General features: G+C 52.1%; 46 protein-coding genes (1 of these 46 running past the window's edge). 8 read left to right on the forward strand and 38 right to left on the reverse strand.

What is annotated here, in order from left to right; genetic code table 11:
* The coding region (locus EKN00_RS02180) for a transposase (RefSeq protein ID WP_164847993.1) at positions 1–360 on the forward strand (360 nt) is incomplete at its 5' end.
* A 921-nt stretch (positions 361–1281) separates the two neighbouring features.
* On the opposite strand, the gene EKN00_RS02185 is transcribed toward EKN00_RS02180, so the two are convergent.
* The 13 genes from EKN00_RS02185 to EKN00_RS02245 all read right to left on the reverse strand — a co-directional run bounded on the left by EKN00_RS02185 (position 1282) and on the right by EKN00_RS02245 (position 16453).
* On the reverse strand, positions 1282–5598 hold the full coding sequence (locus EKN00_RS02185; RefSeq protein WP_127848579.1) for a PolC-type DNA polymerase III: 4317 nt from the start codon (positions 5596–5598) through the stop codon (positions 1282–1284).
* Between the two features lie 86 nt (positions 5599–5684).
* Positions 5685–7397 (reverse strand): proline--tRNA ligase, encoded by a 1713-nt coding sequence (locus EKN00_RS02190; RefSeq protein ID WP_127848510.1) that lies wholly within the window; start codon positions 7395–7397, stop codon positions 5685–5687.
* 114 nt (positions 7398–7511) lie between these two features.
* Positions 7512–8747: an RIP metalloprotease RseP gene (gene rseP / locus EKN00_RS02195; protein WP_127848511.1), complete on the reverse strand. Its 1236-nt coding sequence runs from the start codon at positions 8745–8747 to the stop codon at positions 7512–7514.
* Between the two features lie 21 nt (positions 8748–8768).
* On the reverse strand, positions 8769–9557 hold the full coding sequence (locus EKN00_RS02200) for a phosphatidate cytidylyltransferase (protein WP_127848512.1): 789 nt from the start codon (positions 9555–9557) through the stop codon (positions 8769–8771).
* A 34-nt stretch (positions 9558–9591) separates the two neighbouring features.
* The gene (locus tag EKN00_RS02205) at positions 9592–10341 is read right to left on the reverse strand and encodes an isoprenyl transferase (protein WP_127848580.1); all 750 of its coding nucleotides are present in this window, start codon (positions 10339–10341) and stop codon (positions 9592–9594) included.
* A 140-nt stretch (positions 10342–10481) separates the two neighbouring features.
* The gene (gene frr, locus EKN00_RS02210) at positions 10482–11039 is read right to left on the reverse strand and encodes a ribosome recycling factor (RefSeq protein ID WP_127848513.1); all 558 of its coding nucleotides are present in this window, start codon (positions 11037–11039) and stop codon (positions 10482–10484) included.
* A gap of 2 nt (positions 11040–11041) precedes the next feature.
* The gene (gene pyrH, locus EKN00_RS02215; RefSeq protein WP_127848514.1) at positions 11042–11761 is read right to left on the reverse strand and encodes a UMP kinase; all 720 of its coding nucleotides are present in this window, start codon (positions 11759–11761) and stop codon (positions 11042–11044) included.
* A 147-nt stretch (positions 11762–11908) separates the two neighbouring features.
* Positions 11909–12355 (reverse strand): hypothetical protein, encoded by a 447-nt coding sequence (locus EKN00_RS02220; RefSeq protein ID WP_127848515.1) that lies wholly within the window; start codon positions 12353–12355, stop codon positions 11909–11911.
* A gap of 25 nt (positions 12356–12380) precedes the next feature.
* Positions 12381–12833 (reverse strand): hypothetical protein, encoded by a 453-nt coding sequence (locus tag EKN00_RS02225; protein ID WP_127848516.1) that lies wholly within the window; start codon positions 12831–12833, stop codon positions 12381–12383.
* Between the two features lie 408 nt (positions 12834–13241).
* Complete coding sequence (gene tsf / locus EKN00_RS02230; RefSeq protein WP_127848517.1) at positions 13242–14120, reverse strand: translation elongation factor Ts; 879 nt, start codon at positions 14118–14120, stop codon at positions 13242–13244.
* A gap of 417 nt (positions 14121–14537) precedes the next feature.
* Positions 14538–15314, reverse strand: coding sequence for a 30S ribosomal protein S2 (gene rpsB / locus EKN00_RS02235; RefSeq protein WP_127848518.1), 777 nt, complete (start codon positions 15312–15314; stop codon positions 14538–14540).
* A gap of 139 nt (positions 15315–15453) precedes the next feature.
* A complete protein-coding gene (locus EKN00_RS02240; protein ID WP_127848519.1) occupies positions 15454–15726 on the reverse strand; it encodes a GIY-YIG nuclease family protein in 273 nt (90 codons plus the stop codon).
* The gene (locus EKN00_RS02245) at positions 15719–16453 is read right to left on the reverse strand and encodes a tRNA1(Val) (adenine(37)-N6)-methyltransferase (protein ID WP_127848520.1); all 735 of its coding nucleotides are present in this window, start codon (positions 16451–16453) and stop codon (positions 15719–15721) included. Before EKN00_RS02245 ends, EKN00_RS02240 begins: the two co-directional genes overlap by 8 nt.
* A 76-nt stretch (positions 16454–16529) precedes the next feature.
* Between EKN00_RS02245 and EKN00_RS02250 the strand changes: the two genes are divergently transcribed.
* From EKN00_RS02250 to EKN00_RS02260, 3 genes are all read left to right on the forward strand, one after another.
* Positions 16530–17180, forward strand: a complete 651-nt coding sequence (locus EKN00_RS02250; RefSeq protein WP_127848521.1) for a lysophospholipid acyltransferase family protein — start codon at positions 16530–16532, stop codon at positions 17178–17180.
* Positions 17181–17413: 233 nt separating this feature from the next.
* Positions 17414–19432: a KUP/HAK/KT family potassium transporter gene (locus EKN00_RS02255; protein WP_127848522.1), complete on the forward strand. Its 2019-nt coding sequence runs from the start codon at positions 17414–17416 to the stop codon at positions 19430–19432.
* Positions 19433–19583: 151 nt separating this feature from the next.
* Positions 19584–20960: an APC family permease gene (locus tag EKN00_RS02260; RefSeq protein WP_127848523.1), complete on the forward strand. Its 1377-nt coding sequence runs from the start codon at positions 19584–19586 to the stop codon at positions 20958–20960.
* Positions 20961–21335: 375 nt separating this feature from the next.
* Here EKN00_RS02260 and EKN00_RS02265 read toward each other — a convergent pair whose 3' ends face one another.
* The 13 genes from EKN00_RS02265 to rplS form a co-directional block, all read right to left on the reverse strand.
* Complete coding sequence (locus tag EKN00_RS02265; RefSeq protein ID WP_127848524.1) at positions 21336–21686, reverse strand: hypothetical protein; 351 nt, start codon at positions 21684–21686, stop codon at positions 21336–21338.
* 25 nt (positions 21687–21711) lie between these two features.
* A complete protein-coding gene (locus EKN00_RS02270) occupies positions 21712–22083 on the reverse strand; it encodes a hypothetical protein (RefSeq protein WP_127848525.1) in 372 nt (123 codons plus the stop codon).
* A 93-nt stretch (positions 22084–22176) separates the two neighbouring features.
* Entirely contained in the window at positions 22177–22515 is a 339-nt protein-coding gene (locus EKN00_RS02275) for a hypothetical protein (protein ID WP_127848526.1), read from the reverse strand.
* A 36-nt stretch (positions 22516–22551) separates the two neighbouring features.
* A complete protein-coding gene (locus EKN00_RS02280; protein WP_127848527.1) occupies positions 22552–23226 on the reverse strand; it encodes a hypothetical protein in 675 nt (224 codons plus the stop codon).
* A gap of 15 nt (positions 23227–23241) precedes the next feature.
* Positions 23242–25074 (reverse strand): hypothetical protein, encoded by a 1833-nt coding sequence (locus EKN00_RS02285; protein ID WP_127848528.1) that lies wholly within the window; start codon positions 25072–25074, stop codon positions 23242–23244.
* 180 nt (positions 25075–25254) lie between these two features.
* Positions 25255–26889, reverse strand: coding sequence for a glycoside hydrolase family 13 protein (locus EKN00_RS02290; RefSeq protein WP_127848529.1), 1635 nt, complete (start codon positions 26887–26889; stop codon positions 25255–25257).
* Positions 26890–26956: 67 nt separating this feature from the next.
* Entirely contained in the window at positions 26957–27493 is a 537-nt protein-coding gene (locus EKN00_RS02295; protein WP_127848530.1) for an EAL domain-containing protein, read from the reverse strand.
* A gap of 15 nt (positions 27494–27508) precedes the next feature.
* On the reverse strand, positions 27509–28861 hold the full coding sequence (locus EKN00_RS02300; RefSeq protein WP_127848531.1) for a GGDEF domain-containing protein: 1353 nt from the start codon (positions 28859–28861) through the stop codon (positions 27509–27511).
* A gap of 363 nt (positions 28862–29224) precedes the next feature.
* Entirely contained in the window at positions 29225–31018 is a 1794-nt protein-coding gene (locus EKN00_RS02305) for an ABC transporter ATP-binding protein (protein WP_127848532.1), read from the reverse strand.
* Complete coding sequence (locus EKN00_RS02310; protein ID WP_127848533.1) at positions 31008–32765, reverse strand: ABC transporter ATP-binding protein; 1758 nt, start codon at positions 32763–32765, stop codon at positions 31008–31010. Before EKN00_RS02310 ends, EKN00_RS02305 begins: the two co-directional genes overlap by 11 nt.
* 266 nt (positions 32766–33031) lie before the next feature.
* Positions 33032–33253: a YneF family protein gene (locus EKN00_RS02315; protein WP_206611257.1), complete on the reverse strand. Its 222-nt coding sequence runs from the start codon at positions 33251–33253 to the stop codon at positions 33032–33034.
* 72 nt (positions 33254–33325) lie between these two features.
* Entirely contained in the window at positions 33326–33571 is a 246-nt protein-coding gene (locus EKN00_RS02320) for a DUF896 domain-containing protein (RefSeq protein ID WP_127848534.1), read from the reverse strand.
* Between the two features lie 78 nt (positions 33572–33649).
* A complete protein-coding gene (gene rplS / locus EKN00_RS02325; protein ID WP_127848535.1) occupies positions 33650–33997 on the reverse strand; it encodes a 50S ribosomal protein L19 in 348 nt (115 codons plus the stop codon).
* A gap of 527 nt (positions 33998–34524) precedes the next feature.
* Here rplS and EKN00_RS02330 point away from each other — a divergent pair.
* On the forward strand, positions 34525–35187 hold the full coding sequence (locus tag EKN00_RS02330; RefSeq protein WP_127848536.1) for an EAL domain-containing protein: 663 nt from the start codon (positions 34525–34527) through the stop codon (positions 35185–35187).
* An 87-nt stretch (positions 35188–35274) separates the two neighbouring features.
* Here the strand turns inward: EKN00_RS02330 and EKN00_RS02335 are convergent, their stop codons facing one another.
* The 5 genes from EKN00_RS02335 to EKN00_RS02355 form a co-directional block, all read right to left on the reverse strand.
* Positions 35275–35466 carry a hypothetical protein gene (locus EKN00_RS02335; protein ID WP_127848537.1) on the reverse strand — a complete coding sequence of 64 codons (192 nt, stop codon included), beginning with the start codon at positions 35464–35466 and terminating at the stop codon, positions 35275–35277.
* 254 nt (positions 35467–35720) lie between these two features.
* On the reverse strand, positions 35721–36326 hold the full coding sequence (locus EKN00_RS02340; protein ID WP_127848538.1) for a histidine phosphatase family protein: 606 nt from the start codon (positions 36324–36326) through the stop codon (positions 35721–35723).
* Positions 36327–36647: 321 nt separating this feature from the next.
* Positions 36648–38069 (reverse strand): hypothetical protein, encoded by a 1422-nt coding sequence (locus tag EKN00_RS02345; protein WP_127848539.1) that lies wholly within the window; start codon positions 38067–38069, stop codon positions 36648–36650.
* Positions 38070–38299: 230 nt separating this feature from the next.
* The gene (locus tag EKN00_RS02350; protein WP_127848540.1) at positions 38300–39346 is read right to left on the reverse strand and encodes a hypothetical protein; all 1047 of its coding nucleotides are present in this window, start codon (positions 39344–39346) and stop codon (positions 38300–38302) included.
* A 51-nt stretch (positions 39347–39397) separates the two neighbouring features.
* A complete protein-coding gene (locus EKN00_RS02355) occupies positions 39398–39589 on the reverse strand; it encodes a hypothetical protein (RefSeq protein WP_127848541.1) in 192 nt (63 codons plus the stop codon).
* A 527-nt stretch (positions 39590–40116) separates the two neighbouring features.
* On the opposite strand from EKN00_RS02355, the gene EKN00_RS02360 reads away from it, so the two are divergent.
* Positions 40117–43665, forward strand: a complete 3549-nt coding sequence (locus EKN00_RS02360; protein WP_127848542.1) for a KxYKxGKxW signal peptide domain-containing protein — start codon at positions 40117–40119, stop codon at positions 43663–43665.
* Between the two features lie 148 nt (positions 43666–43813).
* Here EKN00_RS02360 and EKN00_RS02365 read toward each other — a convergent pair whose 3' ends face one another.
* The 7 genes from EKN00_RS02365 to pglZ form a co-directional block, all read right to left on the reverse strand.
* Positions 43814–44269 carry a GNAT family N-acetyltransferase gene (locus EKN00_RS02365; RefSeq protein WP_127848543.1) on the reverse strand — a complete coding sequence of 152 codons (456 nt, stop codon included), beginning with the start codon at positions 44267–44269 and terminating at the stop codon, positions 43814–43816.
* A 91-nt stretch (positions 44270–44360) separates the two neighbouring features.
* Positions 44361–45104 carry an ATP-grasp domain-containing protein gene (locus EKN00_RS02370; protein ID WP_127848544.1) on the reverse strand — a complete coding sequence of 248 codons (744 nt, stop codon included), beginning with the start codon at positions 45102–45104 and terminating at the stop codon, positions 44361–44363.
* A 249-nt stretch (positions 45105–45353) separates the two neighbouring features.
* Positions 45354–48206: an AAA family ATPase gene (locus EKN00_RS02375; RefSeq protein ID WP_127848545.1), complete on the reverse strand. Its 2853-nt coding sequence runs from the start codon at positions 48204–48206 to the stop codon at positions 45354–45356.
* 171 nt (positions 48207–48377) lie between these two features.
* Entirely contained in the window at positions 48378–48659 is a 282-nt protein-coding gene (locus EKN00_RS02380) for a hypothetical protein (protein WP_127848546.1), read from the reverse strand.
* Complete coding sequence (locus EKN00_RS02385) at positions 48659–49705, reverse strand: hypothetical protein (protein WP_127848547.1); 1047 nt, start codon at positions 49703–49705, stop codon at positions 48659–48661. Before EKN00_RS02385 ends, EKN00_RS02380 begins: the two co-directional genes overlap by 1 nt.
* A 197-nt stretch (positions 49706–49902) precedes the next feature.
* A complete protein-coding gene (gene brxL / locus EKN00_RS02390; RefSeq protein WP_127848548.1) occupies positions 49903–51930 on the reverse strand; it encodes a protease Lon-related BREX system protein BrxL in 2028 nt (675 codons plus the stop codon).
* A gap of 22 nt (positions 51931–51952) precedes the next feature.
* Positions 51953–54481, reverse strand: coding sequence for a BREX-1 system phosphatase PglZ type A (gene pglZ / locus EKN00_RS02395; RefSeq protein ID WP_127848549.1), 2529 nt, complete (start codon positions 54479–54481; stop codon positions 51953–51955).
* 110 nt (positions 54482–54591) lie between these two features.
* On the opposite strand from pglZ, the gene pglX reads away from it, so the two are divergent.
* A complete protein-coding gene (pglX, locus tag EKN00_RS02400; RefSeq protein WP_277749622.1) occupies positions 54592–56652 on the forward strand; it encodes a BREX-1 system adenine-specific DNA-methyltransferase PglX in 2061 nt (686 codons plus the stop codon).
* 73 nt (positions 56653–56725) lie between these two features.
* A protein-coding gene (locus EKN00_RS02405; protein ID WP_127848551.1) for a tyrosine-type recombinase/integrase crosses the window boundary here: on the forward strand, positions 56726–57671 show its 5' portion. Its footprint extends 131 nt past the window's final position; only the first 946 of its 1077 coding nucleotides appear in the window; it begins with the start codon at positions 56726–56728; its stop codon lies beyond the right edge, outside the window.

The following is a 57671-nucleotide window of genomic DNA, read 5'->3' on the forward strand; positions in this document are numbered from 1 at the left end:
CTAATAGCTGAGCTTGGTGATATTCGACGCTTCGGCAGCAGTAGTAAGCTGAATGCTTTTGTGGGAATCGATTTAAGGCACTATGAATCTGGTAAATATGTCGCATCTGATCATATCAGCAAGCGTGGGAATCACATTGCCAGAGCAATTCTGTACCGATCAATCGCAAATATAGCCAGCGTTGCTCGAAGTGAGCCAAACCATATCAATGATTTTTATCAAAGACGAAAAAAGCAACTCCCTCAGGTCAACGGCAAAGCCGTGGGCACTAAGAAAGTTGCGGTCGCCGCGATGGGTCGCCTACTACGAACGATTTACCACCTCGTGACAACGAACCAAATGTACAAATACGGCGTCTAGCGCCAAAGCATTTGATTACGTGAATAGTTTAATTCCCCAAGCGTAAAAAAGGCAATAGCTTAGGTCTATTTGGTGTACCAAAAAACGTGTTGTTGGGTGTCGTATCTCCCAAAATTAGCAACTTATCTACTAACTCACGGCACATTCAGCTAAAGATAATAAAAGAAAAATACTGTAATGTCGGGGATTGTGCTTGACTAACGGTAGAAAATTAAGCCCCGCGTCTGCTTCTTGGGGTTACGAGACTAATACGTGTTGTTAGGATCCGCTGGGAAATCTTGTTCTCCTGGCGGGTCTTAATTTTTGCCGGCTATGGTGTGGAGAAGCCCGATGCAAAGCCCGCATCGGTCTTCTCTCACCATAGCTTTCACAGGAAAATCCCAGCCGCCCTCCACGCGCACCGCCCCCGCCCAGTCGCTACATCGTGGTTACAATCCTAAAGGTACAGGCGATGTTTAAGCAGAACTGAGAAATTCATGACCCCGGGTAGCTAACTTAGATTTGTTCGGTTGCCCTCCGTGAACTGAGTCTGAATTTGGATTAATATCGCTATCCAGCGGAGCGTTGTGGGGTTTGACCGGAGGGTCCGGGCTGGGTCTCGGGTGTGCCGCCCAGCCGTGGCAACAAGAATAGAGGTTGTGACGACCGCGGTTTTTGCGGTTGGCACAACCTCTATTCTTGTGGGAAAAATTTAGATTTGTGTAAGGAGCTTGCTGAATATTGAATTACGAGAAGAAGCAAAAGTTTAACTGTAATGTAGCGTACAGGTTAGACGCTAACTTCGACGATGCAAAGCTAAATTTTTAGTCTGGAGACGACGGTTTTCCGGCTCCAGACGACCGCCACAGCGACCACGGCAAAGCACACCCGAGGCCCAGCCCGGACCCGGAGGACAAACTCCACAACGCGGAGCCGGCCAGTTTAGAACAAGTTGTCGAACAACGACAGCTGGTTCTCGTCTGGCAGCGCGTCGAGCACGTGCTGTTCGGTCATGTAGTCAATCAAGGTCTTGGATACCTTCCCGCGGTTCTGCAAGTCTTCCTTGGATAGGAACGGCTTTTCTTCGCGTGCGGAAACAATCTGCTTGGCTACGTTGCCCCCCAGACCCGGAATTGCCCGGAATGGGGCGAGCAGTGTGTGGTCGTCGACAATCAGGAAGTCGCGCGAATCGGACTTGTCGATGTCGACCATCTTGATGTTGATTCCGCGTTCTTCACATTCGTTGGCGATTTCGAGAATCGTCTGCAGGCCCTTTTCCTTGGCGCTGGCTTCGTTACCCTTATCGCTGATTTCCTTAATCGCGGCCTTGACCGCGTCCTTACCGCGACTCATGGCAACAAGATCGAAGTCTTCGGCACGAACGGAGAAGTATGATGCGTAATAAACGATTGGGTAGTAAACCTTGAACCAGGCAATCCGCAGCGCCATCATGACGTACGCGGTCGCGTGGGCCTTTGGGAACATGTACTTGATTTTGAGGCAGGAATCGATGTACCAATCCGGCACGTTCTCGTTTTCCCGCATCGCTTTTTGCCAGTCATCGGGAATCCCGCGGCCCTTACGCACGTGTTCCATGATGTTGAACGCCATGGAGTCGTCCATCCCCCAGTGAATCAGGTCCATCATGATGTTATCACGACACCCAATGACGTCCTTTAAGGCAATGACGCCCTGCTGAACGAGCTCTTCGGCGTTCCCCAGCCACACGTCAGTCCCGTGTGACAGACCGGAAATCTGCAGGAGTTCGGCAAAGGTCGACGGCTTGGTTTCTTCCAGCATCCCCCGCACGAACCGGGTCCCAAATTCCGGTACCCCGAGTGTCCCGGTTTTACTGTTGATTTGCTCTGGCGTTACCCCAATGGTGTCAGTGCCGGAAAACAGGCCCATGACCCCCGGGTCGTCCGTTGGAATCGTGTGTGGATCCACCCCGGACAAATCCTGCAGCATACGAATCATCGTTGGGTCATCGTGACCCAGGACATCCATCTTCAGAATGTTGTCGTGAATGGAGTGGAAATCAAAGTGCGTGGTGCGCCAGGCCGCGCTCTGATCGTCAGCCGGGTATTGGATTGGCGTGAAATCGTACACGTCCATGTAGTCCGGCACAATCAGAATCCCCGCGGGGTGTTGCCCGGTTGTACGCTTGACGCCGGTTGCGCCCGCAGCCAGTCGGTCAATCTCGGCGCCGCGGAAGACGGTGCCGGTGTCGCGCTCGTAACCCTTAACGTAACCATACGCCGTCTTGTCGGCGACGGTCCCGATTGTCCCGGCCCGGAATGCGTTGTTTTCACCGAACAAAATCTTGATGTAGTTGTGCGCAACGGGCTGGTAGTCACCGGAGAAGTTCAGGTCAATATCAGGAACCTTGTCCCCGTGGAAGCCGAGGAAGGTTTCAAACGGGATATCGTGACCGTCCTTGATCAGTTCGGCGCCGCACTTTGTGCAATTCTTGTCGGGCAAGTCAAACCCCGAACCGTATTCACCCTTCGTGTAGAACTCGCTGTACTGACATTCCGGACAACGATAATGCGGCGGCAATGGGTTAACTTCCGTGATTCCGGAGAGCGTCGCCGCCAAACTGGAACCAACGGAACCACGTGAACCAACCAGGTATCCGTCCTTGTTGGATTTGAGCACGAGCTGCTGGGCGATGTTGTAAATCACCGCGAACCCGTTCCCGATGATGCTCTTCAGTTCCTTCTTGATGCGGGCGTCCACAATCTCGGGCAGCTTTTCGCCGTACCAAGCGTGGGCCGTCTGCATGACGTCGCGCTCGAAGTTCTCGTTAACTCCCGGAATCTTTGGCGTGTAGAGCTTATCCTTCACGGTCGTGATGTCGCCATCGACCCAGTCGGCAACGGTGTGCGTGTTCGTAACGACGATTTGGTGGGCGGTCTCCGCACCCAGCCAGCTGAACTCATCGAGCATTTCGTTTGTGGTGCGGAACGGCACGTCGGGCAGTGGGTGCCGGTTGAGCGGGTTCGCCCCACCCTGACTGTTGATGAGGATGTGGCGGTAAATAGCGTCGTGGTCATCCAGATAATGTGCATCCCCCGTTGCCACAACTGGTTTGTCCAAATCCTGGCCAATCTGAATCATCTTGCCGATGACGTCCTTGACGTGGGCCGGACCGGACAGAACACCGCCGTCAAGCAGTGGCCGGTAGTTCGGCAGCGGCTGGACTTCGAGGTAGTCGTAGAACTTGGCCAGCTCCCGGGCCTCGTCGACCCCTTTTTGCATCAGTGCGGTGAAAACTTCACCACTGCTGCAGGCAGAACCAACAATCAGGCCTTCACGCAGCGCGGTCAGGCGACTGCGCGGTACGCGGGGCACCCGGTAGAAGTAATTAATCATCGATTCGGACGCGAGCTTGAACAGGTTCTTAAGCCCCGGCTGCGTCTTGGCAATCACGATGGCGTGGACCGGCCGGGCCTGCTTGTACGCATCGCCTTGGCCCACCCGCTCGTTCAGCTGGTTCAACTTGTCCCAGCCGTACATCGCGTTTGCTTCCTTGAACAGCGCGTACATCAGGTAACCGGTCGCCTCAGCATCCGCGTTGGCCCGGTGATGGTTCTCCAGCACAATGTTGTAGCGCTTGGTTAACGTATCCAACTTGTGGTTCTTGCTTTCTGGGTGCAATGTTCGGGACAGTTCCAGCGTATCGATAACAGGCTGGTAAATATCCTTCATCCCGAGGCGCCGGTACGCGGCGTTCAGGAACCCAACGTCGAAGGTAACGTTGTGACCGACCATCACGGTGCCCTCAGTGAACTTGGCGAATTTGCTGAAGACTTCCTGTTCGGTCCCCCCACGCTGCACCATTTCGTTAGTGATGTGGGTCAGGTTGATGGTGAAATCAGACAGCGCAAAGCCGGGATTAATCATCTCTTCAAACGAATCAATCACCGCGCCGTCCTTCATCTTCACGGCGGCAAGTTCAATCACCTTATCGTAAACGGCGGACAGCCCCGTGGTTTCCACGTCAAAGACGACGTAGGTCTGATCTCCCAAAACAAGGGGTTCGTCATTCCGGTAAGCAACCGGCGTCCCGTCATCAACGAGGTTGATTTCCACCCCGTAAAGCATTTTGATGCCGGCTTTTTTGGCCGCGGTGTGGGCTTCGGGGTACGCCTGCAGTCCACCGTGGTCCGTCACGGCGATTGCGTCGTGGCCCCACTTGGCGGCACGGCCGACAAAGTCACTGATCGAGTTGGTCGCATCCATCTGACTCATGTTGGTGTGCAGGTGCAGTTCAATGCGCTTGTCACCATCAGGAGCAGTGTCCTCCCGTTCTGCGTGCTTTACCTGCATCAGGTCGCGGGCGTTAACCGTAAGTTCGCGGGAGTAGCTGTCTTCCTGAACGGAACCGCGGACACGGAGCCACATGCCCTTCTTGATGGCATCAAAGACCGCTTCGTCGTTCTTGTCGTTGCTGAACTTCTTGACGAGGAAACTGCTGGAGTAGTCCGTCATTTTGACCGTCATCAGCTTCCGCTTGCTGCGCAGTTCGCGCACCTCGACGTCAAACACGTAACCCTCAATCGTCACGTTACGTTCTTCCTGGTTGATGGTCACCATCTGGACAACGTCATCGCTATCCTTGATTGGCCGGCCCAGCAGAATAGCGGGGTTATCCGCCGCCTTCTTGTGTTCGGCGGCGGCCTGCTGAATCACGCTGGCCGCTTTTTCCGCCAATGCCGCCGTTTGTTCGGCACGCTTACTCTGGAATTCAGCCAGGTTTGCCTGTTCAGCAGCGGTGTCGACTTCGGGCTTAATGGTGAGGCCGCCAAAACCAAGATCATGGTACGCGTCCTCAAGCACACCCACCACGTTGTCGCGGAAGTACTCAAGCATTGGCTGGTTTTCCACTGGCAAAATGAGCGTGTGGTTGCGCAGTTCCGGTTCCATGCGTTCACACTGCTGCGCCGCAATTGCCGAGCCCGTCAGCGCGTTATCCACGACATAGTTCCAGTAACCGCGAATCATGCCGACATCAAAATTGGGCTTTTCGACCTGAATGTGCACTTTGGTCTGCGCAATCTGGGCGAACGCTGACGTCAGCGTCGTCGTGAACTGGTTAAAAATCGCAAACGGGACCACTTCACCGAACGTGAACTTAAACTCATAGATGCGGGTCTTCGCGTGCACGGTGACGGCTTCCACGGTCGCCGTTTTGAATGCGGGGGCATTACTAATGCTGGGGTCAAGCTGAATCTGTTCAAGCAGCTTCACGAACATCTCACGTTTTGATAACAACGGTTTTTCCCCTCTCTAAATACTAAACGGAGCCGGAACTCTTGTTCCAGCCCCGCTTATCACAATGACTATTTTTCGGTGTCGCCCAGCAGAATCTTGATGGAATTAATCAATTCTTCCTGCTTGACTTCAATGCCGTCAGGGTTCTGGCGCAGCTTAACTTCGACAACGCCATCGCTGGCCTTCTTGCCGACCGTGACGCGGACAGGCAGACCAATCAGGTCGGAATCCGCGAACTTAACACCGGGACGCTCGTTACGGTCATCCAGCAATACGGTGTAACCCGCTTCTTCCAGCTGACTGGTGACTTTTTCCGCCAGTTCCATCTGGTCGGCCTTCTTCACGTTGATTGGGACCACGTGAATGTCGTAAGGCGCGATTTCAGCTGGCCAAACCATGCCGTTGTCGTCCGCTGTCTGTTCAACAATGGCTGAAAGCAGACGGGAAACACCAATGCCGTATGAACCCATGATGATTGGCTGGCTGCGGCCGTTTTCGTCGAGGAAGTTGGCCCCGAACATCTTGGTGTAGCGGGTGCCGAGCTTGAAGATGTGGCCAATTTCAATCCCGCGGGTGAAGTGCAGCGTGCCCTTGCCGTCGGGTGAAGGTTCGCCCTCAACGACGAAGCGAATGTCCGCAACGGTTGATGGGGTGAAATCGCGCTTCGGGTTAACGTTGACCAGGTGCTTACCTGGTTCGTTGGCACCGGCGACCGCGTTCACGAGCCCCATCACACTGTTGTCCGCAATTACGTTGATGTCTTCATCCACGTTCACTGGGCCAACGTTGCCGGGTTCAACGTGCAGGTACTGCTGCACCTGGTCGGCCGTGGCCATGTCGAGGAAGTCAGCGCCGAGCAGGTTCTTGAGCTTAACGTCATTGACCTCAAAGTCACCACGAACAAGGGCCAAAACTGGCTTCTCGTCGGCAATGAACAAGACGGACTTGATGATGTGGTCGGTTGAAACACCGAGCTTAATCGCAACTTCTTCAACCGTCTTGGCGTCGCCCGTGGCCACCGTGTGCATTTCGCCGAGGGCCTCATCGCTGCTCTGCGGCGTTGTGAGCGTTGTGGCCATTTCCAGGTTGGCGGCGTAGTTACTGCCATCGGAGTACACAATCGTGTCTTCCCCAATTGGGGCAATGGCGGAGAATTCGGTCGAATCCTTACCACCCATGGCGCCACCGTCACCGATGATGGCGCGGTAGTTCAGCCCAACGCGGTCAAACACGTTGCGGTAGGCCTGACCCATCTGGTTGTAAACCGTGTCGAGGTCTTCTTCGCTGGCCGTGAAGGAGTATGCGTCCTTCATGATGAATTCGCGGCCCCGGAGCAGGCCGTAGCGTGGGCGGTCTTCATCGCGGTACTTAGCCTGGATTTGGTAGAGCACCATTGGCATCCGCTTGTAGGAAGTCAGCTGGTTGGCAACGAGTTCCGTGAAGGTTTCTTCATGGGTTGGTCCGAGGATGAGATCACGTTCGTGGCGATCCTTCAGCTTGTACAGGTTGGGGCCGTACGTTGCGTAACGACCAGACTTCTCCCAGAGTTCAGCTGGCAGCAGTGCGGGCTGGCGCATCTTGACGGCATCAATCTTGGCCATCTCTTCGTCGATGATTTTTTCAATCTTCTCCAAAACGAGTTCGGCCAGTGGCAGGTAGGCGTAAACCCCCGCGGCCACCTGGTTGATGTAACCCCCACGCAACATCAGTTGGTGTGACTTAGCTTCGGCACCGTTTGGCACTTCCTTAGTCGTTGGAATCAGCACACGACTTTGTTTCATAATTTCATTTCCCCTTGCATTGATTTTGTCAGCCCCATGGCCCACGTGAAAAGTTGGTGCAAATAAAATGCGACCGCCGCAGCTGCAGCGCGCAACGCGGCGACTCATTGCGAACTAGAAGATCCGCAGAATATCGTTGATGGTCACGGCAATCATCAGGGCGAACACTAACGCCGCCCCGACGAGCGTCACCATGCCTTCCTTCTCTGCCGGCAGTGGTTTACGCCGAATGAGTTCCAGAAGGTTCAGAACCAGTTTACCACCATCGAGCATCGGAATTGGTAATAGATTCATAATCCCCAGGTTAAGCGACAGTGACGCAAGGAACCAGATGATGTTGTACAAACCACCCTTGGTTGCCTGACTGGTCATGGTGTAAATGCCGACTGGGCCCGCCAGTTTGTTCAGCGAGAAGCCGCCGGTGAACAGCGACTTGAGCGCGTCAAAAATCTGCACGGTGATGCTCCACGGCTCAGTGAACCCGAACTTAATCGCGTTCAGGAAGCCGTGATTGATGCTGCTGGTAATGCCAATCATGCCCGACTTCGGTGTCACCTTCACGGATTTTGTGTTGCCGCTGCGGTCCAGCTTCAGTGTCAGCTGACCACTCTTGTTCTTGCCGATTTCGGTTTGCAGTTCGGCAAAAGTATCCGTTGCGGTTCCGTTCACGGCGGTAATCTTATCGCCCGCCCGGATTCCGGCCATTGCTGCCGGTGAGCTGCTTTGAACGGTCCCAATCTGGTTGGATGTCGATGGTGTGCCCATTGCCAGCGCCAGCGCGAAGAACGCCACGATTGCCAGCAGGAAGTTGTTCATCGGGCCGGCGAAGTTCACGAGCATCCTGCGCCAGAGTGCAACGCTTTGGAACTGGACGTCCTCGGGCGCAATCTGCACCTCGGTCCCGTCGTTTTCGATGATTGTTGCGTCGTGGTCAATATGGTAGGTAACTTCCTGGCTCTCGTCCCCGTTCACGTAACCGGTGATGGTCAGGGCCTTGATGAGGTCACTGCCACTAACCTGGATTGGCACCCCGCCCTCAAGCATCAGTTTGTCGCTGGTGTTAATGCGGGTAACCTTCCCGGCGTCATTCGTAATCAGGCTGATCTGGGCCCCTGGTTGAATCGTGCTTTCGTCGTCCTGCCAGCCGGCCATGCGCACGTACCCGCCAAGTGGCAGGGCGCGAATCGTGTAGGCAGTGCCGCTGCGGCGCGTACCGAAGAGCTTCGGCCCCATCCCAATGGAAAATTCGCGCACCAAAATACCGGACTTCTTGGCGAAGAAATAGTGTCCGAATTCATGAACAATGACGATGGTCCCAAAAATGATGATAAACCAAATAATGGTGGTCATTTGCTACCTCCAGGAAGACTTTTAAACCAGCCCAAGCCAGTGGATCAGTGGCAGAACGAACAGCAGACTGTCAAACCGGTCAAGAATCCCACCGTGACCCGGCAGGATTTTGCCTGAGTCCTTCACGCCGTAGTAGCGCTTAAGCGCGGATTCAACGAGGTCACCCATCTGCCCCCAAATCGACAGAAGCAGGGCAACACCCAAAATGGTAATCATCTTGTGGCCGAGCGGAATGAAGCTGCTGTAGATGGCGGCAAAGATGACCGCGACCAGCACCCCACCGATGGAGCCTTCCCACGTCTTGTTCGGACTAATTGCAGGCCAGAGCTTGTGCTTACCGAATGCGCGGCCAAAGATGTACGCACCAGAGTCGGTCAGCCACACAATGAGCAGGGCAAACATCAGGAACGCAAAGCCCTTTTCGTTGCGCACAGCTGCCAGGTAGTGGAACCCGGTACCGATGTAGATGATGGACAGGGCAGTAACCCCGATGTCATCGTAGTTGGTCCGATTCTTGGTCGTTACCGTGATGACCAAAAGCAGTGCAATAATGAGCCCGAGCAGGTCGATGCGGCCGAGTGATTGCGGGAGCCAGTTGAAGAACCGGTCGGGCAGAATCATAGCCAACACACCGAGCCCGGCAACCAGCGCCTCCAGGGAGACGATGATTTTCTTCCGCATGATGAAAATTTCGCTCATCGCAACCAAGCCCAGAACGGCTGCGGCGACGTCAATCCAGATACCACCCCAGAACAAGATGGGAATAAAAATAATCAGAGCGATGACCGCCGTGATAACGCGTTGTTTCATTGATGATTTCTCCTTATTGGGACAAGTTTCCCGATTATTTCACTTTACCAAACCGGCGATCACGCGCGGCGTACTGCTGACAAGCCTCTAGTAGCGCCTGACCGTCAAAGTCGGGCCACAGTGTGTCGGTGAACACCATCTCGGTGTAGGCCAGCTGCCAGAGAAGGAAGTTCGAGATGCGTTCTTCACCACTCGTGCGAATGAGCAAATCTGGGTCCCCTAGTTCACCAAGTGGCGCGGTCATTAGGCTGCCCGCAATGGTCTTGTCGTCAATCGTGTCTGGGTCGAGTTCACCAGCAGCCACGCGGCGGGCAATGTCGCGCACCCCGCGGACGATTTCATCACGGCCACCATAATTGAGCGCGAAATTGAGCACCATGCCCGTGTTCTGGGCGGTATCCGCGATGGCCTTTTCGGTGGCCTTGCGTGTTGAATCCGGCAACTTGGTGATGTCACCCATCACCATCACCTTGACGTTCTGTTCAATCAGCTCGGGAATGAACTTGTTGAAGAACGTGACGGGCAAACTCATTAAGTAGGAAACTTCCTGCTGCGGCCGACCCCAGTTTTCGGTGGAAAATGCGTAAACAGTCAGGACCTTGATACCTAGGTCGCTCGCGGCGCGGGTGACCGTCCTCACTGTTTCCATTCCCTGCTTGTGTCCGGCAATGCGGGGCAAGAAGCGCTTCTTCGCCCACCGACCGTTCCCATCCATGATGATGGCAACGTGCCTTGGCACCCGGTCTGCTGGTATTTGGCCAGCAAGTGAATTATCCGTGCTCAAATATGTCCACCCTTTCAAACGTGTATTCTCTTAAAGCAGTTTAGCAAAAACGGGCCCGTAATGAAAGAGCAGCCCCCGCGGTGTCACCATTTCTGGGTCATGCGCGGAGGCTGCACTAGTTCGTAAAATCAATGGTTGAATTAGCCTTCCATGATTTCCTTTTCTTTGTCTGCGGCGATTTCGTCGATGCGCTTTGTGGCACCGTCAGTAACCTTCTGCGCTTCTTTTTCGAGGCGGTGCAGGTCGTCTTCCGTAATGTCGCCAGCCTTCTGTTGCTTCTTCAGGTCTTCGATTGCATCGCGGCGAATGTTGCGAATCGCAATCTTAGCTTCTTCAGAGTGCTTGCCGACTTCCTTCGCCAAATCGCGACGAGTTTCGGTCGTCAGCTGTGGTACGACAAGGCGGATAACCGTGCCGTCGTTCATTGGGTTAATCCCCAAGTCCGACGTCAAGATGGCGGTTTCGATGTCCTTGAGTGCTGACTTGTCGTATGGGTTGACCTGCAAAACGCGTGGTTCAGGAATCGTGATTGCCGCAATCTGTGGCAGTGGGGTTGGTGCCCCATAGTAGTCCACCGAGATGTGGGCAAGCAGTCCCGCGTTCGCCCGACCAGCACGAATGCCGGCAAGGTTCCGTTCGAGCGCTGCTTCAGACTTCTTCATTGTTTCCTGAGCGTGCTCAATTGCTACGTTAGCCATGCTTAGTTTCTCCCTTCGATCGTTGTGCCGACCTGTTCGCCGAGCACAACGCGTTTAATGTTCCCTGGTTGATTCAGGTTGAACACAACAAGAGGAATATCATTGTCCATGGACAAACTGCTTGCCGTTGTGTCCATAATCTTGAGGCCCTTGGTAATAACATCAAGGTGCGTCAGGGTTTCGAACTTAACGGCGCTATCGTCCTTGGCAGGATCAGCGGAGTAAACGCCGTCGACCCCGTTTTTACCCATCAGGATTGCGTCCGCGTTGATTTCAGCGGCACGCAAAGCTGCGGTGGTGTCCGTGCTAAAGTATGGGTTACCAGTCCCAGCAGCGAAAATGACAACGCGGCCCTTTTCGAGGTGCCGAACTGCCTTCCGCCGAATGTATGGTTCGGCAATCTGGCGCATTTCGATGGACGTCTGAACGCGCGTTGGCACGCCGACTGATTCGAGACTGTCCTGGAGTGCGAGTGCATTCATGACGGTCGCGAGCATACCCATGTAGTCCGCCTGGGCGCGTTCCATGCCGAGCTCTGCGCCGGTCTGTCCGCGCCACATGTTACCCCCACCACAGACGATGGCAATCTGGATACCAAGGTCGTGTACTTCCTTGATTTCCTTCGCCACATCCGTGATGACTGGTGGGTTAATCCCAAAACCGGTATTCCCGGCGAGAGCTTCCCCACTTACTTTCAGAACGATTCGGTTATATTTGGCCATTAATGATAAACTCCTCTTCTTTGCTGCAACCATTTTACCACAAGCAGACGGGGCAGGTCTAAAGAATGTGTACGCAAAAACGCGGGCAGCCCTGAAGACTGCCCGCGTTGCCGAATATTTTGCCGCACTTGTGACAAGGCATGTGCGTCAGTTTGGATCTGCCGAGTACGTGATGACCATGGCGAATTGGACCAAACCGCCGACAACAATCATGGCGATGGCAAGGTACAACCGCGCAAGTAAGTTCTCGTCGTACGGCGGCATGAACGGGATGACACTGCCAACGAGGATGAGCAGCGCCGCCATGTGGGCAAACAGGTCCGTGTGCTTTTGAACAATCAGGTATAACGCCAGCACCACGCCAACCACCAGAATCAGAATCATGACGGGATTATTCAGCTGCGTCACGTTCCCGCGCAGTCGGTTCAACCCGAGCTTAGAGATGTTGTGTTTGGCCCGGTAAAAAATATTGGCGGTGTCGTTCAGCTTGTAAAAGTTAAATTTGAAGAAAATCGCGGTGACCAGCGCAAACATGCCACCATAAGCAGCCGCACCGTACTTCAGAAGCCAATTCGATAATTGTTTTTTGTTCATATATGTACCCCGCTGGCCCTGCTTCTCACAGGGGCTCTAGTGTATGCGTAAAGATTAATAGTGACTGCATCGCCGCGCCGAACGTAATCAGTGCAATTGCCGCAAACACGCGCATCAAAATGTTCTCGTCGAACGGCGGAATCAGTGGAATCGCTGCGCCAATAACGACAATCAGACTCGCCAGCCGGACCAACATGTTGGTATGCCGCTGGAATAACACAATGATGCCGATAACAACTCCGAGAATCAAAACCCCAAGCATTATTGGATCCTTTATCTGCAGCTCATTGCCCACTAGCCGCGTGAGGCCGTACTTATGCACGTCCCACTTGGCGTTGTACATTGGGTCATCCGTATACTTGAGCTGGATGAAGTGTAGCTTGAAGAATACGGTCGTGACCGCGGCAAAGACTAACCAGTAAATCGGTAAGGCGAACTTGTAGAAAAAACCTAACCATGTTTTCTTAGCTGTGTTCATCTCAATCCCCCCTCCTGGTTACAATATGGCCGCCAGTTAGCTTGCAATCAACGCGGTGCGCGTTAATCCGGCAGCTCATTTTTTTGTCTATTATACTCGCGCACGCTCAGGCAGTACATCGATTTGTTAATATTTTTTCTGCAGGAGTTATGTTCGGCGCAGCGAGTTAATTACGCGCTGGAACCTGCTATTTTGGTGGCATGCATCCCAACAGCCTTGTCGAATAGGATGTCGGTCGTATCACACTCGCCAGTTTACTCAGCTTCAATCTGTTCTTCCGTGTAACACAAAATGTAACCATATCGTTTGTACCATTTATCAAAAGCAGTCACTATAGATAAACAAAAAAGCCATCACACCACCGTTTTAAACGGATATGGTGTGATGGCTTTTAATTAAATCACTACTTTAGTTGCCCATCTGTTCAGCAACTTCACTAGCGAAGTCGTTGCTCTTCTTTTCGATACCTTCACCAACAGCGAAGCGTTCGAAGCTAACAACCTTAGCGCCCTTGCTTGCAGCAAATTCGCCAACGGTCTTGTCGGAGTCCTTAACGAATTCCTGGTCAAGCAGAACAATTTCGGAGTACCACTTGTTCATACGGCCTTCGACAATCCGAGGGATAATCTTGGCTGGCTTGCCTTCTTGTTCGGTTTCCTTGGTGACAATACCCTGTTCGTGTTCAACTTCAGCAGCTGGCACGTCTTCACGGGAAAGGTACTGAGGGTTGATTGCAGCGATGTGCATTGCAATGTCCTTAGCAGTTTCTTCGTCGCCGCCCTTAAGCGTAACGAGAACGGCAATCTGACCGCCGTTGTGCAGGTATTCACCGAAGACACCATCGTCTTCCTTGGTTGCAAGTGCGAAACGACGAACACTGATCTTTTCACCAATAACTGCGGTCAAAGACTTAGCAGCCTGGTCGATGGTTTCGCCATCAAGATCAAGAGCAAGTGCTGCTTCAAGGTCGGCTGGCTTTTCAGCAGCAATCTTAGCAGCAACAGCATTAACGAAGTTTTGGAACTTGTCGTTGGATGCAACGAAGTCTGTTTCAGCGTTGATTTCAACAACAGCGGCGGTGTTGCCGTCGACTGCAATCTGTGCAAGACCTTCAGCAGCAATGTTGCCGCTCTTCTTAGCAGCCTTAACGAGACCGCGTTCGCGCAGAACGTCGATTGCCTTGTCCATGTCCCCATCAGCCTGAACGAGCGCTTTCTTAGCGTCCATCATGCCGGCTTGGGTCTTGTCACGGAGTTCCTTAACTTGTTTAGCGGTAATGGTAGCCATAACTGGCAGTCCTCCTTATATTTTTTGCGGCGAGCGCCAATTGAATGAGGCTCGGGGCAAAGATTAACTGAATTAATGCGAGCTGGGTGCAACCCCTGGGAGGGGGTACAAGGGGCTCGGTGGTTTAGTCGAGCTCCGTGGGGCAGAAGGTTGCGGATAACCACAAGCTGTCATTGATGGGAAAACCACCCATCAACGCCACCTTGCCGTTATTCCTCACCTTCTAACCGCCCCACTGCGCTCTGTGTTGTAGTCGAGCTCCGTGGGGCAGAAGGTTCCGCTCAGCCTGCTCCGCAAACTGATGGCAAAAACCGCCATCAATTCACGGAGCCCGCTGATGCTCACCTTCTAACCGCCCCACTGCGCTCTGTTACAAAAAAAGCTGCCCGGAGCACCAGGCCCAGACAGCTTATTTAATTACTGAGCGTTGTCGCCTTCAACAGCTTCAACGACGTCTTCCATGGAGTCAGACTTTGCAGCAGGTGCAGCCTGCTGGTCATCAGCCTGGTCTTCACCCTGACGGCCTTCGATGATGGCATCAGCCATCTTCGCGGTGATCAGGCGAACGGCGCGGATTGCGTCGTCGTTAGAAGGAATGATAACGTCGATGTCGTCTGGGTCGGTGTTGGTGTCGACCATCGCAACGATAGGAATGTTCAGCTTGTGAGCTTCCTGAACGGCAATCCGTTCCTTGCGTGGGTCAACGATGAAGAGTACGTCTGGGATGCGAGGCATGTCTTCGATACCGCCAAGGAACTTAGTCAGCTTGTCCTGCTGCTTCTTAAGAAGGGAAACTTCCTTCTTAGGCAACCGGTCGAAGGTACCATCTTCAGCCATCTTCTTGATTTCCTTGAGGCGCTTGATCCGGGTCTGGATGGTGTTCCAGTTGGTCAGCGTACCACCAAGCCAACGGTGGTTGATGTAGAACTGGCCGGCACGAGTTGCTTCTTCAGCAATTGCGTCCTGGGCCTGCTTCTTGGTCCCAACGAACAGGAATACCCCGTTGTCAGAAGCAACATCCTTCACGAAGTTGTAAGCATCGTCAATCATCTTGACGGTCTTCTGAAGGTCAATGATGTAGATACCGTTACGTTCCGTGAAGATGAATGGCTTCATCTTAGGGTTCCAACGACGGGTTTGGTGACCAAAGTGGACACCGGCTTCAAGCAACTGCTTCATGCTCAATACAGACATGATAAATCCTCCATAATATGGTTTTTTTCTTCTCGACGACTTCATCTTGCGGAAAGACTCTTCCGAGCACCGATTCTACAATCCGTCGTCAATGTAAGTTGTGTGTTTCACACACTTGACCAGTATACCTGAATGTTATTTACCACGCAATACCGTGGGCGCGTAAAAACTCTTCTTTTTGCGCGCGTGGCTGGTGCTTGAAGTGCCACTCAGCCGACAGCGCATCATGCTTGTTATCGAACTGCTCAAAATATAATAGTTTGACCGGCAGCCGGGATTTCGTGTACTTGGCCCCCTGCCCCGCGTTGTGGGCCGCCACCCGCGCGTGCACGTCGGGCGAGTAGCCACCGTAGAATGTTCCGTCCGCACACAGCAGAACGTAGAAATAATAGGTAGAAACTTCTTCAGTCATGGAGCTGCGCCGCCACTTCTGGGGTGTACTCACCATTTTCGCCGTACACAACAACGGGCGGCAAGATGCGGATGCCATCTGGTTTGCCACTTCGCCGCGTTTCGATTAACACCATGTTGGCTTCACGATTCGCCTTGGGGTGCACGAAGCGAATGCACTTGGGTGCCAGGTCATTCTGTTTCAGGGTGTGGAGTAATTCCTCCAGCCGGTCCGGGCGGTGGACGAAGAACGCCTTGCCGCCCGTCTTGAGCAATCCGCTTGCGATGCGCGCAACCGTGTCAAAGGTGGTCGTTAATTCGTGCCGGGCCAGGGCGAGCGCCGCGTTCGGGTTCTGCACATCCCCCGGGCGCACCTTGAAGTACGGCGGGTTGCAGGTCACCACGTCCACACTATCCTTAGCCACGTGATCCCACGTTTGCGCGAGGTCGATGTTGAGCACGTCCACGCGGTCCTCCAGGTGGTTGAGCAGGACGCTGCGCCGCGCCATATCCGCCAGGCGCGGCTGCAACTCAACAAGTGTAACGTTTCCCGCGGTTTTTGGCGCCACAAATAACCCTACCGCCCCGTTCCCCGCGGCCAAATCGACCACGCGGCTGTGCTTGCCGACCTCCGCGAAATCCGCTAATAGCACGGCATCCAGCGAAAACGCAAAAACATTACTGCTCTGAATAATCTTGATTCCCTTCGTCTGCAGTTGATCAATTCGTTCATCAGCTTCTAGCTGCACCGTTATTCCTCCGTTCGCATCGCCCTTCGCCTATGCTATAATTCAAGCATATAGTGTTTCGAAATGAGGCGAATCAATGTTTTACTCTTTTGCCCGGGGTTTGATCCGGATACTTGTGTGGTTGTTCAATGGCAACACACATTATGAAAATAGGGAAGCAATTCCTGATGGGCCATACGTTCTGGTTGGTCCGCACCGTACATGGTGGGACCCAATCATCTTCGCGCTTGCCGCATCCCCACGCAAATTTGCGTTCATGGCGAAAGCCGAAACGTTTCATAACCCAATCATACGCTGGATAATTAGCCATGCCAACGGTTTTCCCGTTGACCGTGCACATCCAGGGCCAAGCGCCATCAAGACGCCGGTCAAAATACTGCGTAAGGGCGACCTGTCCCTCATCATGTTCCCCACCGGTTCCCGCTATTCCAGCGAGATGAAGGGTGGCGCGACCATGATTGCCAAGATGGCGAAGGTGCCACTCGTGCCCGCCGTGTATCAGGGCCCGCTGAAGTTTGGCCAAATCTTCCTGCGCAAACGCATGACCGTTCGCTTCGGGGCGCCAATTGAGGTGCCCGCCGGTAAGCTGAACGATGACCTGTTCAAACAGGTCAACCAGTTAATGGAAGATGCGTTCACACAGCTTGACTACGAGATTGACCCGAACTTCAAGTACGTACCCGATACGCACAAATACGAAGAAGAAAAATCCAGCGGCAAGGTCTAATTATAAGCGCCCCGCACCCCAGCATTTTGACGATTACGAGTCGGCAAAAATCCGGTGCGGGGTTCTTTTTGTCTGCCCCTTGACTATCCCCCAAAAATGTTTAATGATTGGGCGCGACGTATGACCCAGATTGTTTGCACCCGAGCCATCAATCGCTTACACTTAAAATAACTATTTTGGTATACCAACTCTACTAATTGGTAACTTACCTTTGAAGAATCGAGGATTTTGGGATGGCAAAGTTGGAAACTCCCCGCACGACAAAACAGAAGCTAACCGTCGCTGGCTTGCTGGTGACACTCGGGGTGGTTTATGGCGACATTGGGACCAGCCCCCTGTACGTAATGAAGTCCATCGTTGCAGGAAACGGTGGCCTTGGCAGCATGACCCACGACTTTTTGGTCGGGGTTGTGTCGCTTGTGTTCTGGACGCTCGCAATTATCACCACCCTCAAGTACGTTATCATCGCCCTGCGCGCGGATAACAATGGTGAAGGTGGGATCTTTGCCCTGTACACGCTGGTGCGCAAACACGCCAAGTGGCTCGTGTATCCCGCACTGATTGGGGGCGCGGCGCTACTCGCTGACGGGATGCTTACCCCAGCGGTGACCGTCACAACCGCGATTGAAGGTCTGCATGGCCTCGCAATCGGCGGTCACGTCTGGATCAACAGCCAGCTGCAAGTCATCCTCGTGACCGTGGCAATCATCACCATCCTGTTCTTCATCCAGCGCTTCGGGACCGAATTAATCGGCAAGGGCTTCGGTCCAGTCATGACCATCTGGTTTGCCTTCCTCGGCATCATGGGGCTAATTGGCCTCAGCCGTGACTGGTCGATGCTCGCCGCGCTCAACCCGTACTACGCAATCAAACTGCTCATCAGCCCCGCCAACAAGATGGGGATTTTCATCCTCGGTTCAATTTTCCTGGCAACGACTGGGGCCGAAGCACTGTATTCGGACATGGGCCACGTTGGCCGCACCAACATTTACCTCACCTGGCCATTCGTGAACCTGACCCTCTTCCTCAGCTACTGTGGTCAGGCGGTCTGGCTTCAGGAAAACGCAGGGAACAAGGCCCTCGCCGGCGCTGCCGATTTGAACCCCTTCTTCGACAGCCTGCCTGCGTCGCTGCACCTGTTCGGGATTCTGCTGTCGACTCTCGCCGCAATTATCGCCAGCCAGGCACTCATCAGTGGTTCGTACACGCTGGTTGCCGAAGCGGTGAAGTTGCGCTTCCTGCCCCGGTTCCACATCATTTACCCAACCAAGTTCAAGGGGCAGCTCTACATCCCCGCAATCAATACCATCATGTGGCTTGTCTGTGTTGCCATTGTCTTCTACTTCCGCACCAGTGCCCACATGGAAGCAGCTTACGGGCTGGCAATTACGGTGACAATGCTGATGACGACCATCCTGCTGCACGCGTACCTGCGCATTCGCAAGGTCCCGTCCGCTCTTGCCGGATTGGTCTTCCTGTTCTTCGGTGCAATTGAAGTTGTCTTCTTCGCTGCCAGCGCCGCGAAGTTCTTCCATGGTGGTTACGTCACCGTGCTGATTGCCCTCGTCATCCTCGCCACGATGTACATCTGGCTTGTCGGTGGCCGGCTCCGCGACGATTATGCCTACACCAACACGCGTGTGGCTCTGCCCGCATACAAGCGCCAGCTGGATTCACTGCACACGGACAAAGAGCACCCGCTCTACGCCGACAACCTGGTTTACCTCACCGAGATTCAGGATGAACGCTTCGTCAAAAAGACCCTGCTCTACTCAATTCTGGACAAACGGCCCAAGCGTGCCGACGTCTACTGGTTCGTGACCGTTAACGTTACGGACGAACCGTACACGGCCGAATACACGACGGACACGTACGGCACCGACTACATGGTCAACGTCCAGCTCTACCTCGGGTTCCGGATGGAGCAGAAGGTCAACATCTTCCTGCGCCAAATCGTCAACGACCTGATGGAATCCGGGACGATCAAGCGCCAGCCGCAGAAGTACACGACGGTGCCCGGCCGCGATGTCGGTGACTGGTCCTTCGTCTTCGTGCGTGAGGAACTATCATCCGAAACGGCGATTAGCGGCTTCGACAAGGCCATCATTCAGGCCCGCATCTGGCTGCAAAAGCACACCGTGACCCCTGCCCGCTGGTTCGGACTGGAATACGCGGATGTGGTCGAAGAATACGTTCCCCTGATTCTGGGCAAAACCCGCAGCACGCACCTGCAAAAGATCAAGCGGCGCTAACGGGCACCGCCTGCACGCAACTAAATAAGCGTTAAGTTAAAACCCGTCGCGTTTGCGGCGGGTTTTCTTTGCCCTAGGTGGCGCGAGCAGTCAAAATGTGGCAAAATAAAATAGTTTTGTATTGTCACGAAATAAGGAGCCGTTTAAAATAATGTCATTTTGGAAACGAATCTTCGCCAAAGCGGACGTGCAGGCCGCCACATCTGCTGATCACCAACTGATTCGGAGTTTGCGGACGCGCGACCTGATTGCGCTCGGGATTGGGGCGGTCATCGGGACCGGGATCTTCATCCTCCCTGGGACGGTTGCCGCAACCACCGCGGGACCCGGCATCTCAATTTCCTTCATCCTCGCCGCGATTGTCTGCAGCCTGGCCGCGATGTGTTACGCCGAGTTCTCGTCGGCGCTGCCCGTTGCTGGTTCCGCGTACGCGTACGGGAACATCGTGTTCGGCCAGATTGTCGGCTGGATCATCGGTTGGGCACTCATTCTGGAATACATGTTGGCCGTTGCCGCCGTGTCGACCGGTTTTTCCGGCTACTTTGCCAGCCTGCTCAGTGGCTTTGGGCTGCACATTCCCGAAGCACTGAGCGGCCCCTTCAACCCGGCAGCCGGCACGTACGTGAATATCGTCGCGGTAGCCGTGGTCCTAATCATCGGCCTTCTGCTTAGCCGCGGCATGCGGACCTCAATGGTGGTCTCGCGGCTGATGGTGCTGGTCAAAATCGCCATTATCTTGCTGTTTATCGCCGTGGGGATTTTCTTCATCAAGCCAATGAACTGGCACCCCTTCACCCCGTTTGGCATGAAGGGGGTCCTGGCCGGGGCGGCCACCGTCTTCTTCGCCTACCTGGGTTTTGACGCGGTCTCCGCGAGTGCACCGGAAGTGGTGAACCCGCAAAAAACGCTCCCGCGTGGTATTATCGGCACCCTCATCATCGCGACCATTCTGTACGTTGCCGTTGCCATCGTGCTCACCGGGCTGGTCAGCTACACCAAGCTCGACGTGGCTAACCCCGTTTCGTTTGCCCTGCAACTCATCCACCAACCCAAGCTCGCCGGCGTGATTGCCATTGGGGCGTTGGCGGGGATGTTCACGATGATGCTCACGATGATCTACAGCTCAAGCCGGCTGGTCTACGCGATTGGGCGTGACGGCCTGCTGCCCAAGTGGTTCGGCCACGTCACAAACGGACTGCCCGAACACTCCCTGTGGACGGTCACCATCATCATCGCAATCATGGGCGGGTTCATTCCGCTCGACCAACTGGTGAACCTGGTCAACATCGGGACCCTGATTGCCTTCGCCTTTGTTTCCATCGGCATTATTCCGCTGCGCCGCCACAAGGACATCGACAACAAGGGTTTCAAGGTGCCTGGCTACCCAGTTGTCCCCATTCTCTCGTTTATCTTCTGCCTGATTTTCATGTCGCAGCTGAGCGTTGAGACCTGGGTCATGAGTGGTATCTGGTTCGCATTCGGCCTGATTGTGTACTTCACGTATGGGTACCGCCACAGCCAAGACTAAATAAAAAGTGGGACCGAGACATAATTCGGTCTTAACAAAATAATCCGACTGAACTTCCAAGCTTTTCTTGGATAGTTCGGTCGGATTTTTCTGTATCTGTACCTTTTTAGTGCAATTTGGCCAAAGTTGAGGATTAAGTGTACAACAAATAGACCCCCAATTAATCAGATTTTTTAGTAGTTGTGGTCTGATTGTTGTTATACTGTTTATACGGCATGGCGGCGTCTCGCTTTCATTTGTTTTTTCGTTGAAATTAAGGTTAGCAGAGATACGCTTCTGTACCTACATAAAAAAGCTCTGGGAATCCGAAACATTCGGATTCTCAGAGCTTTTTACGTGGACCGAGAGTTATGTCTCGGTCCCACTTTTTTTGTTCTATTTTAAGCCGGCTTTGCGCCGCACCTTCACCAAGATGATTACATCGCGAATTGCGAGGATGGCCCAGCAGATCACGATAAACAGTAAAAACTTTTCGGTCTTCCACACGCTGAAAGACGAGTAGCCGATAAACAACAGCATCGCGGCATCAATTAATGTATCACTGACACCAATCTTCGTCGTGGCAGCGCTGGCTCTTTGCACAGAGGAAACCATCCAGAAGATGAGGAGAATCACGCACAACCCGAGCATGATTGTCCCCACCACCGAATCACCCAACATCCAGTTAAGCAGCAACCCTGCCGCAACAATCATAAATGGTATCCAGTCCCAAACTGTCCGTACCATCAAACCCAACCCCTTTGAGTACAACTTATTTATCAGTTTTGCTGTCCTTGCGCGCCCGGTAATACAGGAAAATATCTGCACCCACGGTCCCGATGACAAAAATCACCCCACCGGCAATTGCCAGGACGCTGGAACCGCCACTGAACACGCCAACCATCATCACGATGACAATCAGGATGTCGAAATTCACACGGTGCTTGGCTTGCTTAAGCGGCATCACCGGATTGCGGCGCGCCCAGTCGACGTAAAAACCGCCGTAAAGGACGGCAAACGTGTAAAACGCAATGGGTGCCGTATTTGCCCCCGCGAGAATCCACCAGAAGAACGCCACCATGGCGAGGATGCTCAGAATCGTGGGTGCGTTCTTCTTGCGACTATTATCTGCAGAATTTTTCATTTGAAGCTCCAATCTATTGTCCAATAATGCGTTTACATTAGCATAAGACAATTGGCCAGGTAACTCAAGTCAAGTTTGACGACGCGCCCCCTGTCATAGCTGACCCCGTTTGCCCATCACCACCAGCGTTGCCGCGTCCTGGATTAGGTTGAGGCCAAAAACAAGCACAAAGAACAAGAACAACTGGCTTAAATCACGATAAATTAACGCGCCCAGCCCGCTATTCACGACCAGAAACAGGTTCACCCCCGCACTGAGCGCCGCCCACACCGGTTCGGACTTGTTCGGCACGCGCCAGCTTAACACCGCCACGGCGATGGCCAACAATCCGGCGACAATGATGCTCACGGTGCCCAACAAATGGCTGCGGTTCAGCAAGTGCAACCCAATCGCCACGGCCTCAGCCAATACGACCCAACCCAACTTTTTCAATGGATCCACCTCACTCCAAAACTAACTGCAACCCAATTAATACTCAGCTAGCTGCCGGTCCAAAAAGCGCCGCATCGCAACGTTGCCCGTCGCCGACACGTCTTGCCCCGCAACCTCTGCCCACCAAGTCGCATCCTCATCTGCGAACGGGTGCGCGATGCTTTCACACTGAAAGACCCAGACATCGTCATCAAACTGAGCGGGAACCGCCCGCTCAACTTGCTGCAACACCGTCGCGTAGGTTTGCCGCGGCTGGACCTTGATTGCCCGCCAAAACGCCTGCGTGGCCTCGGTGAATGCCGCTTTCTCCGCGGCATCGGCAGCCTCCAGTTCCGGCTGCATGCTCTCCAGTTCAGCGGCTGCCCGCGCATCATTGGCCAACGCCTTTTCCATGATGACCGTCAAGACCGCATTGCGCTCGGGCGTCACCCGGTCATCAGCGTGGACGCTGAGCCAACCCGCACCGTCCATCTCACCGTTAATGTCCACCAGCTTCAAACTGCGGACACTGATGCCCCACATTTTACGGGAAAAATCGATATCATCTGCAAGGTCGCGGCCAGTAATCTGTGCAGCCAATCCTGAAGTTTCCAGGCCCTCGACCTGCTCTTCGAACGTATCCTGGACGGCGGCCACCAGTTGCGCGTAGGTGCCCGTGAAATCCGGTAATAGCGCCAGTAGTTGTCGCACCACCGCAGTGAATAAACTCATCTATCGAGCACCCCCTTACTTCTTCTGTGTCAACGCCGCATTCTGCACGCCACCCTCGACCGTGCCGGTTGTGCCACTGACGCGCGCCTTGAAGCTAACCTGGTCGCCAGCCTGCATGAATGGTGCAAACGGGTCGGACTTGGCACTGACCGTGTAGACAATCTTCTTGCCCGAAAGCAGGAAACTAATGTAGTCACCGTTACGGCTGACGCGCAGGATTGCTCCGCTGACCTTGGTCAATTTGCCGGCACCAGAACCACTGGCAGTTGTCGCACCGAAGAGGGCCCGATATTTCGCTAGCGTGTCGGTGGCGTCACTGCCCGTTGCCACGGTGTCCTGAGTCCCGTTCCCGGATGCGAGCAGGTAGACGTATGAACGGAAAGCGTGGCTAGAATCGAGCATTGAAACAACCCACGTTGGCCGCCCGTCAATCCGGTACAGCATTGGCATTTTCGGCTGCCAACCCGTTTGCTTCATCATGTCCTTCGCGAGCTTTTGCGCCCGGTCCGGTGTCATCGCGTCCTTGTTCTCGCGGTAGTAATAGCTCTTCCCGGTCGCCGCGTCGGTGAAGGCGTAACCCATCACTGAAGTTTGGCTGGAACGGGCTGAGGTCAAGGCTTCGAGGTAGTAAATCTGGTTGCCATACTGAACCGGCGTTACCTCATCGCTGTCGCCTTCAGTCCCGCTACCGGTAACGGCAACCATCACCCCATTGCGCGCGCCACCAATCCCGTTCGCATTCCACCAGCCGTTGCGTTCACGTGCCCAGGCGTCGACCTGTGATGCGGCGGTGCTTGGATCCAGTGCGACGTCGAGCCACTTGGGCTTGCTGGCGAGGTTCTTGTAGACTTTGGCCGCCCCGGTTTCCGCATTGATGGTCACGATGGCCTTCTTGCGGAAGTCCTGCCGGTTAGTCACACCGTAGCGGTGCACGAGCGTGGCCACGTAGTACGGCGTGCCCTGCTCATCAACCTCCAGCTGTGGGGTGTTGTTCATGAGCACGTAACTGCTGAGGGCCGAGTGTGCGTACATGAGCCGCCGCACATCCTTACTGAAGAACGCCGCGGGGGTGTAGTACATGCTCTTCTTCACAAACTTGGGCTGGGCCGTTTTGCTGGTGGCATCCACCGCAAAGTAACCGTCAACCTTCTTGTAGCGCATGAAGCGGAAGAAACTACCGTCGAAGTCGATGGGCGCGATGTAGGTCATCTTCTTGTGCAGAATCTGCACACGCACGTGGCTGACATCGTACACGTTCGCGTTCGGAATGTTACTGAGTGAGTTGTTAATCTGGGTCAGAACGGTTGCCGGCGTGTTCACAACGGGTACTTCCTTGTTCTTCCCCGAAACCACGGGCATTGGCGCCTTGGCGGTCGACGTGTCCGCGGCCACTGGGGCCAAATTGGCGACCTTCTTGGCTTCCGACACGTTCAGCGCGGCGAACACAGCAATGGCCACAACTGCCAGGGCAACACCCCAGCCGGCAACCTTGCCGAACACGCTGGCGTTCAAGCGGCGACTCGGCGTGACGTCGCGCCTTGATACCTTCACCTTGCCCTGCTCAACAGACACCTTGGGCATCACGGCGTTCACCGCAAAGCCCGCCTGCAGCACGGCCGCCACGACCAGCGATACGAGGTTACTGATCACGGTGTAGGACATACTTGGTTCCGGCAGGACGATGTAGACCCATCCATAGCACAGTAGCGCCAGGATGATGAAGACACCTAGGTCCCACATCGCGCGTTTTTTGTGGCCGGACATTAATAGGTTAATAATGCCCCAGATAAACACGATTACCCCAAGCGCGGTGAACCGCAAAGTAATCTCGGCAAACAATCCAAACATTTTTCTTCCTCCGACGCGGAAATATTCCGCCAGCTACTGAAGTTCCAGCTTGATGGTCAAAACCGGATACCCTCTTAAGGAATAGTTTAAACTTTTCCGCTGAATGCGCCTACGTCTTAGGGCCGATTTTACCAAAATGCCCCGGCAAGTCTGTCCTTGCCGGGGCGTTTAGCCAACACATTAAAGTAGGTAAACCTTCACCTCAAACCCGCGCAAAATCGCGCCCGCATCGGTATCGTAGTTGCTGAGGAGTAGCTGACCATTACTGCGGGCGACCGGCCGCTCCTGGGTTGCCGCCGTGAAGTTGGCCACCACCAGCAGCGTCTGGTCATCTAAGCGGCGCCGGTATGCCCAAACCTGCTCGTCTTCCGGGTTCAGCAATTCGTAATCACCGTGCACGATGATCGGGTACTGACGCCGCAAAACGTTCATTTGTCGGTAGAATGCAAAAACCGAATCCGGGTCCCCCACCTCATGGGCCGCATTGATGGTGCGATAGTTGGCGTTCAGGCCAATCCACGGCGTCACGCCCGCCGCGGTGAAGCCGGCGTTCGGCGCAGCGGTCCACTGCATCGGGGTGCGCGCGTTGTCGCGGCCCGAATGGTGAATGCCCGCCAGCATTTGCGCCGCGGTCAGCTCGTGTTTGTCCGTCACCAGCTCCTGGTACGCGTTCAGGATTTCGATGTCGCGGTAGTCGGTGATGGATTTGAAATTGGCCGGGTTGGTCATGCCGAGTTCCTCGCCTTGGTAAATGTACGGTGTGCCCTCCATGAAGTGCAGCACCGCCCCCAGCATCTTCGCCGACTGCACGCGCCACTTTGCGCTGTCATCACCAAAGCGCGAGACCACGCGCGGCTGGTCGTGGTTGTTCCAGTAGAGCGAATTCCACGCGTGGCCGTGCAGGGCAACCTGCCAATCGCTCATAATTTGCTTGAGGCGCACCAGGGAAAATGGGTGGACCACCCAGCGGCCGTACTTGGCGTCGAGGTCAACGCCGAGGTGCTGGAAGGTGAACACCATGTTCAGTTCATCCGCTGTGTAACCGGCGTACTGCAAGGCCTGCTCCGGCTTCACGCCCGGGGTTTCCCCCACCGTCATCACGTCGTAGTCTTGAAGCACGCGCTGATGCATCTCCTGCAGGTATTCATGAACGTGCGGCCCGTTTGCCACTGGCCGGTGGTCACCGGTAAAATCCGCGGTCTTCGAGATGAAATTAATGACGTCCATCCGGAAACCGTCAACACCCTTGTCCAGCCACCGCCGCATCATGGCGTAAACGTCATTGCGCAGTGCCGGGTTGCGCCAGTTCAGGTCCGGCTGCTTCTTTGAAAAGAGGTGCAGGTAGTACTGGCCCGTGGTCGCGTCCAGCTGCCAGGCCGAGCCGCCGAATCCGCCCTCCCAGTCATTGGGGGCGTGCCCGTCAACCGGGTCGCGCCAGATATAATAGTCCCGGTGCGCATTCACGCGCGACTTGCGGCTTTCGATGAACCACGCGTGTTCGTCACTCGTGTGGTTCACCACTAGATCCATGATGATTTTCAGGCCCAGCGCATGGGCCTCCTTCAGCAGCGCATCAAAATCCGCCATGGTGCCGAATTCGGGATTAATCGCCTCGTAGTCGCTAATGTCGTAGCCGTTGTCATCGTTCGGCGTGGCGTAGATGGGGTTGAGCCAAATCACGTCGACGCCCAGGTCCTTAATGTAACCAAGGCGCTGACGGATGCCGTTTAAATCCCCGATGCCATCGTTGTTGCTGTCCTGAAACGACCGCGGATACACCTGGTACACCACCGCGTTTTGCCACCATTTATCCACGCTTTTACCTCCACTAAAATAGCCTAGCGTCACCGGTGAATGGTGACGTTAGGCTTATCTTAAGCGCTTAAATTGTTTCGGGCAAGCTGTTTGGTATTAATGATTCTGACTGTTGTTCAATTTTTTTACCAGCCGGTTCGGGCTTGCCGAAATAGTAGCCCTGAACAAACCTGACGTTCAGTTTGCGTGCCAGCTCCAGGTCCTCGTCGGTCTCGACGCCTTCAAGGATGAAGTCCAAATTATTCTTCGTGGCCAGCTCGCGCCAGAACTTCACGCGTTCGTAGAGTTCCTCATTGGACATCGACTTGCGCAGGTTCTGCATCGCGAACTTCATGCCGTTGATGTACGGCAGCGACCCCTGAACTAGTTCAATCGAGTTGTCACTACCAACGTCATCAATCAGAATGTCGACGTGTGCGGCACGGTAAATTGAACTGATGCGCCGCGTGGTTTGGGAGTCGGTCAGGTTCGTGATTTCAACCGTTAACTTATCCGGGCCCTCGGGGCTCTCGGCGAATTGCGTGAGCGCATCGGCGACCTCCATATCCTCGAACTGGGCGGCGGTCAGGTTCATGTTGAAGCTTTGCAGTTTGGTCCGGCTCATGAAGTCCCGCAGCAGTTAAATCTGCATCCATGCCGGTAGTTCGAACGAGTCGGGCAGAATCCAGCGCTTCTGAAGCGGATCAAACGCCCGGAGCAAAAGCTCGTGGTAGTACTTCGGCTGACCAGTTGCCTCGATGTCGTACACACCCTGACCGAAGTAGCTGTAATCGGCCAGCCGCTTCTCCAGGTTCTCGGACCCGGAGACCACGGTCTTGTCGAACACAATACTATCGCGGCCGTGGCGCTTGCTAATCGACAGGGCATCGTCGGCGCGCATGTAGACGTCGTTGATGCTCCGGTCGCTGTCGCGCACCTCGGTGACCCCGATGGACGACGTTACCGCGATGTTGTTTTGCTCAAACTGGAATTCCTGCTTGCGGATTGCCTGCCAGCAGCTGGTAATTGCCGTCACGGCCTCAGCCTTGGTGCGGTCAGTGAACACAAAGTTGAACTCCTCACCAGTAATGTGAAAAACGCGGTACTTCAGGTGGGTGCGCGTCAGGGTTTCGTTAATGGTGGTGGTGACCCCAATGAGCACAGCGTTGCCGGCAAGGTGGCCGAAGCGCGTGTTAATCTGCTTGAAGTTGTCCAGGTCCATCGTCGCAAATATAAAGCCCTTGTGGTCCTTGCGCACCGTCGCAAACATGGATTCAAGTTCGTGCTGGTGCTTGGCGTAACTGTTCTGCTGACTACCTCGTTCATAATCGGCCAGCCGCTCAATTTCCCGGGCGCGCTGATCTTCCTGGAATTGCCGGAGCCAGTAACCGAGAACGAATGCGAGCATGCACGTGAAGAGGAGCACCGCCTGCGTTTTTTCACCGGCAGAATAGAAGCCACCAGCCGTCAGTGTTGGTGCGGTGAACCAAAACAGTCCGGATTCGATTGCCGCAACGCCAATGCCGGCTGCCCAGTGGCGCATGAAGAACTCGCCGCGCGTTTTGAGGAAAACTGCCACCCCAAAGAACACGACTAGGCCAACTAGTGCTTGAGGGCTGAAGAGGTTCTGCCGGTGCTGTAAGTACCAGGCGATGACCAGTGCTAGAAACTGGCTCCCCACCTCAATCTTGCTGAACCCGGCAAAAAGTAGCGGCAGCAGCATCACGAACAATGCCCAGTTAATGTACATAATGGCTGCGTCATTGTGAACATAGTAGATGGCACACAGCTGGATGAACAGACCAACCAGGGCGGTCAGGATGAACAATTGCAGCCGCAGGGTCATGCGGCGGTCACGGTTATCAGCTTCGTTTTCGTGAAAATCGACCCATATCCGGTGGTAATACTGGATAAAGCCAATTCCGAAAAAGCATTCAACCATGGTCCGCATGATGAATAACGGAAGTGCTTCAAAAATTTGTAAACTAATCATACTTGTTTCCTATCTTTTCAGAAAATCCATAACGTCAGAACCGTATAATTCTACCACAATGACATTGCGATTATAGCAAAGCGCACAAGTAAATATTACAATGTTTTCAAACTTGCCGTGTGCTGCGATGCAGGCTTTCAAAAACCAGGCATTGCTTGCGTGTAGTCACCCTTAATTATACTCATAATTTTTGAGCGTGACACAAAAAATATTGAGTCATCATTCTGCACGTGACGGTTCGGTAATCGCCTGGTAACGGCTAGTCCCCAGCTTCGTGCCCAAAATTACGCAAAAAAAGCGATGAGCCAACCGGTAGTTTTCCGGTTGGCCCATCGCCATGCATATATTAGGTAAAAGCTGCAACTAGTTCAGCGTTGCCGCCCCTGTTTGCAGTTCGTACATATCGTAGTAACGGCCCTTGGCGGCGATTAACTCGTCGTGCGTGCCGCGCTCAACAATCCGGCCGGCATCGAGCACCAGAATCAGGTTGGCATCGCGAATGGTCGAAAGTCGGTGGGCAATCGCGATTGTCGTGCGACCCTTGCGCAGGCGCTGCAGACCTTCCTGAATGAGGCTTTCGGTTTCCGTGTCGATGTTCGCGGTCGCTTCGTCCAGAACGAGGACCTTGGGGTTAGTCACAACCGTGCGGGCGAAGGAAATCAGTTGCCTCTCGCCGGAACTGAACTGTGTGCCCCCTTCAATAACGCGGGCGTGGTACTTGTCCGGCAGCTTCTCGATGAACTCGTCGGCCTGCACGAACTTCGCGGCCGCCTCCACGCGTTCGTCGGAAATGCTGTCGTTGAACAGACGGATGTTGCTGGAGATATCCCCGTAGAACATGAACGAGTCCTGCAGCACCAGCCCCAGCTTCTTGCGCAGTTCCGCCATCGGGTAATCGCGAATATCCTTGTCGTCAATCAGGATTTGCCCCTCGCCGAATTCATAGAAGCGCATCATCACGTTAATGATGGAGCTCTTCCCGGAACCGGTGTGCCCGACCAGCGCGACGGTTTCGCCCGGATTGGCCACGAAGCTGATGTCGTTGAGAATCTTGTGGACGCCATCGTAGGCAAAGCTAACGTGCCGGAACTCGATCTTACCCATCGTGATAGTGGCATCCGCTCCAGGATTTTGCTGCGGCGCGTATTCTTCGTTGTCCAAAATACGGAACATGCGGCTACCGGCGACGACCCCGTCCTGCAGGAACGTCAAGTTATCCATCATGTTCGTCATTGGGTTGAAGAAGTTGGCAACGTAGGTCGTGAACGCGTAAACCATGCCGGCTTCAACAAAGCTGTGCATGCTCATCAGCCCAAAGGTGGCAAGGACCGCCACCAGTGCCAGGCTGTAGAGCAGGTTAATCATCGAACCGAGCAGCAGTGAGTTCGTGCGAATCATCGCCTTGCGACTGCGCAGGTATTCCTCGTTGGTTGCCTCGAATTCGTCGCTGATCCGCTTTTCTTGCCGGAACTGCTGAATAATCGCAATCCCTTCAATTGATTCGTTCAGCTTCGTGTTCAGTTCCGACAGCTTCTCGCGCATGTGCCGGTAAACCCGGCTTGAGTAGTGGTTGTAGTACCACACAGCCAGCAGCAGCACCGGCAGGAACGCCAGCACCATCAGGGCCACTTTTGGCGCCCACTTGAACATCACCACAAAGGAGCTGACAACGGAGAACAGCCCAACGATGATGGTCAGCCAGACGTTCCAGAAATCGGCCAGGGTCGCGGAGTCGTTGGTTACCCGCGACACGATTGAACCGGCTGGCGTCTGGTCAAAGTAACGCATGCCGAGTTTTTCGAGCTTCTTAAACAGTGCCCGGCGTAAATCTTCCAGCCCACGTTCGGCTCCCATCTGGAAGGCAAACGACTGAACGAACTGCGACAGGGCCTTCAGGATGGTGCCGAGGGCGTACAGTGCCGCCACACTCAAGATGATGGTGACAGTGGCACTCTTGTTGGTCAAATACCGGTCCATGTATTCCTGCAGGATGTACGGCAGGAGAATGTTCATGCCGGCGAGACCCGCAGCGCCGAGAATGGCCCCGATGAATTGCTTCTTGTACGGCAAGGCGTATTTCATCAGGCGGCCCATGATGTGAACCTGCTGCTTGAACGGAATGCTTTGGGCCCACGCGGACTTATTCTCATTGGCCATTCGAATCACCTTCAATCTTACTTTCTAGTTGTTGCAGGTCCCACATCTGGGCGTACCAGCCATTGTTGGCCAGCAGCTGTTCGTGAGTCCCGCGATCGATGACGCGTCCTTCTTGCAGCACCAGAATTTCATCGGCGTGCATGACGGAACTCAGCCGGTGGGCGGCGATAATCGTCGTCTTGTCGGCGCGGTCGTGACGCATGTTTTCCAGAATTTCTTCTTCAGTCTTCGCGTCAACGGCAGACAGGGCGTCGTCCAGAATCAGCAGCTCTGGGCCATTGATGACGGCCCGCGCGATTGCCAGCCGCTGCTTTTGACCACCAGACAGGCTGACCCCACGTTCACCAACCATCGTGTCGTAACCTTCACTGAACTTCAAGATGTCATCGTGCACCGCAGCGTCACGCGCGGCACTTTCGATTTCGGCACTCTGCTTGTTATAGGAAGAAAAACGAATATTGTTGGCAACGGTCGTGGAGAACAGGAAGTTGTCTTGAGGAACGTAACCAATCGAATCCAGCAGCGCATCCAGGGTGTACTCCTTGATGTTGTGCCCACCGAACTCGATGAAGCCCTTGTAGTTGTCGAACTCACGCAGGAGGAGCTTGAAAATCGTGCTCTTCCCCGCGCCGACCTTCCCGACAATCCCGAGCGTCTTGCCGGCGCGCAGGGTGAAGTGGACGTCCATGAGCGCGTTCGTGTCGTCATCGGGGTAGCAGAATTGGTCCACGGAGTAGCGAATATCGCCATGAGCTGGTTCGCTGATTGCCTTCGGGGCCTCGATGATGGTACTGCGTTCAGCGAGCAGCTTGGCCACCCGGTCGTAGGAGGCATTCCCACGTTCCAGGATGTTGAACAGTCGCCCAATCGCGAACATTGGCCATACCAGCGCCGCAACGTAAGACACAAACGAAACCAGTTGGCCGATTGAAATCTGGTTGTGCAGCACCAAGTACCCACCATAGATGATGGTAATGACGTAGGTCAGCCCCATGATGATACTGGTGGTTGGGTCAAACAGCGAGTCGATGAAGTTCACGCGCTTGTTGATCTTGATGTTGCGGTCAACGATATCGTCGAAGTCCTGCGCGTCTTCTGCCTCCTGCCCGAACGTCTTGATGACCTTAACCCCGGAAACAGATTCCTGGGTTTTGTCATTCAGCCTCGAGAAGGCCGCCTGGGCTTCAGTGAAGGAGTCGTGCAGGCGTTTCCCGAGCATGCGGGCCATGAGGGCAAGCAGCGGCATTGGCAGGATGGCAACGATGGTCAACCGCCAGTCAATCAGGGTGACCATCGCAATCAGCGTGGTCCCCCCCGTGATGATGGAGTCAAACATCGTCAGCACCCCGGCACCCGCGACGTTTTGGATCGCGTTCAGGTCGTTCGTGGCGTGCGCCATGAGGTCCCCCGTCCGGTGCTTCTGGTAAAAAGTGGCGTCCATCTTCATGAAATGCCAGAATAATTGCGTCCGCAGCGTGCGTTCCAGTAAGGCGGCACCGCCCCAGATGGCGACACGCCAGGAAAAGCGGAACACGTACTGCGCGACCCCGGCAAACAGCATTAATGCCAGCCAGAAGACGAGCTTGTGGGCCGTGACCGCGTGGTTATTCATCGCGTCAACCATCGTCCCGATGATCTTCGGTGGAATTAGGTTAACCAGCGCAACCAGGAACAGCGCCAGGATTCCCAGCGCGTATCGTTTGCGTTCTTGGCGGAAATACCAACCAAGTTTTTTAAATATTCCCATCGCTTTTTCCTTTCATTCTCTCCGTTATTAATAGATTCACTTGACTATCTTAGTGTTTTGTTAACTATTGGGCAAGGGGCGCCAGCAAACTTCCCGCGGACACTTCACATTATTGTCCGTTGCTGAATAGTAAGTGCCCCCGTCTACCCGTTATTTTCTCCTGCGCCAAGGCATACAAAAAGCCGCCAACATCTGTGTTAGCGGCTCAGGCAGTCATTAGAGGGTGCGCACTTCCGCATTGCGGTCGTGTCGTCCCCGAAGTGTAATTACTTACTCTTCTTCTGGCTTGCTTTCATCTGATTCATCATCTGGTTCAGCTTCTTCTGGGAAGGCTTCTGCCCCATCTGCATCATCATTGTGCGAATCATATCCTCGTTAACAGGAGGGTTGTCCTCAAAGTACTTCTTCATGTATGCGCGCGCGCCGAAGAACCCAGCGGCACCACCGGCAAGAATACCGATTACTAATCCTAGAAAAAACATTCCCATGTTGAAAATCCTCCTTATAATTCCGTCTCTAATTATGCCTGAAATGACGGCGTTTGCAAAGACCTAAATTAACTATTTATCCCGCCAGCCGCGTTTTTTCTGCAGGTGAACCAACTTTTCGGGTGTAATTTCGTTTCCTTGCTTATCGAAAAACTGGGTGGTCTCAACCTGCTGCTTGAACCCGGCACGAAAATCGGCCAGGTAAGCCTTGCGCAACTCCGCCTGTTCAGCGAGTTCCGCCGCGGTCAGACCCTCAGTCTTCTTCTTGCGGGCTAATTCATTAATGCGGTCAATTCGTTCTTGTGGTTGTGATGCCATAATCCAACCTCCAAATCGTGTTTTGGGTAAAATAAAAGCCAAGCAAGGCTGTGCCCCACTTGACTCCTAAAAAGTATCTTAACGACGCTTTTCCTTGATACGTGCGGCCTTACCACGAAGTGCGCGCAGGTAGTACAGCTTAGCACGACGTACAGAACCGTGGCGGATAACTTCAATCTTTTCAACACGTGGGGTGTTTACTGGGAAAGTACGTTCAACGCCGACACCTGAACTGATCTTACGAACAGTGTAGTTGGCAGAAACGCCGGTACCGCGACGCTTGATAACGACACCTTCAAAGATTTGGATACGTTCGCGTTCGCCTTCAACGATCTTGGCGTGAACACGGACAGTGTCACCAGCGCGGAATTCTGGAATGTCATCGCGCAGCTGGGACTTGGTAATTTCGTTGATAAGTAAGTTCATTGGTACTTCTCCTTTGTCGACATTCATCCACGCTCCAGCGCCAGCGGAATATCGCTTTTATTTTGTGGGAATCCACAAGCAGTAATTATAGAGGAAACCTAGGCTAATGTAAAGCACGGAACACATTTGCACGCCCTGGCTTCAGATCTTCTATTAATAGGAACTAGGCGAATCATAACACTTCTGACCAAGGTCTGCATAAACCGCAAAAAAATAACCACATTTTCGCTGATTTTCAGCCGAATTCTGCTTAGTTTCACGTATATTTATCCAGATAATACAATGTTCTTGCATTTTATGATTGGTACCATGCTTTCCATGTAAACTTTGTGGTTGAGCAAATTGTTCGGGGACCTTTGTTTGTAGCACAAATAAAATGATAAACTTACGTGCATAACAATTGACTTACTAAACATCCATGATAGAATGAAATAGTTTGTGCTACATAACGCCGAACGACCGCAATTATCGGTTTGGGGACCGGGGCCGTAACGACGCTCATAATCTTGATATGGGGAGTAATTGCATTGCGATTCTTTGGACAGCCGAAGTACCACCTAACCGATCCATCAGGTACCCCCATCGGGTACGAACTCTTTGTGCGCGAGTGGCGCAATGACCGCTGGGAATTACCCACGGACTTTGACGCGCTGACGACCAGTCAGATTTACCGGTTGCTTAGTCAAACGGTCGGCGCACTACCCCAAGACACCGAACTCGTGTCGTTTAACCTGGAGCAGAGCCAATTCATTAATCCGGATTTCACCGACATGGTGGCCAATGTGCAGGCCGAAACGAACATCAAAATCTACACTGAACTGACCGAGCGCAGCAATCCCGCCATCAGTTCGGCTGATTTGGTGGCTGGTGCCCGCCGCTTCCACGCCCGTCATCTGAAGGTGTGCATCGACGACGTGGGCACCGACGCGCACTCCCCTGCGCTGGTCGAGCTGCTCAATCCATACGTGGATGAGTACAAGTTCGCCCTCCAAAACTTCCGGCCGTTCAGCAGCCTGCACGAGATTTCAAGCAAACTCGCGGTCTGGCACGACATGGCGCAGCGCTACGGCAAGGTGCTGGCGATTGAGGGCATCGAATCCAGCTCCGATCTCGAATGCGTTAAGGCCAGCTTCCCCTGCGATATCGTGCAAGGTTACCACCTTGGCCGTCCGGCATTACTCAGCTTATAATTGAACGAATACAGGCACCAAGACTGACCACACATGCGGTTAACCTTGATGCCTGTTTTAATGTCCATGTATTCAGATGACAAGCGCCTAATCGCGCTTGTTCGACCAGGCCTTCTCCGGCGTATTGAACGCGCGCAGACTCAGCAGCGCCAGCAGGCTGAGCGAAGCCAGAAGGTACCAGAGCAGCCGACCCGCGAATAGCTGGTATAGGCAAAACGCAAAGACAAGCAGGAGCATGACCCGGACAACGGTTCCCAAAACTTGATTGAATAGCTGCATAACTTCGACCCCCTTGATTTGCTCAGCGCGCGCTGGCTTTTCTATATATATTAATTGTAACTAATTGCCCCGCCCCAATGCCACCTTTGCCGCCGCGTTTAAGCGACTCACAAACTTCTTAATTAAATTCGCGGGTTTTGAACCCAATTGGCAAACAAAAACCAGCCACGATTGTGCGGCTGGTTTTTGTTTGCATTAAGTTGGTCTCAATCTTGCAGATATTGCAATTGGGCGAAACCCTGCCGATGCCGCAATTACGCAAGCACCTGATTAAATGAGAGAATCCGGGCGCGAAAATTGTCGTCGGGATCCAGGTGCAGCTCGTTTAACGCCACGTTGTTCACCGCGGTGAACGCGTAGACATCGGCGTGTAGGGCCGCAGCAAACAGTGCCCGGGTGGTGAAACCGTGACAAACAACGAGCACGGCGTCGGATGGGTGCTGCTGCTTGAGCGTCGTCAGGAAGCTGTCACAGCGGGCAACAAGCTCCGCGTAGCTTTCCGCTTGCGGCGCAAACTTGGAGTATTCCGCGCTGAACATCCCCGCGTAATCGAACGCAGTCGGGTGTTCCGTGCGAAATGGCGTTGCCGAGAGCCCCTCCCACTTGCCGAAGTTCATTTCCTGGATGCGCGCGTCGTACTGCACATAGTCGCGGTGGTTGGTCAAAATCGCGGCGGTCTGAATGGCGCGAATCATCGGACTGGCGTAAACGGCGTCAAACCGGTCCCAGTCGTAGAGCCCCCGCACCTTCTTCGCGTACGCAACCCCCGCATCCGACAGGCGAACGTCGTTGTCGGCCCCGGAGATGAGGTCCGCGCCGTTCGAGAGACTCGTGCTGTGGCGAACGATAACTAAATCCATGTGTAGGTCCTTCCTTACTTTGGCATATACCAGTAATTATAGCGGTTTCATTGGTCGTTGCCAAACCACAAAAAATGACCGGTCACGCGCTTCCCTTCGCGTAACCGGTCATATGTGATCATTTTGTTCACTATGAGCACTCTCCACGGATACTCAAAGGTTCAAAAGAATCATGTAAGGGGTTTGGTACATTTATGGAGCACTGCCTCCATACCTAAATTATAGATAATACGCACAAAATAAGCAAGCGCTTCATTTATGCATAAATGTTAATTTTGTTCGTTTGGTTGCCGTCATTAAGCAGTTTCGCAGCGACCCCGCTTACTGATTTTCCCACTTCAAGGGCCAATCTGGCTTGAACGCAAAGCGGGCGGCACTGCCCAGACTGAATCGGCGCAGACGCTTGTTGTCCAGCTCGCGTTCATAGCGCGGAATAGCAAACAGCAGCATCGCCTTCCGCGGGTACAGTTCACGAATTTTTCCCATTGACGCGGTGAACCTATCCTTATCCCCGCTCACCCGGGCGAGCTCGACCATGGCACGCAGTACGGCATCGTACCGGTCACTTGCAGCCGCCGACATGTGGCCCAGCCCCTGCACAAAGAAGTCAAACAGTGGCGCAACGTCCGTGAGCCCTGCTGAATACAGTTCCTGGAAAAATTCAAGCCGCGCGCTGGTGTGCGCATTAGGTTTACCTGCATTCAAAATGGTGATAATTTCCGGCCAGGCTGCAAAGGCCGCCAGCAAATTAATTCGCGTTTCCGCGGTTAACTTGCTTGTCGTGCCATGCATCGCCTCCATAAACTTGGCGCGGTAATCTGGATGCGCGGTCAGCCACGTCTTAGCCGAAAATGGCAATGCCGCGCTTTGCCGAATTGTGCGCATGACGAACTCGTAATAATCCGCATCCGGCAACATCTGGTACAGCTTATCCAGCTTTGACTTATTGCTCAGTGTCACACTATGGGGGTATTTGGTGAGGCGCTTCTCCAATATGTTAATCATGTCCACGGTGCGCCCGTCCCTAGCCAAGTAGTCCAGATACCAGTCCAGTATCCGCTCATCCTTAAGCGCCCGGGTTGCAATTTCGTGAATGGTCTCAGGGTCTTCATGCAGGCGTACAATCAGACGCGGCAGGACGCCGAAATACGGATATTCTTTTTCGACGTCCGCTATTGCTTGTTTAATTTGTTGCAGCTGGTTGCTGTCTTGAACCAAAGCAAGCGTCTCATCCAGCCAAAAGAGATTAATGATAGGGTTACGCTTGCTGCCAGCGACACGTTTCATGTACTTGGCAACGATACGCTTCACCTTCACTGGCCCAAGCGCACGAATCTGCTCGCGGCATCCTGTGATTGCCTCTTCAAGCATGCCGCTAAGTTTTGACTGCTGGGTGAATCCTTCTGACTTTTCTCCGGTGTCCTTGACGTACTGCCAGGCGAACGTGACGTATTCAGCCAGCGTCAGCAGGTCACCCGTATCCTCAACTTGGCCTAACTGATTTTCCACCATCGCTGCAAGGCGCGGTCCCAGGCTCTGCATCGCGTAACGGTCAATGTGGCCGCCACTCTTGTAACTATTAACGAGCTCACGCATTTCGGATTTCATTTTCTTCAGATCAATGTCGTCGTAACCGGCTGACCGAGCAAACTGAGTCACCTCCGCCGCCAGATACGGATGCTCGTCGGTGAGGTGCGTGACGATTGCCTGCAACTGATCCTTGTTGTAATTATCAAGCTTCATTTCTAACTCCCCGGATTAATGCGCCGAGACAAAACGGAAAAGTGAAGCCAGCGCGCTTTTGCGACAGGACATATTTTTTGGATGCAAAAGCGAATGCAAATCCAGCACAGTGTCGTTTTCACCGCCGAAACGTGGCTGTTTTCACTGCAATTCTGCGCATATTTTTTAAATATTACCTGTGTCAAATTTGCACTGGCGCCACTTTTCTGTTGAGCAACGGGCCAAAGTGCTCAGTAAATCCGCTGCGACTTGCCCAGCACGTGCTTGGTTTTCGAGATTGGGTACGGCAACTGCGATTCTGTCTGCGGGTAGAGAATGTCGACGACTAGCGCGGACTTGGGCTCATTGGTCGGCCCCACCGGCACGTCCACGTAATCACCGACGTGGTAGCTATCGCTGTCGGCCAGGTAATTGTACCTCTTCCCAAAATCGGCGAACTGCACGCCAAGAACGATTAACTCGCCGTGCAGATGCCCCGCTCCGTAGACGGTCTGGTCAAAGATGACGCCTTTGCGGTAACCCTTGAACGCCTTGCGCAGTGCCCGCATCACCTTGTGCCACTGCAGCGGCAGGCCGAGCCGGAAGTACGCGGTGGGCAAGAACTGCACAACCCCGGAACTGCTCGTCACGGTAATCATGGCGTCAAGCACGTTGCGGTCCGGGTGTTGCGCCAGGTTCCAGGCCATGGCGTTGATGGGGACGGCCCGAAAATCAACCATCGACAGCCGCATCATCGTCTTGTGCGCCAGCGCGTGATCCACCAGCTGAACGGTCTGCTCGCGGTTGCCCGTACGCACGTGGTGTATTAGCTCGTCAGTGGCCGGGGTCACCGTGATTGTCTCCTCGAACTCAATTGCCGGGCCCCCGATGCGCAGACTGAACGCGGATAGAAGCTGCGGGTCCGGCTCCGTCATCGCCAAGCGCTTGAAGTCGCGTTCAACCTGGTTGTAGAGCGGGTCGGCATCAGGTGATGGGCCCAAGTGGTAAATGTCGGATGCGACGAGGCCAGTTACTGACTGCGATTGTGCAACTGATTCTGGGATGATTTCAGCCCGCGGCAAACTGATGGACTCGATTTCCCACACCGACACCGTATCGGGAAATATGGGGGATTCTGGTTTTAGAGTCAACATTATTTCGTCAACATTCTCAGCGTCGTAATCCACGTAACTGACAACTGCCGAGAACCGCGTCCCGTCCGTCAGCAGCAGATTAACTTCTTTATCCTGAAAAATATTAGTGATTTCAAGCACCGTCATTTTCCTAATGTTAAACATACTCTGCTCTCCATTGTTCATGTCCGTTTGGTTCCTGTGGCTCACTAACTATCACATGTTAACCAACCCAACCAAAATCAGCAGCCAGTACGTGCCGGCAGCAAACGTAACAACACCCAAAACGCTCAGAACCACTTTCCAGCCTGCCGAAAACTGCGCCTTAATGCCGGCGACAACCACCGTAATTCCGACCAGCATGAGAATGATGGCGATAATCGCCCATGGTATAACTACTGAGTACATGGGAATTCCTCCTTAATGTGCGCAATGAGCAACTGTTGCAACCTTGATGGCCAAATTTATATGAGCATCAATTTACTTGATGGTTTAATTATCACCTATGTTGGGGACTTTTGGAAGCGGATTCGTGGATTAAGCTGAATTGCTTCCCCCTGAATTTCGTCCAATCCAGCATGACGTATTAACACTCTTGCGAGTCACTCCCGAATTTGTGCAATAAATAACAGATTTATAGTGTGCGGTGGCTTTCGATTGTCGCCAAATATTAATGTACACAGTAAAAAGTCATGTAAAAATATCACACGAAGTAAAAATACATAACATTAACACTATTTGGAGCGAATAACAGGAGGTTTATCGTGAAAAAATTAATGCATTACGCGTTATAACGAATATAAGATTGATTTGATAAAAAACAAAAAAAAAAAAAAAATACCTCCTGATTTTTGCCCTCATCTAATCTTTTTTAAAATTATTATAAGTATGTAAGGTACTTATTATACTAGTACATCTATTTAGGAGGGATTACTATGAGAAGCAGAGCAATTGACGAGAAAAGCAAGCATATGTTGGTAAAAGAGCATTACAAACTATACAAGAGTGGCAAACTCTGGGTTGCCGCTGCGATTAGTGCGCTAAGCATTGGTGCTAGCACTGTCATCACCGCGCCGCATTCAGTATCTGCGGCAGATCAACTCACCCAAACCTTCAAGGACGGGACGACCATTTCGTTCCGCACTAACGAAAAGTTTCCTATTCAAAGTAGCACGCCCCGCACACTGGCATTCAACATTGTTCAGCCTACCGCCGTGGACGCGAACGGTAATCCCGTTAATGTCACCATTGATAACAGTAGGTTTGATGCGACCCGTCTGGGTATGTATGAGGTTTACCTGACTGCGGGCACCGCGCACGCCACAGCGCGTATTTACGTCGTCGCGAACAATTCCACCCCGGTAATCGGCACTGATGGCGTCGGGACAATACCAGACGGAAGCGACATGACCTATTACTGGCGCACCGCTTATGAGGCCGACCCAGAAAAGGCCAAGCCGCAGAATCCGCACATGGTCTCAGACAGCTTGGGTGTACCATTCTTCCCCAATGATGTAGAACAGTCCGTGCCATTTTCACACTTCAGTAACATTGGCTCATCCGAGAACGAGGCGGATCCATTTGGTAGCCTCGTCGGTGGTAACAACACAGTGGGCTTTGCTAAGGAGTGGCGCGACAGCAATGACAAACCAATCGACGTCAGGGCTTGGGTCAACAAGGTTACCTATGCGGATGGTCCCCACAAGGGTGAAACCGTGAACGTCAACCAGCCCCACTTTGAACACGACCCAAGTGATCCAAGCACGCCAGCAACAATCCACGCGTGGGTTCAGGTCGGAGCCGCCGGTGACACGATGGTTGCCATGAAGACCTACCCCGTGGTGTTCACCGATGACGCACCGGAAATCAGCTCCGGCAGCAACATTCAGGTTCAGCAGAACAGCAGTCCCCTCTCCGTTGGCACGCTGCTGGGGGTTTCCGCAACGGACACTGAAGATGGTCCTTTGCCGGTAAAGGTGACTAGCAACTACAACCCAGAAAAAGTTGGTACGTACCACGTTACGATGACGGCCACCGATAAGTACGGCGTCCAGACGGTGCGGAATGAAACCATCACGGTCACGAGCCACGATGTCTACAGCTTGCCGTTCACTTACGTCGACGAGGACGGTAATCAGGTACACGTTCCTGAACAAACAACGGCCACAATTGATGCGGCCGCCAACATCACAAAGTACGATCTCAAAGGCTACACCCCGACGGAAGAAATCATCAACGAGAGCAACCGCAACGGCGGCATCCAGAGTATCGTCGCCGACTTTGATAAACAGGAAGTGCGCATGTACGCCTCCCTTAACGGTCAGGGCAAGCTGATTTCCACCACACCATTTAGCAAGTACACCACAGGCCAGCTGCTCCAGATGGGTATCGAGACCGCAACCGGGACAGTACCACTGACTTCGGGGACCAGCTACAGCGACCTGGCGAACGCGTACGACTTTGCCATGGCCATCAGCGACATCAAATTCGTCTACAAGGCAGATGCGCCGGTCGTGGCTGACGCAGCACCGGAACTCAAGGCAACCGATGCAACCGGTCTGGTCGGCACGGACGCATCAATCACGGACCTGCTGAAGGCATCCGCGACCGATAAGGAAGACGGCGACCTCACTCCACTCATCCAGGTAGTCAACGATGGTGGCTTCAACAAGGATAAGGCTGGAACCTACAACGTCACCCTTGGCGTGAAAGATAAGGCTGGACACTTTGTCACCAAGAACTACACCATCACCCTGAACGGCCTGCCTGAGCAGACAGAGACCGATTCAATTCCAACACTGACTGCCACGAACGCAACGGCAAAAGTTGGCACGACTGATTCCCTGCCAACCCTGCTGAGTGCAGCTGCAACCGACAAGGAGGACGGCAACCTAACTTCGAAGATCACAGTCGTTAACGACGGTGGCTTTGACAAGGATAAGGCTGGCACGTACACCGTGACCCTGAACGTTGTGGACAGCAAGGACCACTCCGTTACCGGCAATTACACCATCACGTTGACGGCTGACGAGGACGCAAAGCCAACCGATGAGACCAAGCCAGGCGATGACACCAAGCCAACAGACGAAACAAAACCGGGCGATGACACCAAACCAACGGACGAAACCAAACCTGGGGATGACACTAAGCCAACGGACGAGACAAAACCAAGTGACACCACCGAACCGGCTGGTACCACAATCAACAACTTCATCACCAATATCTTCAATGGTGATCCAACCAACAGTCAGTCAGCAACTACCGACACCCCAGTTAACAACAACACGACCGTGACGACTGGCGGTTCAACAGCAACCAATGGTAACCCAACGAATACAAACAACATTACTGGGGCAACCGGGAACCTGACATCAAATGACGGCAACCCGACCAACACCATCAACAATGCTGCTGACCCATCTGGTAGCCTGAACCCAGATGCTGGTAATATCAACACCAATGAACTTGGTAATTTGACATTAACCACCGGGGACACAACCAACACTGTGAGTCCGGTCGTGACAACTGGCAATACGAAAGTAACTACCGGAGACCAGACTAATACTAACAGCACGACTGGAGCCCCCGTTGATTCAACCGCAACCACTGGGGATCAGACTAATGCCGCCAACACTACTGGAACAACCGGAGATTCAACGGCAACCACAGGCGACACGACCAACACCGCCAGCTCAACTGGGTCAACTGACAGCCTGCCGTCAACGACGACTAACACAGATAACACAGCTGGGACTTCCGGGAAGGAAACTTCACCTTCTAGCTACCAAACCAACACTACCAACACAACTGGGAATGGTGGCGACGACAATTCAGCTTCCAGCAACCAAACCAACACTACTGGGACTACTGGAGATGACAATTCATCTTCCAGCAATCCAACAAACTCTACCAACGCAACTGGGACTACTGGCAACGACAATTCATCTTCCAGCAACCCAACAAACTCTACCAACACTACCGGGGCTGCTGGCGATGACAATTCATCTTCCAGCAATCCAACAAACTCTACCAACACTACCGGGACTACTGGCAACACTACCAACACAACTGGTACCCTGCCATCAACGACCAATACCAATGAACCAGCTGGTAACGGAACTGCCTCTACCGGAAACACGACTAACACTGCCAACACGAATGGACCAACTGGTAACCGGTCAACAACTGATGACGGTACAATCGGTGCACTACCAGACACCGGAACGTTCACCTCACCTAGTGGGACTAATGGTGTCATTAGTAGTAGCAGCACACCACTGGCTGACACTTTCACCGGCGTGACGAGCAGCGGACGGACGGGACTACCAAGCACATTTGGCGGTTCGAGCACATCAACGCACAGCAGTGCCATTCCGCAGACCGGTAACCGGCAGAACAACATCGCTACCGCTGTGGGTGTCGCAATACTCGCAGGAATGATGCTAATCGGCGGGATTCGACTCGGACGGCGCCATGAAGGCTAGTATCCAGATTCACCGAGGATACTGAGCAAGCTCAATAGTTAGTTACTTCTGTCACAAAAACCATAGAGGGCAGGCTTACGGTATTTAACCGCGAGCCTGCCCTTCTTTGTATCTAAAATGCTCAGTTCAAACGTTACGGGCGCGCCATTCACAGCTTCTTCGTCAACAAGACCATATCCTTCAGCACGACGCCATTAGAAATAATCGGCTTTTCGTAATCAGCGAAGAAATTATGCCTGATTCCAGAAAAGCGGAAGCCATTTTTAAGGTAAAACAGAATATTCTGCACATCAGCATCCCCTGTGCCCACCAAGATGGAACGATACTGATCACGAACTTGGTCAAACATGTACGCCATCAATCTGGTTCCGATTCCTTGACCCTGGACCAGCGGATCAACGGCAATATTCTTGAGTTCGCCAACAGCACGCTCAGTTGCTGGAATAATCAATCCAACAGCCACGGCCTTTTCATCCTGTTCAGCAATAAACAAAGCGCCTTGATTGATGTATTCGCGGACTTTGCTTGCATCCTCATCACCGATTAAGAGGAGACGCAAATATTGATTGCGGTGATTGCCGGTGTATTTCTTGTAATTAATCACGAATTAACTCTCTCCTTAACGCGAATACACTCGATTTTAGCATTCTGATTGGGCACAATCGCACAACGTTGGTTCCCTATATTAGAGACAACTAGCCTAAAACAAAGCTGTCATTAACCGCGAAATACGGAGCAGTTATCTCGTGCCACCTTTTTTCCAAAAAGATGGCGTAACTGTACGGATTCAGGCCATAACAACCAAGTGAATAGCCATCATTAACTTCAATCACTAATGTTTTACCAGATTTTGTTACACCAATGTCTAAACTATATGCTATGGGACTACTCTGCCAAGCTTTGACTGCTGCATCTAAAACCTTGCCATCAAAATGTATGTGATAGTCCCCCTGATATGGGCGCACATCAACAACTTGTTTTTGGACAATGAACGCCCGCCATTCTGCAAGAAATTCAACCGCATCACTAATCCAAATTGGAAATTGATTTTGGGCACCGATACCTATCAAATCATGGGCGGATTTGACCACCCTACCCGTGAATGATTTTTCGGTATCAACTGGCTTAATAAAGACACCCCAATTTTCTGGATGGTTAACAATCTGTCCAATTGTACCTTGGTGAATGTTTCGCCCCATGAAAGGTTGCAAGGACTCAGGATAATCAAAGTGCGGCGCAATAATTCCCATTTTTTCCAGAAAAATCTGCGTCTCCATCACATAGTCAACAACAACATCGTCAGCAGTTAATCGCGGAATTTCTGCCTGGTCATGGTACCAGACAACTTGCTCTCCACGCAGATAAAATCCGAGTGCAGCAGTATATGGATTAATGTTTGCCTCAATTGGGAAATCTGTTTTTTTTACATAAACTGTCATTACACTTCACCTCATACTGAAGAATTAAACTGTGTAACTACCGCAAGCTGAAGAGCCTGACAATCAAAATGGAAATCATGATTACCAACTTCCAGCCAAAGAGAATTTCTTTAGCCTCATTATCCTACAAACGGTGAAATTTCAACAGCTAATCTTCTCTTCCCGTAGCAAACCAAAAAGGCCCTGCAGCCGCACCTAAGCGCAACTGCAGGACCAATGAATTAATTAATATTGAAAGTCGCTAATTGATTAACCGTGTAAACCGACAACATTCTTCGCCAACTGATTTGCGCGCCGCTTAAGTCCAGTTGAGGCGCCGCCTTGGTGCACGAAGTAGAGTTTAATCTTCTTTTGGAGATCCAGCACCTCTTTTTTGTACGCCTGGCTACTTGGGTTGTTAGCTTGCCAGTCTCGCGCAGCCCAACCCTCTACGCCGTTGTAATCATAAACAATCGTTATCTCGGTAATACCGAACTCGATGGCCTTGTGCAATCCAGCAAGGACACCATCCAGTTGCGGGCCATAATCCCGCATACCTGTTTTCGTCTTGTCATGGCCTGCGCCCGCTAATTCCGTATTTTTACCTTTCGTCGTTAGTACGGCGCCGTATGCGTACGTGTCTGTCTTCGGGTTATACGCGCCGTCGACATACAGAACCGCGTCGGTCGTTGGCTTTGGCACACCACTGTCAGCGGTCAGCTTGAGCTTGCCACTTTTGCCCACCGTCACGGTAATAGTCTTAACGGCATCGTTTGCCAGCATCAAATCCGCAATTGGGCTAATCAGCGCATCGTCGATCGCACGTTCCAGCGGCCGCGCCCCCATGTCTGGGTTGTAGCCCAGGTCAATGATGTGCTGCTGGGCCTTTGAATCGAGTTTCAAACTTATGCCCTGCTTTGCCAGCAAATTGTAGTAGCGCCGCATCTTGATTGCGAAGATCTCGTTCAGCGAAGATTTTGCGAGCGGCTGGAATTCAACGATGCTAGAGAAGCGGTTCAGCAGTTCTTTCGGGAACGTCTCTTCGAACTTGTCTTTGGAGAAGACGTACCGGGTCTCGGCATTCTGTTGACCAAAGCCGGCAACCACATCCGCGCTCTCCATCCCCGCATTGGAGGTGAAAATCAGGATGTTCGACTTGAGGGAGAAAACTTGGCCTAACCCACTGGTGATTCGGCCCTCATCGAGAACTTGGAGCATGAGGTTGTGCACGTCCGGCGAGGCTTTTTCAAACTCGTCAAACAAGACAATTGCGTTCGGGTGCGCAGCCAAGGCGTTGGTTAACTTCCCGCCATTCTTACTGCCCGTCCAAACAGGCGCACCACCGATCAGCTTGTATATTCCATCTTGCGGATTGGCGAACTCCGACATATCGAGCTTGATATATTCGGTTTCACTGCCGTAAAGGTCGAGGGCCAGCTGCTTGGCCAGCTCGGTTTTCCCGACCCCCGTTGGCCCGACGAACAGGAACGAGGCAATTGGCCGATTCGGGTTATTGAACCCGAGGCTGGCCCGCGCCATCGCCTTCGCAACCGACTTTACCGCATCTTTTTGCCCGATGACTTGCTTATTCAGTTTTGCTTCCAGCCCGCGCACGATGCCGCGGTCCAGGACTGACGTTGGAAAAGTGTGGTACTGCGTGGCGAACACGTTCTGCACCGCATCGTCATCAATGATCACTTTCTCAACGTCTTTACCCGTGCCCGGCGAACAAACCGCGGCGACCTGGTCCAGCAGCAGCAGCGCCTTTTCTGGGTCAAGGGCCTTAGCCAAAATCGTCCGGGAACCACTGGCGATGGCCGTAATTGCCTTGTCCGTGAACGCGACGTTGTGGTGCCGCTCGTACCGCGGCGCGTATGCGTGCAGCATGTATGCCACCAGGTCGACCGATAGCGGACTAAGCGGGAACTTGACGATACTGTACAGGCGCCCATTTACCGGCTGGTCGTTGCCCGTCATCAGGCGCAGGCTTTCATACTTTGGCGCCATCAATTTGTCATCACCTGTATTCCCAGGCAGCATCTGCATCACATAGCGCAGGTGCGGATTAAACCGATAGTTGGTGCTCGTCTTCACGTTGAGCAGGCTCACATTGCGCAGCTGCGGCAGTGGCGAGGTGGCCAAATCCCGGGCCACCTGGGTCAGAAACAGCTCGTAAGCCAGCTTTGACTTGGTGGCAATCACCACCGTCGCGCGCGCATCACTGGCGAGAATCATTTGCAGCTTCTTGGAATCTTCAGCGAAGAACTGCATGCCTTCGGGACCTGGCAGAACCAGTTCCGCGGCCGGGTGGTTCTGGAAGAAGCTATACGCGGTCGCTTCAATCAGTGACGGCTTTTGGGGTACCATCTCTTCCGTGACGCGCGCAAAATTAATCAGCTGGCCACTATTATCCGTGTAGTTGTTGAACATGCGCGCGGTCGTCGCCATGACCGCAGCCGTCGTCGGACCGCCAAGCAGTGCTGCTTTTTCATCATCATTTTTCTCATTCGCCATACTCTCGCCTCCCAGGTTAGGAATATTGACTTTGGCGTTGTTTGATAGGTCCGCCACCAGCATCAGTAACGGGTTATTGATGCGGCTTTGATCCGCAAGACTGGCCTGCGTCAGGGTAACGTCGAGGCGGTGCTGCTGAAGCCAGGTCGCCGCGTCAACGTTGATTTCGGAGCGGACATTCTCGTCTTGGCGGAACATTGCGTGAAAGGCCCGGATGAATTTGGTCGCCTCATTAGCATCGTAACCGAGCGGATTATTTGTCGACGGTGCGGCCAGATAAATCTTGGTCAGTTCGCTGAGTGAGTCGTCTTCGGCAAAGTTGTCGAAAAGCATGCGCATGGCCTTGACCGCCTGCATCCGGACCTCGCGCGGCAATTCGCGATTATTAATCTTGTACGTAATGGTCAGCATGTCATCGCCGGCCTTGCTGTAAAAAAGTTTCCGCCGCAGCTTCTGGTTATCGACTTCAGCCGCCACTTCAAGGAAAACGAACTGCCGACACACCGTGCATTGCGTGTAGATCAAGGTACAGTCGGAAAAAACCAGGAAGGATTCCTCCCCCGTTAGTCGATTCCCGCAGTTACCACAAATAAATTCTTCTGCCGTCATTAACCCCGCCTTTCTGTGTGCAAGTACAAAAGCAACTGGACTAAATGAATGCTTTGGAGCTGATACATAATACCAAATTATTTATAACAATGCAACCGCTGCCAAAGACCTTACATTTATGCAAAAACAGGTATCTTAAATATCAAAAAAGCCGGCATCTGCCGACTCCTTCTATACAAATTCTACACTCAGATTTTGCCGAAACTCGATATAGGGAATACTGCCGCCGGTCGCCGCGACAATCTGGTCAAGATTGACGTTTTGCCCCTCGAGGTCAGCATAACTGCGCAAGATAACCACCAAATCTGCAATCGTCGGGTGATTGACGACCTTGGGAAAGGCAATTTCGGCCAGCAACGGATTGTAGATGTTAACCTCTGCCAACTTGGTATTCTGGACATCCGTGGTGATTGCAATGATTGGCTTACCCGAGACCTTGAAGATGATGCGCATTAGACCGCCTCCCACATTTGCTGATTCCGCGCATCGCGCAACGCCCCGAGTAATAGCTGGGACTTGAGCTCCACAAAGTAGCGTAGTTCAGCCCGGACTGCGGTCACCCGCTTGCTGCACGCAGCAAGCTCGGCGTGCAGCCGGGCAACGTCAACTTTAAACGGCGTAAAACCATGGGCCACAATGAACTGCGCGTTGGTCGCGTAATCGCGGCTGCACCCGAGGATGCCCCCACAGTCGTTGAAGAAGTCCTCTAGGTACATGGACACCAACTCGTCATCGAGCGTTTCCGCGCCAGACGCAAACCGTTTGTCGGCCGTGTCGTTGTACATGCTCTGCAGGCACCGCCCGTAGTCGAAGTTCAGCGGCAGCACTTTGTCGGCGGTTTCGGCAAGAAAGATGGTATTGGCGTAATTTCGCTTGCGGTCAATGTTGCCGGTGAGCAAATCAAAGCCGGCCTGCTGCACGATGAACCGCTGCGCCTGCGCGGCAGGCACGCCATAACGTGCGTAGAATTCAGTCATGTTCCGTAGCACCAGCGCGTTGTCACTGCACCGCCCAATGCGCTCCTCGAATTCGGCGGGCGTGACGCGATAGTGGTAATACGGCACCGGGTTGCGGTCTAGGTCAGCCAGAATCACCTCAAGCATCCCGTCGCGGACATAGTTGGGCGAAGTGGCACCGGTGATGACCTTGCCGTTCTCCTCGACGGCGGCGAACTGGTAAGCGACGCAGGGAAAATCCGCGTCGGGAACCATACTCCGCACCAGGCAAGAGGTCACGTCCTCGGTCACCGAGGCAAACTTGTAGTCAAAGCGGTCCTCGAACTTCTTAATCAGCGCGGGCGGCAGTGCGTCCTCCTTGATGAACAAACGCGTCAATGTCCGCGCACCGTCCTGCAGGAACGTCATCCCCTTCAGCTGGTTACCCTTGAAGCGGATGTCGCCGAACTTTTTGCCGGTTAGGTGGAGGAGGTTGGGGGTGTCGGCATCGGGGCGGGCGAGGGTGATGCGCTTTTGATTTGCTAATTCGTGCCAATCTGTCATAGAACTACACGCTTTCATAAAAAGTTATTTGGCAGCAACGTCGTGATAGTCTTCGGTACAATTATCGCGCAAATATAGATATCAGCAAACTTTTATGGACGCTCTGACTCCTAATTTGTGCAGAGCTGCTGCTACCATAGCTGATTTGAAGAAAAAATCACCGAGCAACTATACGAAATTGCCGGTGATTAGATTGGTTATTGAACACCCAAAGCCTTGAACGCCGCTTCTTCAGGGCTGTTATACATAACAAGAGTAAATGCTCCCATGAGATCACTTGGAACTGTGGCCATATCTACCATGGACGCACTTGGGATGAGTAATTTCTTGGCACCGGAATCGGCCGCTACTTGTAAGGTGTCAGCCAAATTTTCAGGCCGCTGGATAGACCCACCAATTGACAAATCGCCCAGTATTACCATCTGATCTTGTACTGGCCGCCCTGTCGCGATGGAGATTAACGCAATGTAGGTTGCGAGCGAAAGGTGAGCGGATGAAGCTGAATTGTTCAGGTTCGTCACGTTCACCACAAAATCGTTCTTGCCCGGATTAATACGCTGATCCACCGACCGATAGTTTGCACTAAGGAACTTAAAGGCAGTGTCCATTGCCTCTTTTGCTCCATGGCTCCGGCCAGTACCTGTCCAATCATGCTTGCCGTTACCACTGGTAACTTGTGATTCAAGCTTCAACAGGCAAATTCGATTGGTGTCATCATACGCGACAGTGTAAACCTGACCTGGATTAAGGGTACCAGCTGGAATCAGGGTTGAGCTACCCTGCTCCGGCACTGACACGAACTTCTCGTTGAGGTCATCTTTGTCAATATAGGAAAAATTGACATCATAGAACTCCATCCCGCCAATGCGCTTCAGCTGTTCCTTGACTCGCCGCCGCATTTCAAGGGCGAACTCAAGCACTTCAGCAACTTCGTCCTTGGTAAACTCACCATTTGGATACAGGAGCTTAATCATCCCGGAAACTGTCTTACGAACGGCAATGGTGTCCCGCTGGTTCAGGTTAGTACCCAAGTTGAAGTATTCATCAAAGGCATCCCCATAGGATATTTTGCGCAATTCACGCATTGCCTCAGCCCAAAAATCAGTGATGAAGCCAAACCCGCTAGTAAAGTGGCTGGGTTTAAACTTTGGTACTTCCCAACCTGGCAAGTAGTTGTGAATGCGATCAAGAAATGCCGTGTCTGTTGCCATTGCTTCTGGGAATGGGTCAAACAAACTGGATGTTCTAAGCAACACATCAACGCTCTGATCTATGTTACCGACAAATACCATCCCCGCTGAAGCCTGAATCTGGTCACGGCCTCGAGCGAAGGAACCAGATGCCATGTAATCTTTCATGATTTGCACGCCGTCTTTGTCCTTAAACTTAATTCCAGCCACCTCATCGAAGGCAACAACATCCCACAGTCCGACCAACCCGGCCTTGTGTGAGCTCATGTTGTAAAACAGGTTTGCGACGGTCGTCTGTCCACCTGAAACCAAAATGGAATTAGGCGATAACTCTTTGTAGACATGCGACTTCCCGGTACTGCGCGGGCCAAGTTCTACCAGGTTATAATTATTCTCAACAAATGGAATGAGCCGGGAAACAAGTAGCCATTGTTCACGCCTAGTCAGCTGCGTGGGTTCCATGCCCGTAGTACGCAGGATAAGTGCAATCCACTCGTCTGTAGTGAATTGCTTACGACCATCGTAAATCTCGTTCATGTCGACGTATGGAACTTGAACTGGCGTCAAACTGTCGATAATGAAGGAATCTTCACCTTCGTGGTCATAACTCAGACGAACAATTGACCAAATGCCACCAACCAGGAGCCGTTCATACCTTTTAACGTAATCCTCGTCTACTGGTACTCGCTGAATACCGAGATTACTGAACGCTGCCTCATACCGGTCTTCAGCTGTATTTAGACTTACCGTCAGCTTATCAATTACCGTGTATGCACCATACTCACGAATCTTCGACTTAACCTTCTCGGCCTCGTCAGGACGCACGTAATTGTTGGCGAGCGTTTTCTTTACACTTTCTACCCCACGCTCAATCTGATCCTCGTCTGAGCCATTTGCATATTGACCAAGTAAAAATTCCAGTACATAGGTTGGAACGTTCGCCCCTTCCTTAATTCGGGAGGTTAAGTCCTTACGCACGAATCTTCCCGGGAAGTTGGCTTGAAGTTTATCCAGCAAATCATACTGTGCGTTCATTCCTACATCACCTGTATGTTCGTTATCCGATGTCAAAGCCAAAACCTCCTCCCGTAATTAGGTCCATCGTGTATGGGTACTTCGTTTCAGTATTATTGTCCAAGTTTCTCAAAACAAGGTAATACGTTTCCTTATTAACGAACGGTTGATCTGCCAGCGTGAAACGTCGTGTGAATAATCTATTGCTTGGATTGATATCTCGACTGTCCACATTCATCTGAATCTCACCAGATATTGGTGTTCCTTGCGCGTCCTCAAAAACAGCTGAGTAACGCGCCGCCGTAACCATCTCACTAATTGCACGAGTTTGATTCAAACGTACGATGACTTCACGTGAGGTGATTCGGTGAGCACCACTTGTAACATCAGTAAGTTCAACAGAGACAGCCTGAGACTTCCCAGATTGTGTCTTAATCTGCAAAACGGGCACAATCATCTCTTGCGGTGAAGCCCCGCCGTGCACATAGTTCTGCCCCGCACCTGGTGCCTTAAATATCCGACCACTAGTCGGGTAACTCACCCAGCGAGAATCGTCATTGCCAAGCAGCTCTCCTAACCGTTGACTCTTAACACCCACAGCTTCGATTGGGTCGGCTGCTATTGCGTATCTTTGTTCTTTACGGTCGGTTGGCGCATCCACTTCAATTTTGTCCGCCTCGTCAATCGGAGAGGCGCGATAAATAAATCCGTGATCAGCAGTAATGATGATATTACGGACGCTCAGATTCCGTAATAGGCGCACAGCATCAGCAATTTCGTCAATTGCTGTCGCTGTGGCCGTGAACGTTTCATCTTCCTGCTTCTGTTTTTCACCAGTTGTATCAATCTGGTTGTGATAGAGATACACGACCTTCTCATCGGCCAAAAATGATTTTCGCTGATCTGAATTCATGTTAATTCGAAAATCATCCAACTGTGCCGTCACGCTTGCAGGATTTTGCTGCTGCAGGACTCGCCGTCGAGCCTCCTCCGTATTAGCCTTTTGTCCATCAACCAACACAGTCGTGTCCTGAACATATTCCAACTGGTGGTTTGGCAGCAAGGCAGGCATGCCAAAGTACGTCACTGACGGCAGAGCAGTGATTGCATAACTCATCTCAGCATGGTACATATCCTGATTGTTAAGTTCTGCCTCTAACTCCTTGGCTGCCTCAAACCGGAAGGCGTCGGAAATAATTACAACAGTACGCGAATCGGATTTACTGCCAACATAGTACTGATAAAAATTCCGCTGTTGCTCGTCATGACTGACGGAATCTGCCGCGTACACTTCCGCCCAATTCTGGATGCTTGGCGTTAGGAATTCATTAATGTATTGGCTTTCAACGACCCCAGCTAACTCACGAACTAATTCCCGCTCCATCGCTGGCAAACCATTCGCAAGTGCAACAAAATGACGGTACGTTTGATCTTTAATGTAACCAGATTCCGTATACCATTCTATCTGTTCGGCCAAATCACGCTGTGGTAACTCAGTTTTAGAAGTGAGCAAACCTAGAGCCGAGAGAATAGCCGCGTATGCATCCTTGTATCTATCCCCAAAATTCATCCGCACACGCACATTAACAATCTCGGCTAGTGAAAGTCGGCCCGCTTTTACCCCAAAGTCTCTGGCTTTGATGCGACCAACCATCCAACTAATAATCGTCTCATCAATAGGCGCAAAGGCATCGATCTTAACCAAGGACTCCATTTCAACATGCTGGAAAATCGTGGCGCCACCAATATACTGCCAGACTTCCTCAGCGAGTAGTTGCATCGTCTCATCGAGGCTCTTCTTGTCCCGGCTGCGCTCAATAAAGGCCACTGCATTATTCAAATTTTCCGCGGCGTATGCATTTAATTTTGACGGTAATTCCAATTGGGCTTCATTAAATGCGAAGTTTAAAAACAGCCCTGCAAATAATTGATGCAGGTCATGCTTTATGTTGTTGAAGACAAATGCTTGGTCAACAATATCCCAGAAATCATCAAGCAACTCATACTTGGCGAACAACTGCAAATAATCGTTGTCATCCCCAATGCTCGAAGTTGCGACTGTTTGCAGCACATTGATCAATGTGGCCTCACTGGATTTGGTCAATACTGCCATCTCAACCAACTCAGGCTTATTGTTAGGCTTATACATCCGTGCAAACTCACTGGCACGCTGTTTATTGTTGAAGAACTTGCGCTGTGCCAAGACAAATGGACGCATGGAATTTGGCAGATTCAACTGATCCAAAAGCATTGCTGTTGCATCAGCAGTGTACCTTGACCCAAAGCGAATAAAGTCCGCCAAAAAATTACGCTCCAATGACGGTTCTGGAGCTGGCGAATATACTAGAGCCGCCCCACCGGCACGATTGATTTCAGTAAGCTTCATCTTGGTTTGAAACTGTTCATCTTCTGCCATCTTGATGACTTCGACACCATCTGGTAATCGGCTAGCAATTTCGTCAATGTCCGAAGCAAAGCTCCCCATCTCGTCGTACCACACAACAAAGTGCTTGCTATCGGTAAATTTTGCCGTCAAACCAGCGACTATTTCATCTACATTCAATTCTGCCATCTTGCTACCCACTCTCTACTCGCATAAATACTAGTTCTAGTATAGCTGACAGCACTTCCATTGACTATTAAATTCCGTGAATATCGTTCACCCCCAGCTATAGCAACGGCGTGATTAAGGCGCTGGTGACGGATGTGTCGGAAGCTGATTTTGACGTGCAGCACGAAGGACAGGTCGAAATTATTGGGTGGCTGTACCAGTATTACAATGAAGAACCCCATAATGCGGTCGTTAACATTAATGGTGGAGCAGTCAAAAAGAGCGATATTCCTGCCGCAACCCAGCTATTTACCACAGATTGGGTGGTACGGTACATGGTCGACAATTCACTCGGACGTTTCTACTTGGAACACAACGGGGACTCGGCAATCGCCGAAAAACTGGATTACCTCTTACCTGGTGAATTAACTCCTGCTGACAACCAGATTGAGCTTGACCAGATTAAAGTTCTCGACAACGCCATGGGTTCAGGGCACATTTTGGTGTACGCTTTTGACGTGCTGATGGAAATGTACCTCGAACAGGGGTATTCAAACCGTGATGCTGCAATCAGCATAATCAAGCATAACCTGTTCGGTCTGGAAATAGATCGACGTGCGTATCAACTTGCTTACTTTGCATTAATGATGAAGTTACGGCAGTACCACCGCCGAGCATTGACGATGAATATTGTGCCAAATATTTACGTATTTGAAGACACGGACAACATAAGCAAGGAAGATATTGACGGACTAGCAGTGGCATCATCAATCAAGCAGGATTTAACGGAAATTGCTAACGACTTCGCTAATGCGCGGATGTTAGGGTCAATAATCAAGTTGAATCGAAATTTTGACGTACCTACGCTAAAAAATGAGCTGACCTCTGCATTAGCAGCATCCAGTTTAGACATTTTTGGCACAAATCAGAAAATTGTGAAGCTACTAGATGTAGTGGATATCGTTAATGTATTACAGACAAAGTTTGAAGTAGTAGTAACTAACCCGCCATACTTGAATCGGATGGACAAGCCATTAAAAGATTACGTGAAGAAAAACTACAACGCGTACTCTGGGGACATGTTCTCGGTGTTTATTTGGATTAATGTCAATATGACAGTGAAAAATGGATACTCAGCATACATGACGCCATTTGTTTGGATGTTTATTAAGACTTACGAGGCCCTCAGAATTGCCATACTTGATCAATTCTCTATTTCCAGTCTTGTACAAATGGAATATTCGGCTTTTGAAGAAGCAACGGTTCCCATTAACACGTTTGTGCTTAAAAATTCTAGTACTGAACATGTGGGTACTTACATTAAGCTCTCCGATTTTAAGGGTGGTATGGAAATCCAACGGCAACGAGTTATTGATGCTATTAATAATCCAGAATTGAAATACGTGTATCGAACTAACCAAACTAACTTTGAGAAGATTCCAGGGAGCCCGATTGTGTACTGGGCACCGAGGTCATTAATTCAAGATTTTGTCGGTGGCCTACCCATGGATAAAGTTGTCAAACCAAAAGTTGGCCTTCAGACAGGTGATAACAATCGCTTTTTACGTCAATGGTTTGAGGTTGGTTTCGATGGCATAAAATTCGATGCAACTTCAATTAATGATTCGGTCTTATCAAACAAAAAATGGTTTCCATACAATAAGGGAGGATCTTTCCGTAAATGGTATGGAAACTACGATTACGTGGTTAATTGGGAACATGATGGACGTGAAATCAGAAATTTTAGAGATGATAAAGGCAAACTAAGATCACGGCCGCAAAACACAGATTATTACTTTCGTGAAGCGATAACTTGGTCTGATGTGAATAGCGGACATTTTTCTCTACGTTATCGTGAACCTGGCTCAATCCATGACGTTAAAGGAATGTCCGCTTTTTCGATAACAAATGAAAATGACAGTTCATTATTCTGGATATTGGGACTAATGAATTCCCCGATTGGTGATTATGTTTTTAATATGCTTAATCCAACAATAAGTCTTCAAGTAGGAAATTTTCAAACATTTCCAGTATTAAATGCAAGCAAAAAAATAAGAAATATTTCGGAGAAAAAATCTATTGAAAATATAAAGCTCACTAGAGCCGATTGGAACGTGTCTGAACTGTCATGGGATTTTACCACTCTTTCTTTTTTAACAGATATTGCTGACCATAAGCAACCTCCCCCCTAAATCGACCTATCTTAAAATACATTTGTGCCAAGAAGGTGCCAAATGTAGCAAGTAGATAATCAAGGAGGAAAAAATGGTTAGTTATAGAAAGCGTGGGGAGTCGTGGCAGTATGAGATTTCCTACAAAGATTTAGACGGCAAGTACAAAAAAATAAGGAAGTCAGGCTTCCAACTAAAAGCTGAGGCGGAACTGGCCGCAAGCCAAGTCAGGTCTAACTATATTGATGTACGCAGCTTTCGTGATGGGAATATAGCTTTATCCACATACTTTAAAAAATGGATTCAGCTATACAAAGAAAATTCTGTATCAGAGGTCACTCTAGTAAAATACAATAACACCTTAAGCCATATCAAACGCCTTTTCGGAACAATCACGCTGCGTGAACTCAATCGGACTCTATATCAAGAAAAAATCAATGAATTTGCTAGTCAACATGCGCCCCGAACCGTCGCAACTTTTCATAAACAAATACGTGCTGCAATCTTGGATGCGATTGATGAAAAAATTATTCTAACCGATCCAACACGCAGAACGGTTATTACTGGTAGAAGTATAATTCACCCACAAAAAGCCCTTAATTACGCGGATTGGCAAAAATTAGTAAACAATCTCGATACCGCAGACAAGGAGAAAATGATTATCTACTTGGCTGCTGTAACGGGTATGCGTTACGCTGAAATTGTTGGTCTGACATTAGATTCTATTGACTTTGCCAACGCCACAGTCACCGTCAACCGTACCTGGGATTACAAATACCATACCGGATTTAAACCTACCAAAAACAAAGCATCAGTCAGAACAATCCCAGTTGATTCAAGAACACTTATTAAACTAAAGCAATATACAGCTACAATGAGCACGACTGCCAAACCAATATTTGCAACGACCACCCCAGCTCCTGTCAGTGCTGAAATTAACAAAACCCTTACCTCAATTTTGAAATCGCTCGGCATTCCAAGAATCACATTTCACGGGTTAAGACATACTCACGCATCAGTACTCTTATATCAAGGTGTCA

This window comes from Lacticaseibacillus hulanensis (assembly GCF_004010095.1).
Taxonomy (GTDB): domain Bacteria; phylum Bacillota; class Bacilli; order Lactobacillales; family Lactobacillaceae; genus Lacticaseibacillus; species Lacticaseibacillus hulanensis.

What these genes read in the sequence shown, in the direction of transcription:
- EKN00_RS02185 (WP_127848579.1), bottom strand. Translation starts at nt 5,598, where the DNA reads ATGTTCGTGAAGCTGCTTGAACAGATTCAGCTTGACCCCAGCATTAGT.
- EKN00_RS02190 (WP_127848510.1), bottom strand. Translation starts at nt 7,397, where the DNA reads ATGAAACAAAGTCGTGTGCTGATTCCAACGACTAAGGAAGTGCCAAAC.
- rseP (WP_127848511.1), bottom strand. Translation starts at nt 8,747, where the DNA reads ATGACCACCATTATTTGGTTTATCATCATTTTTGGGACCATCGTCATT.
- EKN00_RS02200 (WP_127848512.1), bottom strand. Translation starts at nt 9,557, where the DNA reads ATGAAACAACGCGTTATCACGGCGGTCATCGCTCTGATTATTTTTATT.
- frr (WP_127848513.1), bottom strand. Translation starts at nt 11,039, where the DNA reads ATGGCTAACGTAGCAATTGAGCACGCTCAGGAAACAATGAAGAAGTCT.
- pyrH (WP_127848514.1), bottom strand. Translation starts at nt 11,761, where the DNA reads ATGGCCAAATATAACCGAATCGTTCTGAAAGTAAGTGGGGAAGCTCTC.
- EKN00_RS02220 (WP_127848515.1), bottom strand. Translation starts at nt 12,355, where the DNA reads ATGAACAAAAAACAATTATCGAATTGGCTTCTGAAGTACGGTGCGGCT.
- EKN00_RS02225 (WP_127848516.1), bottom strand. Translation starts at nt 12,833, where the DNA reads ATGAACACAGCTAAGAAAACATGGTTAGGTTTTTTCTACAAGTTCGCC.
- tsf (WP_127848517.1), bottom strand. Translation starts at nt 14,120, where the DNA reads ATGGCTACCATTACCGCTAAACAAGTTAAGGAACTCCGTGACAAGACC.
- rpsB (WP_127848518.1), bottom strand. Translation starts at nt 15,314, where the DNA reads ATGTCTGTATTGAGCATGAAGCAGTTGCTTGAAGCCGGTGTCCACTTT.
- EKN00_RS02240 (WP_127848519.1), bottom strand. Translation starts at nt 15,726, where the DNA reads ATGACTGAAGAAGTTTCTACCTATTATTTCTACGTTCTGCTGTGTGCG.
- EKN00_RS02250 (WP_127848521.1), top strand. Translation starts at nt 16,530, where the DNA reads ATGTTTTACTCTTTTGCCCGGGGTTTGATCCGGATACTTGTGTGGTTG.
- EKN00_RS02255 (WP_127848522.1), top strand. Translation starts at nt 17,414, where the DNA reads ATGGCAAAGTTGGAAACTCCCCGCACGACAAAACAGAAGCTAACCGTC.
- EKN00_RS02260 (WP_127848523.1), top strand. Translation starts at nt 19,584, where the DNA reads ATGTCATTTTGGAAACGAATCTTCGCCAAAGCGGACGTGCAGGCCGCC.
- EKN00_RS02265 (WP_127848524.1), bottom strand. Translation starts at nt 21,686, where the DNA reads ATGGTACGGACAGTTTGGGACTGGATACCATTTATGATTGTTGCGGCA.
- EKN00_RS02270 (WP_127848525.1), bottom strand. Translation starts at nt 22,083, where the DNA reads ATGAAAAATTCTGCAGATAATAGTCGCAAGAAGAACGCACCCACGATT.
- EKN00_RS02280 (WP_127848527.1), bottom strand. Translation starts at nt 23,226, where the DNA reads ATGAGTTTATTCACTGCGGTGGTGCGACAACTACTGGCGCTATTACCG.
- EKN00_RS02285 (WP_127848528.1), bottom strand. Translation starts at nt 25,074, where the DNA reads ATGTTTGGATTGTTTGCCGAGATTACTTTGCGGTTCACCGCGCTTGGG.
- EKN00_RS02295 (WP_127848530.1), bottom strand. Translation starts at nt 27,493, where the DNA reads ATGAGCCGGACCAAACTGCAAAGCTTCAACATGAACCTGACCGCCGCC.
- EKN00_RS02300 (WP_127848531.1), bottom strand. Translation starts at nt 28,861, where the DNA reads ATGATTAGTTTACAAATTTTTGAAGCACTTCCGTTATTCATCATGCGG.
- EKN00_RS02305 (WP_127848532.1), bottom strand. Translation starts at nt 31,018, where the DNA reads ATGGCCAATGAGAATAAGTCCGCGTGGGCCCAAAGCATTCCGTTCAAG.
- EKN00_RS02310 (WP_127848533.1), bottom strand. Translation starts at nt 32,765, where the DNA reads ATGGGAATATTTAAAAAACTTGGTTGGTATTTCCGCCAAGAACGCAAA.
- EKN00_RS02315 (WP_206611257.1), bottom strand. Translation starts at nt 33,253, where the DNA reads ATGGGAATGTTTTTTCTAGGATTAGTAATCGGTATTCTTGCCGGTGGT.
- EKN00_RS02320 (WP_127848534.1), bottom strand. Translation starts at nt 33,571, where the DNA reads ATGGCATCACAACCACAAGAACGAATTGACCGCATTAATGAATTAGCC.
- rplS (WP_127848535.1), bottom strand. Translation starts at nt 33,997, where the DNA reads ATGAACTTACTTATCAACGAAATTACCAAGTCCCAGCTGCGCGATGAC.
- EKN00_RS02335 (WP_127848537.1), bottom strand. Translation starts at nt 35,466, where the DNA reads ATGCAGCTATTCAATCAAGTTTTGGGAACCGTTGTCCGGGTCATGCTC.
- EKN00_RS02340 (WP_127848538.1), bottom strand. Translation starts at nt 36,326, where the DNA reads ATGGATTTAGTTATCGTTCGCCACAGCACGAGTCTCTCGAACGGCGCG.
- EKN00_RS02345 (WP_127848539.1), bottom strand. Translation starts at nt 38,069, where the DNA reads ATGAAGCTTGATAATTACAACAAGGATCAGTTGCAGGCAATCGTCACG.
- EKN00_RS02350 (WP_127848540.1), bottom strand. Translation starts at nt 39,346, where the DNA reads ATGTTTAACATTAGGAAAATGACGGTGCTTGAAATCACTAATATTTTT.
- EKN00_RS02355 (WP_127848541.1), bottom strand. Translation starts at nt 39,589, where the DNA reads ATGTACTCAGTAGTTATACCATGGGCGATTATCGCCATCATTCTCATG.
- EKN00_RS02360 (WP_127848542.1), top strand. Translation starts at nt 40,117, where the DNA reads ATGAGAAGCAGAGCAATTGACGAGAAAAGCAAGCATATGTTGGTAAAA.
- EKN00_RS02370 (WP_127848544.1), bottom strand. Translation starts at nt 45,104, where the DNA reads ATGACAGTTTATGTAAAAAAAACAGATTTCCCAATTGAGGCAAACATT.
- EKN00_RS02375 (WP_127848545.1), bottom strand. Translation starts at nt 48,206, where the DNA reads ATGACGGCAGAAGAATTTATTTGTGGTAACTGCGGGAATCGACTAACG.
- EKN00_RS02380 (WP_127848546.1), bottom strand. Translation starts at nt 48,659, where the DNA reads ATGCGCATCATCTTCAAGGTCTCGGGTAAGCCAATCATTGCAATCACC.
- EKN00_RS02385 (WP_127848547.1), bottom strand. Translation starts at nt 49,705, where the DNA reads ATGACAGATTGGCACGAATTAGCAAATCAAAAGCGCATCACCCTCGCC.
- brxL (WP_127848548.1), bottom strand. Translation starts at nt 51,930, where the DNA reads ATGAACGCACAGTATGATTTGCTGGATAAACTTCAAGCCAACTTCCCG.
- pglZ (WP_127848549.1), bottom strand. Translation starts at nt 54,481, where the DNA reads ATGGCAGAATTGAATGTAGATGAAATAGTCGCTGGTTTGACGGCAAAA.